This is a genomic window from Microbacterium sp. ACRRU, from assembly GCF_022346945.1.
GTDB lineage: Bacteria > Actinomycetota > Actinomycetes > Actinomycetales > Microbacteriaceae > Microbacterium > Microbacterium mcarthurae.
Genome location: NZ_JAKRNI010000008.1, coordinates 1 through 56,115, shown reverse-complemented (window position 1 = coordinate 56,115; position 56,115 = coordinate 1). Strand labels below are relative to the sequence as shown.

Annotated in this window: 53 protein-coding genes and 1 pseudogene (1 of these 54 only partly in view); 30 read left to right on the top strand and 24 right to left on the bottom strand. The window is 70.3% G+C overall.

What is annotated here, in order from left to right:
- Both MHY30_RS06440 and MHY30_RS06435 read right to left on the bottom strand, forming a co-directional pair.
- A protein-coding gene (locus MHY30_RS06440; protein WP_239276052.1) for a low molecular weight phosphatase family protein crosses the window boundary here: on the bottom strand, window positions 1–394 show its 5' portion. Its footprint begins 8 nt before the window's first position; 394 of the gene's 402 nt are visible here — the first part of the coding sequence; its start codon is at window positions 392–394; the stop codon falls past the left edge of the window.
- Window positions 395–413: 19 nt separating this feature from the next.
- A complete protein-coding gene (locus tag MHY30_RS06435; RefSeq protein ID WP_239276051.1) occupies window positions 414–1,088 on the bottom strand; it encodes a helix-turn-helix domain-containing protein in 675 nt (224 codons plus the stop codon).
- 117 nt (window positions 1,089–1,205) lie between these two features.
- Between MHY30_RS06435 and MHY30_RS06430 the strand changes: the two genes are divergently transcribed.
- The gene (locus MHY30_RS06430; protein WP_239276050.1) at window positions 1,206–2,591 is read left to right on the top strand and encodes an FAD-dependent oxidoreductase; all 1,386 of its coding nucleotides are present in this window, start codon (window positions 1,206–1,208) and stop codon (window positions 2,589–2,591) included.
- 90 nt (window positions 2,592–2,681) lie between these two features.
- Window positions 2,682–3,785: an Rv2578c family radical SAM protein gene (locus MHY30_RS06425; protein WP_239276049.1), complete on the top strand. Its 1,104-nt coding sequence runs from the start codon at window positions 2,682–2,684 to the stop codon at window positions 3,783–3,785.
- 52 nt (window positions 3,786–3,837) lie between these two features.
- Here the strand turns inward: MHY30_RS06425 and MHY30_RS06420 are convergent, their stop codons facing one another.
- A complete protein-coding gene (locus MHY30_RS06420; protein ID WP_239276048.1) occupies window positions 3,838–6,033 on the bottom strand; it encodes a DEAD/DEAH box helicase in 2,196 nt (731 codons plus the stop codon).
- A gap of 383 nt (window positions 6,034–6,416) precedes the next feature.
- Here MHY30_RS06420 and MHY30_RS06415 point away from each other — a divergent pair, with 383 nt between their 5' ends.
- From MHY30_RS06415 to MHY30_RS06405, 3 genes and pseudogenes are all read left to right on the top strand, one after another.
- The gene (locus MHY30_RS06415; protein ID WP_239276047.1) at window positions 6,417–7,049 is read left to right on the top strand and encodes an antibiotic biosynthesis monooxygenase; all 633 of its coding nucleotides are present in this window, start codon (window positions 6,417–6,419) and stop codon (window positions 7,047–7,049) included.
- Window positions 7,046–7,951 (top strand): aldose 1-epimerase family protein, encoded by a 906-nt coding sequence (locus MHY30_RS06410; protein WP_239276046.1) that lies wholly within the window; start codon window positions 7,046–7,048, stop codon window positions 7,949–7,951. Before MHY30_RS06415 ends, MHY30_RS06410 begins: the two co-directional genes overlap by 4 nt.
- Window positions 7,952–8,166: 215 nt before the next feature.
- A pseudogene (locus MHY30_RS06405) lies at window positions 8,167–8,808 on the top strand (DUF998 domain-containing protein); the annotation flags it as partial.
- Window positions 8,809–9,001: 193 nt separating this feature from the next.
- On the opposite strand, the gene MHY30_RS06400 reads toward MHY30_RS06405, so the two are convergent.
- From MHY30_RS06400 to MHY30_RS06390, 3 genes are all read right to left on the bottom strand, one after another.
- Window positions 9,002–12,166, bottom strand: coding sequence for an efflux RND transporter permease subunit (locus MHY30_RS06400; protein WP_239276045.1), 3,165 nt, complete (start codon window positions 12,164–12,166; stop codon window positions 9,002–9,004).
- A 100-nt stretch (window positions 12,167–12,266) separates the two neighbouring features.
- The gene (locus MHY30_RS06395; protein ID WP_239276044.1) at window positions 12,267–12,632 is read right to left on the bottom strand and encodes a CrcB family protein; all 366 of its coding nucleotides are present in this window, start codon (window positions 12,630–12,632) and stop codon (window positions 12,267–12,269) included.
- The gene (locus MHY30_RS06390; RefSeq protein ID WP_239276043.1) at window positions 12,629–12,997 is read right to left on the bottom strand and encodes a CrcB family protein; all 369 of its coding nucleotides are present in this window, start codon (window positions 12,995–12,997) and stop codon (window positions 12,629–12,631) included. Before MHY30_RS06390 ends, MHY30_RS06395 begins: the two co-directional genes overlap by 4 nt.
- A 109-nt stretch (window positions 12,998–13,106) precedes the next feature.
- Here MHY30_RS06390 and MHY30_RS06385 point away from each other — a divergent pair, with 109 nt between their 5' ends.
- Both MHY30_RS06385 and MHY30_RS06380 read left to right on the top strand, forming a co-directional pair.
- Window positions 13,107–13,583: a transporter substrate-binding domain-containing protein gene (locus MHY30_RS06385; protein WP_239276042.1), complete on the top strand. Its 477-nt coding sequence runs from the start codon at window positions 13,107–13,109 to the stop codon at window positions 13,581–13,583.
- On the top strand, window positions 13,580–14,566 hold the full coding sequence (locus MHY30_RS06380; protein WP_239276041.1) for a cation diffusion facilitator family transporter: 987 nt from the start codon (window positions 13,580–13,582) through the stop codon (window positions 14,564–14,566). Before MHY30_RS06385 ends, MHY30_RS06380 begins: the two co-directional genes overlap by 4 nt.
- On the opposite strand, the gene MHY30_RS06375 is transcribed toward MHY30_RS06380, so the two are convergent.
- A complete protein-coding gene (locus tag MHY30_RS06375; protein ID WP_239276040.1) occupies window positions 14,550–15,515 on the bottom strand; it encodes a DNA topoisomerase IB in 966 nt (321 codons plus the stop codon). The genes MHY30_RS06380 and MHY30_RS06375 overlap by 17 nt on opposite strands.
- A 2-nt stretch (window positions 15,516–15,517) precedes the next feature.
- On the bottom strand, window positions 15,518–15,787 hold the full coding sequence (locus tag MHY30_RS06370) for a Rho termination factor N-terminal domain-containing protein (RefSeq protein ID WP_239276039.1): 270 nt from the start codon (window positions 15,785–15,787) through the stop codon (window positions 15,518–15,520).
- A gap of 216 nt (window positions 15,788–16,003) precedes the next feature.
- On the opposite strand from MHY30_RS06370, the gene MHY30_RS06365 reads away from it, so the two are divergent.
- From MHY30_RS06365 to MHY30_RS06355, 3 genes are all read left to right on the top strand, one after another.
- Window positions 16,004–16,168: a hypothetical protein gene (locus tag MHY30_RS06365; protein WP_239276038.1), complete on the top strand. Its 165-nt coding sequence runs from the start codon at window positions 16,004–16,006 to the stop codon at window positions 16,166–16,168.
- Window positions 16,169–16,380: 212 nt separating this feature from the next.
- The gene (locus MHY30_RS06360) at window positions 16,381–17,226 is read left to right on the top strand and encodes a DUF4097 family beta strand repeat-containing protein (RefSeq protein WP_239276037.1); all 846 of its coding nucleotides are present in this window, start codon (window positions 16,381–16,383) and stop codon (window positions 17,224–17,226) included.
- Window positions 17,226–17,831, top strand: a complete 606-nt coding sequence (locus tag MHY30_RS06355; RefSeq protein WP_239276036.1) for a PadR family transcriptional regulator — start codon at window positions 17,226–17,228, stop codon at window positions 17,829–17,831. The genes MHY30_RS06360 and MHY30_RS06355 overlap by 1 nt, the downstream gene beginning before the upstream one ends.
- A gap of 3 nt (window positions 17,832–17,834) precedes the next feature.
- On the opposite strand, the gene MHY30_RS06350 is transcribed toward MHY30_RS06355, so the two are convergent.
- On the bottom strand, window positions 17,835–18,350 hold the full coding sequence (locus MHY30_RS06350) for a universal stress protein (RefSeq protein WP_239276035.1): 516 nt from the start codon (window positions 18,348–18,350) through the stop codon (window positions 17,835–17,837).
- A gap of 163 nt (window positions 18,351–18,513) precedes the next feature.
- Here MHY30_RS06350 and MHY30_RS06345 point away from each other — a divergent pair, with 163 nt between their 5' ends.
- Complete coding sequence (locus MHY30_RS06345) at window positions 18,514–18,696, top strand: DUF3073 domain-containing protein (protein WP_239276034.1); 183 nt, start codon at window positions 18,514–18,516, stop codon at window positions 18,694–18,696.
- 181 nt (window positions 18,697–18,877) lie between these two features.
- Here MHY30_RS06345 and purF read toward each other — a convergent pair whose 3' ends face one another.
- Window positions 18,878–20,353, bottom strand: coding sequence for an amidophosphoribosyltransferase (gene purF, locus MHY30_RS06340; RefSeq protein ID WP_239276033.1), 1,476 nt, complete (start codon window positions 20,351–20,353; stop codon window positions 18,878–18,880).
- 6 nt (window positions 20,354–20,359) lie between these two features.
- The gene (purM, locus tag MHY30_RS06335; RefSeq protein ID WP_239276032.1) at window positions 20,360–21,502 is read right to left on the bottom strand and encodes a phosphoribosylformylglycinamidine cyclo-ligase; all 1,143 of its coding nucleotides are present in this window, start codon (window positions 21,500–21,502) and stop codon (window positions 20,360–20,362) included.
- Window positions 21,503–21,610: 108 nt separating this feature from the next.
- Here purM and MHY30_RS06330 point away from each other — a divergent pair, with 108 nt between their 5' ends.
- Entirely contained in the window at window positions 21,611–22,222 is a 612-nt protein-coding gene (locus tag MHY30_RS06330) for a zinc-binding alcohol dehydrogenase (protein ID WP_239276031.1), read from the top strand.
- A gap of 17 nt (window positions 22,223–22,239) precedes the next feature.
- On the opposite strand, the gene MHY30_RS06325 is transcribed toward MHY30_RS06330, so the two are convergent.
- Together MHY30_RS06325 and MHY30_RS06320 are read right to left on the bottom strand one after the other, a co-directional pair.
- The gene (locus tag MHY30_RS06325) at window positions 22,240–22,575 is read right to left on the bottom strand and encodes a potassium transporter Trk (RefSeq protein WP_239276030.1); all 336 of its coding nucleotides are present in this window, start codon (window positions 22,573–22,575) and stop codon (window positions 22,240–22,242) included.
- A 135-nt stretch (window positions 22,576–22,710) separates the two neighbouring features.
- Window positions 22,711–23,682 carry a LacI family DNA-binding transcriptional regulator gene (locus MHY30_RS06320; protein ID WP_239276029.1) on the bottom strand — a complete coding sequence of 324 codons (972 nt, stop codon included), beginning with the start codon at window positions 23,680–23,682 and terminating at the stop codon, window positions 22,711–22,713.
- Between the two features lie 145 nt (window positions 23,683–23,827).
- On the opposite strand from MHY30_RS06320, the gene MHY30_RS06315 reads away from it, so the two are divergent.
- From MHY30_RS06315 to MHY30_RS06290, 6 genes are read left to right on the top strand one after another with little or no spacing between them, the layout of a single operon-like run.
- Window positions 23,828–25,324 carry a mannitol dehydrogenase family protein gene (locus MHY30_RS06315; protein ID WP_239276028.1) on the top strand — a complete coding sequence of 499 codons (1,497 nt, stop codon included), beginning with the start codon at window positions 23,828–23,830 and terminating at the stop codon, window positions 25,322–25,324.
- 44 nt (window positions 25,325–25,368) lie between these two features.
- Window positions 25,369–26,373 carry an L-idonate 5-dehydrogenase gene (locus tag MHY30_RS06310; protein ID WP_239276027.1) on the top strand — a complete coding sequence of 335 codons (1,005 nt, stop codon included), beginning with the start codon at window positions 25,369–25,371 and terminating at the stop codon, window positions 26,371–26,373.
- A gap of 46 nt (window positions 26,374–26,419) precedes the next feature.
- A complete protein-coding gene (locus MHY30_RS06305; RefSeq protein ID WP_239276026.1) occupies window positions 26,420–27,820 on the top strand; it encodes an MFS transporter in 1,401 nt (466 codons plus the stop codon).
- Window positions 27,821–27,879: 59 nt separating this feature from the next.
- On the top strand, window positions 27,880–29,106 hold the full coding sequence (gene manD / locus MHY30_RS06300) for a D-mannonate dehydratase ManD (protein ID WP_239276025.1): 1,227 nt from the start codon (window positions 27,880–27,882) through the stop codon (window positions 29,104–29,106).
- On the top strand, window positions 29,096–29,734 hold the full coding sequence (locus MHY30_RS06295) for a bifunctional 4-hydroxy-2-oxoglutarate aldolase/2-dehydro-3-deoxy-phosphogluconate aldolase (protein WP_239276024.1): 639 nt from the start codon (window positions 29,096–29,098) through the stop codon (window positions 29,732–29,734). Before manD ends, MHY30_RS06295 begins: the two co-directional genes overlap by 11 nt.
- The gene (locus tag MHY30_RS06290) at window positions 29,734–30,669 is read left to right on the top strand and encodes a sugar kinase (protein WP_239276023.1); all 936 of its coding nucleotides are present in this window, start codon (window positions 29,734–29,736) and stop codon (window positions 30,667–30,669) included. Before MHY30_RS06295 ends, MHY30_RS06290 begins: the two co-directional genes overlap by 1 nt.
- 86 nt (window positions 30,670–30,755) lie before the next feature.
- Here the strand turns inward: MHY30_RS06290 and MHY30_RS06285 are convergent, their stop codons facing one another.
- Window positions 30,756–31,112 (bottom strand): sterol carrier family protein, encoded by a 357-nt coding sequence (locus MHY30_RS06285; protein ID WP_239276022.1) that lies wholly within the window; start codon window positions 31,110–31,112, stop codon window positions 30,756–30,758.
- Window positions 31,113–31,873: 761 nt separating this feature from the next.
- Here MHY30_RS06285 and purD point away from each other — a divergent pair.
- The gene (gene purD, locus MHY30_RS06280; RefSeq protein ID WP_239276021.1) at window positions 31,874–33,145 is read left to right on the top strand and encodes a phosphoribosylamine--glycine ligase; all 1,272 of its coding nucleotides are present in this window, start codon (window positions 31,874–31,876) and stop codon (window positions 33,143–33,145) included.
- A gap of 194 nt (window positions 33,146–33,339) precedes the next feature.
- Here the strand turns inward: purD and MHY30_RS06275 are convergent, their stop codons facing one another.
- The 3 genes from MHY30_RS06275 to MHY30_RS06265 all read right to left on the bottom strand — a co-directional run bounded on the left by MHY30_RS06275 (window position 33,340) and on the right by MHY30_RS06265 (window position 37,568).
- Window positions 33,340–34,878: a DHA2 family efflux MFS transporter permease subunit gene (locus tag MHY30_RS06275; protein WP_239276020.1), complete on the bottom strand. Its 1,539-nt coding sequence runs from the start codon at window positions 34,876–34,878 to the stop codon at window positions 33,340–33,342.
- On the bottom strand, window positions 34,875–35,492 hold the full coding sequence (locus tag MHY30_RS06270; protein WP_239276019.1) for a PadR family transcriptional regulator: 618 nt from the start codon (window positions 35,490–35,492) through the stop codon (window positions 34,875–34,877). The genes MHY30_RS06275 and MHY30_RS06270 overlap by 4 nt, the downstream gene beginning before the upstream one ends.
- 372 nt (window positions 35,493–35,864) lie before the next feature.
- Window positions 35,865–37,568 (bottom strand): BCCT family transporter, encoded by a 1,704-nt coding sequence (locus MHY30_RS06265; protein WP_239276018.1) that lies wholly within the window; start codon window positions 37,566–37,568, stop codon window positions 35,865–35,867.
- 92 nt (window positions 37,569–37,660) lie between these two features.
- Between MHY30_RS06265 and MHY30_RS06260 the strand changes: the two genes are divergently transcribed.
- From MHY30_RS06260 to nhaA, 4 genes are all read left to right on the top strand, one after another.
- Entirely contained in the window at window positions 37,661–38,617 is a 957-nt protein-coding gene (locus MHY30_RS06260; RefSeq protein WP_239276017.1) for a phosphoribosylaminoimidazolesuccinocarboxamide synthase, read from the top strand.
- A gap of 92 nt (window positions 38,618–38,709) precedes the next feature.
- The gene (locus MHY30_RS06255; RefSeq protein WP_239276016.1) at window positions 38,710–40,047 is read left to right on the top strand and encodes a uracil-xanthine permease family protein; all 1,338 of its coding nucleotides are present in this window, start codon (window positions 38,710–38,712) and stop codon (window positions 40,045–40,047) included.
- Window positions 40,048–40,202: 155 nt separating this feature from the next.
- Window positions 40,203–40,406, top strand: a complete 204-nt coding sequence (locus MHY30_RS06250; RefSeq protein WP_239276015.1) for a hypothetical protein — start codon at window positions 40,203–40,205, stop codon at window positions 40,404–40,406.
- Between the two features lie 160 nt (window positions 40,407–40,566).
- A complete protein-coding gene (gene nhaA, locus MHY30_RS06245) occupies window positions 40,567–41,910 on the top strand; it encodes a Na+/H+ antiporter NhaA (RefSeq protein WP_239276014.1) in 1,344 nt (447 codons plus the stop codon).
- 23 nt (window positions 41,911–41,933) lie between these two features.
- On the opposite strand, the gene MHY30_RS06240 is transcribed toward nhaA, so the two are convergent.
- The 6 genes from MHY30_RS06240 to MHY30_RS06215 all read right to left on the bottom strand — a co-directional run bounded on the left by MHY30_RS06240 (window position 41,934) and on the right by MHY30_RS06215 (window position 48,570).
- Window positions 41,934–42,515: a hypothetical protein gene (locus MHY30_RS06240; RefSeq protein WP_239276013.1), complete on the bottom strand. Its 582-nt coding sequence runs from the start codon at window positions 42,513–42,515 to the stop codon at window positions 41,934–41,936.
- Window positions 42,516–42,606: 91 nt separating this feature from the next.
- Window positions 42,607–43,620: a LacI family DNA-binding transcriptional regulator gene (locus tag MHY30_RS06235; protein WP_239276012.1), complete on the bottom strand. Its 1,014-nt coding sequence runs from the start codon at window positions 43,618–43,620 to the stop codon at window positions 42,607–42,609.
- Between the two features lie 126 nt (window positions 43,621–43,746).
- Window positions 43,747–45,210: a GH1 family beta-glucosidase gene (locus tag MHY30_RS06230; protein WP_239276011.1), complete on the bottom strand. Its 1,464-nt coding sequence runs from the start codon at window positions 45,208–45,210 to the stop codon at window positions 43,747–43,749.
- Between the two features lie 29 nt (window positions 45,211–45,239).
- Complete coding sequence (locus MHY30_RS06225) at window positions 45,240–46,145, bottom strand: carbohydrate ABC transporter permease (RefSeq protein ID WP_239276010.1); 906 nt, start codon at window positions 46,143–46,145, stop codon at window positions 45,240–45,242.
- Entirely contained in the window at window positions 46,142–47,200 is a 1,059-nt protein-coding gene (locus MHY30_RS06220) for a carbohydrate ABC transporter permease (RefSeq protein WP_239276009.1), read from the bottom strand. Before MHY30_RS06220 ends, MHY30_RS06225 begins: the two co-directional genes overlap by 4 nt.
- A 98-nt stretch (window positions 47,201–47,298) precedes the next feature.
- Window positions 47,299–48,570 carry an ABC transporter substrate-binding protein gene (locus MHY30_RS06215; protein WP_239276008.1) on the bottom strand — a complete coding sequence of 424 codons (1,272 nt, stop codon included), beginning with the start codon at window positions 48,568–48,570 and terminating at the stop codon, window positions 47,299–47,301.
- 206 nt (window positions 48,571–48,776) lie between these two features.
- Here MHY30_RS06215 and purS point away from each other — a divergent pair, with 206 nt between their 5' ends.
- From purS to MHY30_RS06175, 7 genes are all read left to right on the top strand, one after another.
- Window positions 48,777–49,025 carry a phosphoribosylformylglycinamidine synthase subunit PurS gene (purS, locus tag MHY30_RS06210; RefSeq protein WP_239276007.1) on the top strand — a complete coding sequence of 83 codons (249 nt, stop codon included), beginning with the start codon at window positions 48,777–48,779 and terminating at the stop codon, window positions 49,023–49,025.
- Complete coding sequence (gene purQ, locus MHY30_RS06205) at window positions 49,022–49,729, top strand: phosphoribosylformylglycinamidine synthase subunit PurQ (RefSeq protein WP_239276006.1); 708 nt, start codon at window positions 49,022–49,024, stop codon at window positions 49,727–49,729. The genes purS and purQ overlap by 4 nt, the downstream gene beginning before the upstream one ends.
- A gap of 238 nt (window positions 49,730–49,967) precedes the next feature.
- Complete coding sequence (locus tag MHY30_RS06200) at window positions 49,968–51,410, top strand: helix-turn-helix transcriptional regulator (protein ID WP_239276005.1); 1,443 nt, start codon at window positions 49,968–49,970, stop codon at window positions 51,408–51,410.
- A gap of 25 nt (window positions 51,411–51,435) precedes the next feature.
- Entirely contained in the window at window positions 51,436–52,164 is a 729-nt protein-coding gene (locus MHY30_RS06190; protein ID WP_275438134.1) for a GntR family transcriptional regulator, read from the top strand.
- 63 nt (window positions 52,165–52,227) lie between these two features.
- Window positions 52,228–52,716 carry an ureidoglycolate lyase gene (locus MHY30_RS06185; protein ID WP_239276004.1) on the top strand — a complete coding sequence of 163 codons (489 nt, stop codon included), beginning with the start codon at window positions 52,228–52,230 and terminating at the stop codon, window positions 52,714–52,716.
- Window positions 52,717–52,718: 2 nt separating this feature from the next.
- The gene (locus tag MHY30_RS06180) at window positions 52,719–54,167 is read left to right on the top strand and encodes an FAD-dependent oxidoreductase (RefSeq protein ID WP_239276003.1); all 1,449 of its coding nucleotides are present in this window, start codon (window positions 52,719–52,721) and stop codon (window positions 54,165–54,167) included.
- Window positions 54,168–54,252: 85 nt separating this feature from the next.
- Window positions 54,253–55,176: a 2-hydroxyacid dehydrogenase gene (locus MHY30_RS06175; protein ID WP_239276002.1), complete on the top strand. Its 924-nt coding sequence runs from the start codon at window positions 54,253–54,255 to the stop codon at window positions 55,174–55,176.
- Between the two features lie 4 nt (window positions 55,177–55,180).
- Here the strand turns inward: MHY30_RS06175 and MHY30_RS06170 are convergent, their stop codons facing one another.
- Complete coding sequence (locus MHY30_RS06170) at window positions 55,181–55,972, bottom strand: lytic transglycosylase domain-containing protein (RefSeq protein ID WP_239276001.1); 792 nt, start codon at window positions 55,970–55,972, stop codon at window positions 55,181–55,183.
- Between the last annotated feature and the right edge of the window lie 143 nt (window positions 55,973–56,115).

Here is a 56,115-nt window from a genome sequence, read left to right as displayed (position 1 = left end):
ACAGCAGTGACGTTTGGATCTTCTCGGACACCGCCTCCCGCAGGGGCCGGACCGCCTCGGCATCCCAGGATTCGGGGTTGGGGAAGGACCACTCCAGCACTTCTCCTCGCGGAGTCGACGGGAGTGTGAGTCCCGGCTTCATCAGCACGACGACGTCGGCCCGCTCCAGATCATCGGGAGTGACGGCGCGCGGCACCCGATCGGCGATGTCCATGCCGATCTCGGCCACGGTCGCGGCCACCGCGGGGTTGACCTCGTCGGCCGGCGAGAGGCCCGCGGACTCCGCGACGAAGTGGTCACCGGCGAGGTGTTCCAGCAGCGCGGCGCCCAGCTGGGAGCGGCCGGCGTTGTGCTGGCAGATGAAGAGGACCGTGGGGGTGTCGGTGGTGCTCATGGATGCTTTCTGATCGGGGTCAACGGGAGGCGAGGCGGGGTGCGAGCTCGCTGATGCGCCGCTCGAGCTCGTCGTAGGCGGAGTCGAAAGCGACGTCGGTGCCGATCCGCACGGGGTCGGGGATCGACCAGTGCAGATCGCCCGCGACGCCCAGTTCCTCGTGGGCGTTGTCGCACACGGTGATGACGAAGTCGGACTCACCGCGCACGGCATCCAACGGTCGGGGGGTGACGTCGCTCAGGGCGAGGGCGTGACGCTCGGCGACGGCGACGGCGCCGGGAGAGACGCGCGCGGCGGGGTGCGTGCCCCCGGATGCCGCGGGAATGTCGCTCCGCGTCGCCCAGAGGGCGGCGGCGAGCTGCGAGCGCGCGGAGTTCGCCGTGCAGACGAAGAGCACCCGGCTCGCGCGCTCGGTGCGGCCGGGGAGGAGCCCGGCGAGCGCCACCTCGGTGAGGTGCACGTAACTGCGCCGTTTGTCGGCTTCCGACCGCGACCGCTCCACCATGCCGACGGACTCCAGCACGTTGAGATGGTGCGCGACGAGGTTCGACGACAGGCCCAACACGGCGCGGATTTCCGACGGGGAGAGGTCGCCGAGGGTCAGGAGATCAATGATGTGGAGGCGCGACGGGTCGCCGAGCGCGGCGTGCCTCGCAGCTCGCGCGGTCACGTCCGGCATTTGCTCAACATTCATTAACTCAATATTGACTGACTCAATTAGGCCGCGTCAAGATGAGGTCATCGCGCCGGGCATCGCCAGCACCCCCGCCCGCTGCGCGAGCGACGACCCACCCCTCCCGAGAGGCACCCCATGCACCTTGTCGCCATCGGCGGAAGCGACGCCGGCATCTCCACCGCCCTGCGCGCCCGCGAGCTCGACCCCTCGGTCGACGTCACCGTCGTCGTGGCCGACCGCTACCCGAACTTCTCGATCTGCGGCATCCCGTACTACTTCTCCCGCGAAGTGCAGCCCTGGCAGTCCCTCGCCCACCGCACCCACGCCGACCTGGAAGCCACGGGCATGACCCTGCGCCTGGACACCCTCGCCACCGGCATCGACGTCGAGGGGCGCACCCTGTCGGTGCGCGACGCCGACGGCGTGGAGTCGACGATCCCCTACGACGCCCTCATGGTCGGCACGGGCGCCTCGCCGTCGACCGCGGGAATCTCCGGACTCGATCGACTGGGACCCGATGACGGAGTGCACCTCCTGCACTCCATGGGCGACACGTTCGCCCTCGAGCGGTACCTCGACGACCACCGACCGGAGTCGGCGATCATCGTCGGCGCGGGCTACGTCGGCCTGGAGATGGCCGAAGCGCTCACGGTTCGCGGACTCACGGTCACGCAACTGCAGCGCGGCCCCGAGGTGCTCTCGACCCTCGACCCCGAACTCGGCTCGCTCGTCCGCGCCGAACTCGTGCACCACGGGGTCGACGTCGTGACGGGCACACGGATCACCTCCGTCGCGCGCGACGACGGACGCCTCACCGTGACCGGCACGCGCGACGGCGGCGCCTTCTCGCGGAGCGCCGACCTCGTCCTCGTCGTCGTGGGGGTCCGCCCCAACACCGCGCTTCTCACGGCCGCGGGCGCCGCCACGGGCGCCGGCGGAGCGGTGGTCGTCGACGATCGGATGCGCACCGGCCTGCCGCACGTGTGGGCCGCCGGCGACGGCGTCGTCACACACCACCGCCAGCTCGGCGTCACCTACCTCCCCCTGGGCACGACCGCCCACAAGCAGGGGCGCGTCGCGGGCGAGAACGCCATCGGCGGGGACGCCCGCTTCGCCGGCAGCTTGGGGACGCAGGTGGTGAAGGTGTTCGACGTCGTCGCCGCGCGGACCGGGTTGCGCGATCACGAGGCGGCCGCCGCACACCTCTCGCCGCACAGCCACACCGCCGTCGCCGACGATCACAAGCGCTACTACCCCGGCGCGACCCCCATCAGCATCCGCATCACCGGCGACGAGCGCGACGGGCGCCTCCTCGGCGCGCAGATGGTCGGCACCCGCGGCGCCGAGATCGCCAAGCGCATCGACACGTACGCCACGGCACTGCACCACGGCATGACCGTTGCCGCACTGAGCGATCTTGATCTCTCCTACACGCCGCCGCTCGGCTCCCCCTGGGATGCCGTGCAGATGGCATCCCAGGCGTGGGAGCGTGACGTTCGCGATTTCGCGGCCGCACACTGACCGGGCCGGATCGGCCGTCGGCGTACGAACGTCTTCGCCTTTTCCCTCATTCCGCTTGTCATTCTTTCGAAGATCTGTTCCCATAGGGGAATGAGATGGCAGGGACAACAGCTCGGCGTCGACGACTCCGCGGCACTGCCGGGCATGGAGCGCATGGACGGCCTCGTGCGTTCCGTGACCACGCCGGAGTTCGCCGGAATGACCTTCCACGAGGTGCTCTGCAAGACCGCCCTGAACCGTGTCCCCGGGGCATCCGCCATGCCCTTCGACTGGACAGTGAACCCGTACCGCGGGTGCAGCCACTCGTGCGCCTACTGCTTCGCCCGCAAGACGCACGAGTACCTCGACCTCGACTCCGGTGCCGACTTCGACTCCCAGATCGTGGTGAAGGTGAACGTCGCCGACGTGCTGCGCACGGAGCTGCGGCGCGGATCATGGGCGCGCGAGCCCGTGATGCTCGGCACCAACACCGACCCGTACCAGCGCGCCGAGGGCCGCTACCGACTGATGCCCGACATCATCGGCGCGCTCACCGAGAACCGCACACCGTTCTCGATCCTGACCAAGGGAACACTCCTGCGCCGCGACCTGCCCCTGCTCGCCGATGCGGCGACAGAGGTGCGGGTCACGCTCGCGATGTCGATCGCCGTGTTCGACGACGCTCTGCAGCGCTCGATCGAACCGGGCACGCCGACCGCCGAAGCGCGGCTCGACACCGTTCGCGCCGCGACCGACGCGGGGTTCCGCGTCACGGTCTTCCTCATGCCGATCCTGCCCCACCTCACCGACTCCATCGCGGCTCTCGACCACGCCCTCGGCCGCGTCCGTGAGGCCGGGGCCGCGCGCGTCGTCTACGGCGCCCTGCACCTGCGTCCGGGCGCCAAGGAATGGTTCCTCCAGTGGCTCGCGCGCGAGCACCCCGAGCTGGAGTCGTCGTACCGCGGCCTGTACCCGGGCGCGTCGGTCCAGGCACCGCAGGCCTACCGCCGGTGGCTGGGCAGACGCATGCAGCCACTGCTGCGAATGCACCGCCTCGACGGGTGGGACGAAGACGACCACCCACGAGGCCGACCGCAGCCCGGACTCGCGGCGCGCGCACCTACCGCGCCGCGGCTGGGCCCCGTGCGCACCACCGGGTCGGTGGCATCCGGCCGTCCCTCCGTTGTTCCGGCCAGCGAACCGACCCTCTTCTGAAGACGCCGACAGCCCCGCCCGCTCACGGCGGACGGGGCTGTCGTGATGGCGCTTACGACGTGACGTCGGAGAGCTGACGGCCCGCCAGCTCCTCGAGGAGGTCGTCGCCGAGCTGGGTCTCCTCGAAGGGGGCCTCGATCTCGGCGCGATCCAGCAGCTCGGTCATCCGACGACGCCGCTGACGCGTAATGAGCGTCACGACCGTTCCGCGACGACCGGCGCGCCCGGTGCGCCCGGAGCGGTGCAGGTAGGTCTTGTACTCGTCGGGGGCGTCGGCCTGGATCACCAGATCGATGTCGTCGACATGGATGCCGCGAGCGGCGACGTCCGTGGCCACGAGCACGTTGACGCGGCCCGAGGTGAGCTTCTCCAGGTTGCGCGTGCGCTTCTGCTGGTTGAGGTCGCCGTGCAGGGCGACCGCAGCGATGCCGGCCTCGTCGAACTGTTCCGCGAGCATCTCGGCGTAGGCGCGGGTGCGGGCGAAGACGAGCGTCTTGCCGTCGCGATCGACGAGCGAGCCGAGGATCTCGGCCTTGTCACGGTGATCGATGACGAGGACGCGGTGATCGATGGTGCCCGAGTCCTGGTCCTCGCCAGCGACCTCGTATACCGCCGGCTCGACGAGGAACTCGTCGACGAGCGCCGCGACCTCGCGGTCGAGCGTCGCGGAGAAGAGCAGCTTCTGGCTCCCGTCCGCCGTCGCGCGGAGGATCCGCTGCACCGGCTCGAGGAACCCGAGCTCGCACATGTGGTCGGCCTCGTCCAGCACCGCGATCTGCACGTCGGAGAGGTCGAGCTTGCCCTGGTTCAGCAGGTCTTCGATGCGGCCGGGGGTGCCGATGACGATGTCGACGCCCTTCTTGAGCGCGCCGACCTGGCGCGCCTGCGGCACACCGCCGTACACCTGCGTCGTGAACAGCCCCACGCTGCGCGCGATCACCTGGACGGTGCGGTCGATCTGCAGCGCGAGCTCGCGCGTGGGGGCGAGAATGAGCGCCTTCGGCGCCCGGCCGAACTCGCGCTTCTTTCCCGCCTGCGCGCGGAGGATGCTCTCGACCATCGGGGCGCCGAAGGCGATGGTCTTGCCCGACCCGGTGCGACCGCGCGCGAGGACGTCGCGACCCTCGAGGATCGGAGTCACCGTGGCCGCCTGGATCGGGAATGGGCTCGCGGCACCCAGACCCGCGAGAGCGCGCACGATGTTGTCACCGAGCCCCAGGTCGGCGAAGCTCGCCTCGGCCACGGTCGCCGCATCGACGGCTTCCGCCTGCAGGCGCTCGTGCACGACGTCGACACGCTGCTCGTGCTCGGCCGAGCGCGCCGGGGACGCATTCCAATCCGAGCGGTTGGGTCCGTCGGTGCGGCGGGGACGGTCGTCGCGGCGCTCGAACGAGCGCGCGGGGCGATCGTCACGCGCGGGGCGATCATCGCGGCGGTCGAACGAACGCGCCGGACGGTCATCGCGGGCGGGGCGATTGCTGCGGTCGAACGAACGTACCGGGCGGTCGCCGCGGGCCGGGCGATCGCTGCGGTCGAACGAACGCGCCGGACGGTCATCGCGGGCCGGGCGATCGCTGCGGTCGAACGAACGCGCCGGACGGTCGTCACGGCGATCGAACGAACGCGCCGGGCGGTCGTCACGGGCCGGGCGATCGCTGCGATCGAACGAACGCGCCGGACGGTCATCGCGGGCCGCGCGATCGCTGCGATCGAACGAACGCGCAGCGCGGTCGTCACGGCGGTCGAACGAACGCGCCGGACGGTCGTCGCGGCGATCGAACGAACGCGCCGGACGGTCGTCACGGGCCGGGCGATCGCTGCGATCGAACGAACGCGCCGGGCGGTCGTCACGGCGGTCGAACGAACGCGCCGGGCGGTCGCTGCGATCGAACGAACGCGCCGGACGATCATCCCGGCGATCGAACGAACGGGCGTCGCGGTCATCACGGCCACGGGCGCCGGCATCCCGATCGGGTCGCGCAAAACGCTCGCCGCCGCGGGCCTGGCTGCGGATGCCGCGCGCCTCGTCGCGACCCGCGCGCTCCTGCGCAGTCCATCGGGCCTTGGCGGGGGCGGCGTCGGCCTCGGGCGCGCGGTAGCCGCGGTGGTTCGGGCTCTTGCTCCCGGGCTTGGCGGGGGCGTCGGTTCCGGGCCGACGCTTGCGGTCCTGGAACGACGTCTTCGCGCCGTAGCGGGGCTCGAAGTTCTTCGCGGCGCGGCCGCCGGCGGGCTTCTTGTTCTTGGGCATGGGTGTGTCCTTCTGGGTTCTGTTCGCGCGAAACAGCTGCACCGCACGGCGATGCAAACCCGGACATCCGTCGGCCGGGGGCCATTCACTAGTGATGGTCGAGACGCGATCGCGTTCTCTCCATCGGCCCCTTGGACTCACAAACCCATCCGCGCATCACGCACGGTGTCCAGAGCCGACCCACCAACGGTACAGGTCCGGCCTGGGAATGGCATCCATGCTCCGGTCCACGGCCGCGGCATCCGTCGCCAGAACAGGCAATGCACCCGAAACAGGCCGATGCCGCCCCCATCGCCCTGTTCTCGCCGCATCCCCTGTTCTCGGCACGCCACACCGCCCCCGGAGCCCGGTGCCACGCCCGGTTCCTGCACGAAGATGGAGACATGGCAGACACCGACGCCCACCCCATCACGGTGGCGATCGAGCGGCGCATCGATCCCGTGCGCACCGCCGAAGCGACCTCCTGGATGCAGGCCGGAACCGACCTCGCGACCGCCTTCCCCGGCTTTCTCGGCTCGGGCTGGGTGCGCGCGGGCGAAGACAGCGACCTCTGGTACATGCTCTACCGCTTCCGTGACATCGCGACGCTGGAGGGGTGGGAGACCTCCGCGCAACGGCAGTGGTGGCTCGATTCCGGTCGCCCCTTCGCACGCGAGGAGCGGGTCGAACGCCGCACCGGCATCGAGGGCTGGTTCGACGCGCCCCTCGCGTTGCACGTCGAGACGCGGAGCGGGACGGATGCCACGACCCAGACCGTGCAGCAGCCTGTCCCGGTCGCGCCACCCCGGTGGAAGCAGGCCGTGGCGATCTGGGTGGGTTTCTTCCCGACCAACCTCCTTGCCAGCTGGCTGCTGGGATTCGTTCCCGGTTTCGCCGAGATCCCGCTCCCGCTCCGCGTTCTGGCGACGACGCTGCTGCTGACCCCCGTGATGACCTACGCCGTGCTTCCGTGGGTGACGCGCCTGCTGCGACCCTGGTTGCAGCGCCCACCCCGTTCCCGAAAGCCCTCGCCATGACCGCCGATCCCACCGGCCACCGTTTTCATCTCCGCGGCCCCCGCGCGTCCGCCGAGATCGCGCAGGTAGGCGCCGCCCTTCGCGCTCTCACCGTCGACGGGGTCGACCTCGTCCCGCGGTACGCCGACGACATCCCGACGCCCGCCGCTTCGGGGGTCGTCCTGGTGCCGTGGCCCAATCGCATCCGCGGGGGCAAATACACCTTCCAGGGCGTCGATCGGCAGCTGGCCGTCAGCGAGCCCGCCCTCGGCAACGCCAGCCACGGACTCCTGCGCTTCGCCAGCTACACCGTGCTCGAGACGTCGGATCAGCGGCTCGTGCTCGGAGCGGACGTCGTTCCGCAGACGGGATACCCCTTCCATCTGCGCACCCGCGTGACCTTCACTCTGCTCGACGACGGCCTGCACGTGGCCCACGTCATCGAGAACGTCGGTGCCGACGCCGCGCCGGTGGCGCTCGGCATCCACCCGTACCTGCAGATCGGCGGTGTGCCCACGGAAGACCTCGTGATCCACTCCACCGGGACGACGACCCTCGTGCTCGACGAGCGCAAACTGCCGGTCGACGAGGTCCCGGTCGACGAGGCCACCGACCTGCGTCCCGGGCGCCGGCTCGGCGATGTCACTCTCGACAACGCCTACCGCGGACTGGACCGGGATGCCGACGGGCGGGCGCACCACACGCTCACGGCACCCGATGGCCGGCGCGTGGAGCTCTGGCAGGACGCGGGGTTCGGATGGGCCCAGGTCTTCACCACCGACCGCTACCCCGGGCACCCGCTCGCGGTCGCGATCGAGCCGATGACCGCGCCCGCGAACGCGTTCGCCACGGGCATCGACCTGATCACCCTCGAGACCGGACACGATCTGCGTCGGGAATGGGGTGTCTCTTACCGCGGATGAGGTGATTTGTCCCCCAAATGGGGGACAAAGGATTTCCTTTACGATCTGGGAAATTTCCAGGCAAGACCTTTCCTATGAGGTGGCGGGGAAAGTTACCATTCCCTTGACGGATTCCGTCGCTGCCGGGAGGACCGAGGACCATCGTTCCCCGGCTCTACCCGAATGAGCCGACGGGGGCTGGGGTCTCGCGGTGCAGGGGGACGCCCGATCCGTCCATGACGAAAGTGCCCGACATGAGCATCGTGGTCCGCCCCGCCGTCCCTTCTCCCGTCCTCCCTGCCCTCGGACGGCGCCTCACCCGGCGCATCGACGACGTGCCGACCATGCACCTGGCGGGTCTCGTCCTGGTCGTCCTGGTCGGTGGCATCCTGGCCTCCATCCTCACGACGACCGATCCGCTGTGGTGGCAGCTGCACTTCAGCCAGCTCGGCATCTTCGGAGATCTCTCCGCCGCCTTCTTCAACACGACGCTGAAGGTGGGCGGCTCGCTCGTCGTCGTCTTCGCCGTGCGCGTCCGTCGCGATCTCCGCCGGCTCGGGCGCCGCGCGGGCCGACGAGGAGCGGCGACATCGGCGGCCGTCTTCCTCACCGTGATCGGCGTCAACCTGGCGCTCGTGGGCTGCATCCCCCTGAACACGAACAAGGATCTGCACGACAAGGTCGCCGGGATGATGGTGCTCGGGTTCGCGGCGCTCCTGCTCACGTCGCCGTTCCTGCTGCACCGCCTGCCCCGGCGCCTCGTCGTGACGACGTCGTCGGTATTCGTGTTCCTGTTCGCCGGGGCCTGGCTCTTCGTCACCGCCACCATCAACCTCGCGCTGTTCGAGGTGATCGCCTTCAGCGCGATGTTCGTGTGGTCGGGCGTCTTCACCCACTGCCTCGCCGGAGCCGCGGTGCGAGCCGAGGTCGTCCCCGCACCCGCGCCGACCCGCGCCACCGCGACCCGCGCCGCATCGGCCCGCGTCACCGCGCCCGCGGCAGCCACCGCGCTCGCGTCGCGCCCCTCGCGTCGGGTGCGGGCTCACGCCGTGGGGCGTCGCCCGGTCCTGGTCAGTGCCGCTCGCGCAGCTCGCGTCGGCTCAGCGGGTGCTCGTCCGTCGACGGCTCCTTCTCGTCGGCGTCGCCCGTCGTCGTGGCCGCGCGTCGCGCCGCACGGCGCTCCTTCGCACCCTCGACCAGGTTGTACAGCGTCGGCAGCACGAGCAGCGTCAACACCGTCGACGACACGAGCCCGCCGATCACCACGACGGCCAACGGCTGCGAGATGAATCCCCCGTGCCCGGTGATGCCCAGCGCCATCGGCACGAGCGCGAAGATCGCCGACAGCGCCGTCATCAGGATGGGGCGCAGTCGCCGGGCTCCGCCGACGACCGTGGCGTCGAACACGCTCAATCCGCGCGCACGGTACTGATTCACGAGGTCGATGAGGACGATCGCGTTCGTCACCACGATGCCCACCAGCATGAGCGCGCCGATCATGCCCGCGACGCCCAGCGGGACCCCCGTCACGAGGAGCATCAGGATCGCGCCGGTCGCCGCGAACGGCACCGAGACGAGGAGCTCGAGCGGCTGCCGTAGCGACTTGAACGTCGCCACCATCACGACATACACGATGAGGATCGCCGCCAGCAGGGCGAGCCCGAGCTGGCCGAACGCGTCCTGCTGATCGGTCACGACACCGCCGAGTTCCGCCGTGGCCCCTTCGGGCAGCGACACGTCATCGAGCGCCTCGCGCACACTGGCCGAGGAGCTGCCGAGGTCGTCGGTCGTGGGGGTGACGGTCACGGTCGCCGTCCGCAGGCCGCGCGAGGTCGTGATGCTCGGGGGCGTCTGGCTGGTCTCCACCGTCGCGATCTCGTCGAGGCGCACGGGACCACGGGCGGTCGGGATCTCGAGAGCCCGCAGGGTGTCGATCGTCGTGGGCGGGTCGTCCGAGGCGATGTACACGCTGACCCCGCGCCCGTCGATCTCGACCGTGCCGGCTTGGCGCGGCTGCATCGCGCCCGACACCAGCGCACCCACGGCTCCCTCGGACAGTCCCCGCTCGGCGGCGGCATCCCGGTCCACCCGCACCGAGACGAACGGCAGCGAAGCGGAGAGGCTGCTCGCCACCTGCCCGATGCCCTCGCGCCCGTCCAGGCCCGACATCACCGCGTCGGTCGCCTCCTGCAGCGTCTGGCCGTCGGGGGCGGTGACGTCCACCGAGATGTCGCTCGACCCGAAGCCCGCGCCCTGCGCGCTGACCTCGATCTCGCCGGCGTCGGTGAGGTCGGACACCGCGGTGCGCACGCGTTCGCGCAGGTCGACCTGGTCGACGCCCGATTCCGACGTGATCGAGTACGTGATGCCCGACCCGCCGCCGGAGAACGCGTCCCGCAGAGCCGACCCGCTGGAACCGATGGACGTCTGCACCGTCTCGACGCCCGGGATGTCGCGCAGCAGCGCCTCGACGCGCTGGGCGGCGGCGTCCTCGGCATCCAGGCTCGGGGCGGCGCCGATCTTCTGCGTGACGGTGAAGGTGTTCTGACCCGAGTCGCCGAGAAAGTCGGTCTTCAACAGGGGGACGGATGCCACGGTCCCGGCGAGCACGAGCACGGCCAGGCCGAGCGTCGCCCACGAGTGGCGGAGGGTCCAGCGCAGGACCGGCACGTAGGCCTTCTGCAGGCGGGAGGGCGGAGCGGTGGGCGACTCGGGATCGACGGGGTTGCCCTCGGCATCCCGGACGACCTTGCCGGGCCGGAGGAACCACGACGCCAGCACGGGCACGATCGTGAGCGAGACCAGCAGCGACGCGGTCATGGCGATCGTGACGGTGAGGGAGAACGGCCGGAAGAGCTCGCCCGTGACGTCGCCGACGAAGGCGATCGGCAGGAACACCGCGACCGAGGTGATCGTCGAGGCCGTGATGGCCGCGGCCACCTCGCGCACAGCCCGGATGATGGTGGGGATCTTCTCGGCGTCCCCGACGTAGTGACGCTTGATGTTCTCGATGACCACGATCGAGTCGTCGACGACGCGTCCGATCGCGATCGTGAGCGCGCCGAGGGTGAGGACGTTGAGGGAGTATCCGAACGCCTGAAGGCCGACGAAGGTCGCCAGCACGCTCGTGGGGATCGAGATCGCCGTCACGAGCGTCGAGCGCACCGACATGAGGAAGATGAGGATGACCACGACGGCGAAGATCAAGCCGAGGAGCCCCTCTTGCGCGAGGGCCTCGATCGACTGCTCGACGAACGGGGCCTGATCGAACACGACCGTGAACGTCGCGCCCCCGAGCGAGGCCTCGAGGTCGGGGATCGCGGCCAGCACGCCGCGCGAGACGTCGACGGTGTTGGCGGCCGGGAGCTTGGTCACCGCGAGGGTCAGGGCGGGCTCACCGTTCACGCGCGACAGCGTCGTGACCGGGTCGGACTGCTGAGCGACCGCGGCGACGTCACCGATGGTCGTCAGCCCCGCGGCCGCCTGTGCGGCGTCGGTCGGCACGAGCGGCAGCGCGGCGATCTCGTCGACGCTGGTGAGCTTGGCGCCCGTCTGCACCGTGAGGGTCTCGTCGCCCTCGGTGACCGATCCGCCCGGGAACAGGATGCCGTTGGCGTCGAGGGCATCGGAGATCGCCTGCTGGCTGAAGCCGCGCTCCTGCAGGCGGGCGGGATCGGGGGTGATCGTGACGCGCTGCCCGGTGCCTCCGACGACCTGGGCGGCATTGACGCCGTCGACATCCTCGAGGGCGGGCACCACCGTCGACTCCAGGGTCGACTGGATGGTCTGCGCATCGGAGTACCCCGTGACGGCGAGCTGGATGACCGGGAAGTCATCGATGCTCGCCGAGGCCACCGTCGTGTCGGTCGAGTCGGGCAGCTGGTCGTCGATGCGCGCGATGGCCGCGAGGATCTTCTGCTGCGCCGCGGCCAGATCGGTGCCGTACGTGAACGAGGCCGACACGATCGACGAGTTCGTCGTGCTCGTGGCGGTCGTCGATTCGAGCCCTTCCACACCGCGGATCGCGCTCTCGATCGGCGTGGACACGTCCGCCTCGACCACCTCGGGCGACGCTCCGGGATACGTGGTGACCACGGCGAGCTGCGGGAACTCGATCGAAGGGATCAGTTCCTGCTTGAGGCTGGTCAGCGCCAGTCCGCCGAAGACCGCGGCGACGATCGTGACGAGGGCGATGAGCGCACGGTTGCGCAGGCTGAGCACGGCCAGGTACGACACGCGAGGCCCTTCGGGTCGGCCGACGGGCACCGGAGCGCCCGTTCGATACAGGACTGTATCCACCGCCAGTATCCCACGCGGATCCGGCGCTGGAGGCCGCTCAGACGGCGCTGCCGAGGATGAGCCCGAGCGCCGCCGCCAGGACGGAGCCCGCGAATGAGAGCACCGCGTACGAGGTCGCGGCGCGCGTGCGCCCCTCCTCGGCCAACAGCGCGGTGGTCACGGCCACAGCGCTGAAGGTCGTGTACCCGCCGAGCAGCCCCGTGCCCACGACCCAGCGCCAGGTGTCGTCGACGACGAGGGGTGTCAGCAGCCCCAGCACGAACGCGCCCGTCACGTTCACCAGGAGAATCCCCCAGGGAAAGCGTTCACCGGTTCGGGCGCGCACGAAACCGTCCACCACGAGGCGCGCCGCCGCCCCGACACCGCCCGCGACGGTCACCGCGAGGAAGACCAGGGGCGTCATAGCGCCCGCCTCCCCCGGCCGATCACGACGCCGGCCCAGGCCGCGAGCGTGCCGATCACGACGGTCGCGACACCCCACCACACCGACGACAGGTCGGCGGACTCCACCGCGAGCGCACTGTACGTCGTGAACCCCCCGAGGACGCCGGTGCCGAAGAACAGCTGCGCGCGCTGCGCGCGGGGAGAACGCGGCATCCGCGCCCGGATTCCGAACAGGATGCCGATCGCGAACGCCCCGATGACGTTGATGATCGGCACGAGCACGGGGCCGAGAGCGTCGGCGAAGGCGAGGGTCAACCCCGCGCGGGCGGCGGTGCCCAGTGCGCCCCCGACGGCGACCGAGACGAGATCGCGCCACGACACCACGATCGACACCCTACGCGCACACGGCCCGCCTCGGCCGCGCGCGCAACCCCGTCGGCCCGACACCGCGCGGCGCCGACAATCGGGACGGCACACGAGAGGAAGGCCATCCATGGGCAGGAGATTCGCCGCGCTGCTCGTCGCCGCCGCGATCGTGCTGTGCGTCTCGGGGTGCGGCATCCGTATTCCCTCCGACCCGGAGGGGACGCTGCAGGCCGTCGAGGGAGGGGTGCTGCACGCCGGGGTGTCCCCCAACGGCGACTGGGTGCGGGTCGAGGGCGACGGCGTCTCGGGCACGGACGTGGAGCGCCTGCGCGCGTTCGCCGCCGCGCTCGACGCCGAGGTGGAGTTCACCGTCGGCTCGGAGGAAGCGCTCGTCCGCGGCCTCAAGGACGGCGACCTCGACGTCGTCGCGGCCGGGATCACCGACGCCACACCGTGGACGACAGACGCCGGGGTGAGTCGCCCGTATGCCGAGGCGACCCTCGCGGACGGATCCACGGCGTCGATCGTCATGCTTGTGCCGCTCGGCGAGAACGCGTTCCTCTCGCGGCTCGAGACCTTCCTCACCGAGGAGGGCGAGCGGTGAGCGGCGAGACGGTGGCCTTCGGGCGAACGGAGCTACCCCCGGCGCAGACGGAAGCCCTTCGGAAGGCGAAGCGGCTGGAGTGGGTCTCGATCGGCATCCTCGCGGCGACCGCGACCCTGGTGCTGCTCGTCCTCGGCAACTCGCAGGCGATGCGGGCGGCGTGGTTCGAGGATCTGCTGTCGTTCATCCCGCCGATCGCCTTCCTCGTGGCGGTCCGCGTCAGCCGCCGCCGCCCGACCCCTCGGCATCCGTACGGGCATCATCGCTCGGTCGCGGTGGGGCACGTCGTCGCCGCCGTCGCCCTCGCCGGGATGGGGAGCTTCCTCGTCGTCGAATCGGGACTCAGCCTGATTCGGGCCGAACACCCGACGATCGGGACGGTGGCGCTGTTCGGCCACAGCGTCTGGCTGGGGTGGCTCATGATCGCGGTCATGGTGGTGACCGGTGTGCCGCCGGTGATCCTCGGCCGGATGAAGATGCGGCTCGCTCGCGAACTGCACGACAAAGTGCTCTACGCCGACGCCGACATGAACAAGGCCGACTGGATGACCTCGCTCGGCACCATCGTCGGGGTGACCGGGATCGGCCTCGGCCTGTGGTGGCTGGATGCCGCGGCGGCCCTCTTCATCGCCGGAAGCATCGTGCACGACGGCGTGCGCAATCTCCTCGCCGCCATCACCGACTTGATGGATGCCAGAGCCACCACGTTCGACGACCGGATCCCTCACCCGCTGGTCGATCGCGTCGACGGCGTCCTCGCCGGCCTGGACTGGGTGCGCGAGGCGGGCAGTCGGGCCCGCGACGAGGGACACGTGTTCCACATCGAGGCGTTCGTCGTCCCGCGCGAGGGCACGGTCTCCCTCGCTCAGCTCGACGCGGCGCGCGAGGCCTGCGCGGCGCTGGACTGGAAGGTCGAGGACATCGTCATCGTGCCCGTCGCGGAGCTCCCGGACGTCGTGACCGCGGTCACTCCCCGAGGATGAGCCGGCGGATCGCGGCATCCTTCGATCCGCCCAGCTCCATCGTGCGACCACGCCGGTAGAGCGAGAACACGCGGGGATCGATGTAGCTGGACCGCGCGACCGCCGGAGTGTTGCCGAGAGCCGTGGCGGCCGCACGGACCGCGGCGAGCTCGACGCGCTTGCGCTCGTTCTTCGTCGCCGCGACGCCCGCTTCGGCCAGCGCCTCCGCGGCGAGGATGGTGCCGCGCAGGGTGCGGAAGTCCTTCGCCGTGAACGGACCGCCGGTCAGCGTCCGCACGTAGGCGTTGACGTCGCCGGGGGTGAGCGACACGCGACGGCGACCCCGGCGGTAGCTCAACAGGGCCGCGCGAGACCGGCCCGCGGCGAGTTCGGTCATCAGCGCCGCGACCTCGGCGTCCCGCAGCGAGAGCTCGGCGCGCTTGCCGCTCTTGGCCGGGAACGACAGGCGGATGAGATCGCCCTCGACCGTGGCATCCCTCCTCTGCAGGGTCGTGAGCCCCCGGCTGCCGTTCGTGGCGAAGTAGCGCGCGTTGCCCACCCGCGGCGCGACCTGGTCCAGCAGCCGGAACGACACCGCGAGCACGCGCTCACGGTCGACGTCGCCGCGGCGCAACGACTGCGTCACTCGAGCGCGCGCGCGGGGAAGCGCCTCGGCGAGCTCGAGCGCGCGGGCGAACTTGCCCTTGTCGCGGCGCTTGGCCCAGTCCGCATGGTACGTGTACTGGCGCCGTCCGGCCTCGTCCGTGCCGACGGCCTGAATGTGGGCGTTGGGCTGCTGCGCGATCCAGACCTCGCGCCATGCGGGTGGGATGACCAGCCCTCGCGCGCGCTCCGCCTCGCGTTCGGGAACCGCCGCTCCCGTGTGATCCACGAACCGGAATCCCGAACCGGAGCGCACCCTGCGGAACCCCGGGTCCTCGTAGGGACGGACCCGGATCAGTCGCGCCACCGTCAGTGATCGCGGAGCATGTCGATCAGCTCCGACTTCTTCTTGCCGGAGTACCCGGTGATGCCGAGCTCCTTCGCGCGCTTCTTCAGCTCGTCGACCGTGCGGTCCTCGTAGTTCTCCGCGTGACCGCCCCGCGCACCGACCTTGCCGCGCCCCTGCGCAGCGGCGGCGTTCGAGATGCGCGCGGCCTTCTCTTTGGAGTCGCCCTGCTTGCGCAGCTCCTCGTACATCTCCGGGTCCTTCAGACTGTTAGATCCTCGCCCCTGGGGCATCGCCGTCTCCCTCCGTCGAATGCCACGAAGCTACGACCTGAACGCCTCGACCGTTCGTGGGGTTGACAGAAGGCCCGGCCCTGGCACGGATCACGCGGGCTACCAGCCAATTTCCAGGAACGTCAAGCCCCTGCCGAGATGACGGAGGGGTGAGAACGTAGAAGTCAACCACTCGCCGGTTGCCGCGCCAGCGGATACAGCATTGGAGAGCCCCCCATGAACATCTTCCTGATCATCATCATCGTCGCCGCGATCGTCATCGCCATCTTCAGTGGTCTGAGCCAGGCCGCGAGCTTCCTGCTCTGGATCGCGATCATCGTCGGACTCATCGCGCTGATCGTCCTGCTCTTCCGCTTGATCAGCGGTCGCAAGCCGGTTTAACCCCCGAGAGGGCGGTCGCGTTTCGGGTGCGCGACGCCTGATCCCCCGCGGGCAACCCCGCCCGGATGCCACGTGCTGTTCGCAGCGCGTGGCATCCGTCGTTTCCGCCCCCGGGGATGGCGCGGCGCTCCCCTTCACATCCCTCTTGACGCACTCGCGATATATCGCGATACTGACTCACAACGCGATATATCGCGAGAGAGGAATCCGTCATGGAGAAATGGATCGTCCACCCGGGCGAGACGCGCGTGATCGACGTCGACGGCGTGCGAGAACTGAAGATCGGCCTCGTCGGCGGTCAGGTCGACATCGTCGCGCACGACGACCCCGGAGCCCGCATCGAAGTGCACGGCGTCACGGTCAAGGATCTGCGGATCGAGATGAGCGACGGCAAACTCGAGATCGACCACCCGCAACTGCGGTGGGACAACTTCCTCGAAGTGTTCCGGAACTTCGGCTCCGGCGGACCCCGTGCCGAGGTCAGCGTCGCCGTCCCGCGCACCGTCGCCCTGAACCTCGGCGTCGTCAGCGCGAGCGCACTCGTCACGGGCCTGCGTCGAGATGCCAAGCTGAACACCGTCTCGGGAGACATCATCGTCGACGGACTCATCGGCGACGTCAGCCTGAATGCGGTGTCGGGCGATGTCCAGGTCCGCGAGCTCGAGGGCGCGCTGACGGCCAACAGCGTCTCGGGCGACGTCGCCGTGACCGGCGCGGTCACGAAGGCCTCGATCGACACGGTCTCCGGAGCGATGCTCGTCGACTCGACCGGCGCCATGCAGTCGATCGGCCTCAACTCCGTCAACGGCTCGGCCACCATCCGCCTCGATCGCGAGCTGCCGGCGAACTACGTCGCCCGCTCGGTCAGCGGCCGCGTGCAGATCGACGGCCACGTGCGGTCGGGATCCGGTCCGACCAACTACTCCGGATCGACCGGCACCCTCGCCGGCTCATTCGTCGACGTGCGCGCGAACACCGTCTCGGGAGAGATCACCGTTCTGCGCCGCGGGGTCTCGGGCCTGCGCCCGGACGAACTCGCCGGAGAGGAGGAATGGTGATGAGCCCGGTCTTCTCGCACGGTGACCTTCGCCTCTACATCCTGAGCCTGCTCGCGGAGGGCCCGCGCCACGGGTACGACCTCATGCAGGCCCTCACCGAACGCACCGGAGGCACCTACTCGCCCTCCGCCGGCACGATCTACCCCCGACTGGCGAAGCTGGAGGAAGAAGGCCTGGTGACCAAGACCGTCGACGGACGCAAGACCGTCTACGAGATCACCGACGCCGGACGCGCCGAGGTCGAGGCGCGCGGAGGAGACCTGGAAGACATCCAGGCCGGACTCGCCGACAGCGTGCGACTCATCGCCGACGAAGTGCGCGGGAGCGTGCGGGATGCCATGCGCAGCCTGCGCGCCGATCTCGCCGCCGCGTCGCGTGACGAGCGCGAGCAGGCACGCAGCGTCCCGGCCGACGACCCGCGCGTGCGCAGCCGGGAGCAGCTGCACCGCGCCGACGCCGCCCTCACGGACTTCCGCGGCCGCGCTCGGGCGGAGCTGCGTTCGCACGTCGCCCGCGGCGGCGAGCTCGCGGCATCCGCGGTCGACGAGATCGAGACGGCGCTGCGTCAGGCCTCGGAGGCCGTCAGTCGCGCGATGCGCGGCTGACCCTCACTCCCAGACGAGCTCTTCATCGGGCGCGAGCGGCTCACCCAGCGGAACGACCAGCACCGGACGGTGCTGGCGGTGGCTGAGCCGCGCCGCGACCGAGCCCGTGAGGAATTCGCGCAACGACTCTCCGAGTCCGCGCTTGCGCGTGCCGACGACGAGAAGCGACGCATCCAGCTCGTCCGCGAGCTGGATGAGCGCGAGTGCGGGATCCCCGAGGAGCTGACGAACCGACCACGGCACGGACTCGCCGGCCAGGGTCGACTCCGCCGCCGACTGAACCTCGGACAGCGCCGCGCGCGCGGCGGCGCCGATGACGTCGACCGTCGTGGGGTTCACGTAGCCGTCGGGGTCCTCGAACGCCACGAAGCGCGTCGTGTCGACGTGCGCGAGCACGAGCGGGACACCGGCCATCGCCGCCTGCCGTGCGGCGGCGCGCATGACCCGGGGCGACTGCCCCGGCACGACGCCCGCGATGACTGCTCCCGATGACGTGGGGGCGGGGGTGTTCTCAGCCATGGCAGGGCTCCTCTGCTCGCGCGGTGCCCCGGCGTCGACCGGCGACAGCCGGGGTCAGAAAGCACCGTGATATCCTGGCTGTTACTCTTACCGGCTCGGTCCGGAACCGCAATACGCAGGGCCCAGAGCGTGGCCCTCGACGTCGATCGTGAGGGGGTCTCGCATGGGGCGTGGCCGTCAGAAGGCGAAGAACACCAAGATCGCCCGTGAGCTGAAGTACGACACCTACTCGGTGAACTACTCCGCTCTCGAGCGCGAACTTGGCGCACCCGAATCGGGTGAAGACGCGTACGTCGACAAGTGGGCCGACCAGTACGCCGACGAGTACGAGGACGAGAAGGCCTAGCCTCTCCCCGTTCGGCCGCGTCGGCGTTCTTCCGACGACCCGGCAGCCCGCGTGGGATCACCTCCGCCGAGGCGGTCTTCGGAGAACCCGGATTCCTTCGCAAAGCATCGCGGACGCGTTCGACATCCGTGTCGCCTCGCGCCTTGGCATCCGAGATGCCGGTCTCCCCGGTCGCGCGGTGTCAGGACTCCTGGCTTCCCTCGACCCAGGCGAGGTACTCCTCGGACACGGTGCCGGTGACGTAGCGACCGTCGAAGCAGCTCATGTCGAGGTCGACCAGATCGGTGCCCTCCATGATCGCGGCCTTGAGGTCGTCGACCTCCTGGTACACGAGGTAGTCGCAACCGAGTTCCTCGGCGATCTGCGGGATCGTGCGGCCGTGGGCCACGAGTTCCTGCCGCGACGGCATGTTGATGCCGTACACGTGCGGGTACCGGACGGGCGGCGCCGCCGAGGCGAACGTGACGCTCTTCGCGCCGGCATCCCGGGCCATCTGGATGATCTCGCGACTCGTCGTGCCGCGGACGATCGAGTCGTCGACGAGGAGGACGTTCTTGCCCTGGAACTCCGTCGACATCGCGTTGAGCTTCTGACGCACGCTCTTCTTGCGCACGGCCTGTCCGGGCATGATGAACGTGCGGCCGACGTAGCGGTTCTTGTAGAAGCCCTCGCGGTACTCGATGCCGAGCTTGCGGGCCACCTGCATGGCGGCCGGACGCGCCGAATCGGGAATCGGCATCACCACGTCGATGGCCCCGGCCGGGGTGTACTTCGCAATCGTGTCAGCGAGGCGTTCCCCCATGCGCAGCCGCGTCTCGTACACCGAGACGCCGTTCATCACCGAGTCGGGGCGCGCGAGGTAGACGTACTCGAACGAGCACGGAGCAAGAGTGGAGGTCTGCGCGCACTGCTGGGCGTGCAGGGTGCCGTCGAGCGTGACGAACACCGCCTCGCCCGGCTCCACGTCGCGCACGACCTCGAAGCCGGCGTTCTCGAGCACGAGCGACTCGGATGCCACGACCCACTCGTCGCGCGGCTCGCCGCCGGGCACCTCGGGCGCGGGCCGCCGGCCGAGGATGAGGGGACGGATGCCGAACGGGTCGCGGAACGCCAGCAGCCCGTAGCCCGCGATGAGCGCGATGGTGGCGTACGAGCCCTCGACGCGCTCGTGCACGCGCGCAACGGCGCGGAACACCTGTGCGGGATCGAGGTCGGGACCGGTGATCTCGGTCTGCAGCTCCGAACCGAGGATGTTCACGAGCAGCTCGGTGTCGGAGCTCGTGTTGAGGTGGCGCCGGTCCTTGTGGAATAGCTCGCTCGTCAGTTCACGCGTGTTCGTGAGGTTGCCGTTGTGCACCAGGACGATGCCGTACGGCGCGTTGACGTAGAACGGCTGCGCCTCTTCTTCGCTGGAGGCGGTGCCCTTCGTGGCGTAGCGCACGTGGCCGAGACCGATGTCGCCGAGCAGCGCGCGCATGTCGCGGGTGCGGAACGCCTCGCGCACCTGGCCGCGCGCCTTGTGGATGTGGAAGACACCGCTCGACTCCGCCGTCGCGATGCCGGTGGAATCCTGGCCGCGATGCTGGAGGAGCAGGAGCGCGTCGTAGATCTCCTGGTTGACCGGGCCCTGCCCGGCCATGCCGACGATGCCGCACATGAAGTGTTACTTCGCTCCGTTCGCCGGGACCCCGGCATCCGCGTACGCGCCGACCAGGCGCACGGCGCCCCCGTCGACGCCCTTCGCGCCCTGTTCGAACTCTCCGTCGGGGCGCGCGTCGTCGCGCACCACCCCGACCTGCCACGTCGCGATGCCGTCGGCTCGCAGCGCCGCGACCGCGGCATCCGCGATCTCGGGAGCGACGACCGCGAGGAAACCGATGCCCAGGTTCCAGGTGCCCTCGGTCGCGGTGAGGTCGAGCCCGCCCAGATCGGCGAGCACACGGAACACCGGCGAGGGGCTCCACGTCGAACGGTCGACATCGACCCACGTGTTCTGCGGCAGCACCCGCGCGAGGTTCGCGGCGATGCCGCCGCCGGTCACGTGACTGAGCGAGTGGATGCCAGGGCCGAGGGTCGCGTTGTCGAGCAGACGCAGGAGCGGCGAGGTGTACAACCGTGTCGGCTCGAGAAGAGCCTCGCCCCAGGTGCCGCCCAGTTCGGCGGAGGCCGAGCCGTACGTGATGCCACGACCGGCGACGATGTGGCGAACGAGCGAGTACCCGTTGGAGTGCAGCCCGCTCGAGGCCAGGGCCAGCACCACGTCACCGCCGCGGACACGCTCGGCGCCCAACACGCGAGCGGCCTCGACGACGCCCGTTGCGGCGCCCGCGACGTCGTAGTCGTCCACGCCGAGCAGGCCGGGGTGTTCGGCCGTCTCGCCACCGACGAGGGCAGTGCCGGTGGCTGCGCACCCCCGGGCGATGCCGGCGACGATGTCGGCGATGCGCTCCGGAACGACTTTGCCGCACGCGATGTAGTCGGTCATGAAGAGCGGGCGGGCGCCGACCACGACGATGTCGTCGACCACCATTCCGACGAGGTCTTCGCCGATGGTGTCGTGCTTGTCGATCGCCTGTGCGATGGCGACCTTCGTGCCCACACCGTCGGTGCTGGTCGCCAGCAGCGGGCGGGCATAGTCGCGCAGCGCGGAGGCGTCGAACAGGCCGGCGAAACCACCCACTCCCCCGAGCACCTCGGGGCCGTGGGTGCGGCGCACGGCCGACTTCATCAGCTCGACGGCGAGATCTCCCGCAGCGGTGTCGACGCCGGCAGCGGAGTAGGGGTTTTCGTGGGGAGCAGAGGCCACCGGAACAGACTACCCGCCCGGCCCGACAGCCTCTTCCCGCGCAGGCCGAGGGGGCCGTCCTGCGCAAGGACCGCCCCTCGGCGCCACGCGCGTCTTTACAATGGCGCCATGGTGGCCGGTCAGCCGGAGTGGGTGATCCGCGAGGACGCGGCGGTGCCCGTGCTGGTCGCGCTGTACCTGCGCCAGGTCTGCGGCATCCGGGCTCCCGACGAGGTGCCGCCCCTGCGCCGCGTGCCCGCCTACGAAGGTCCGCCCCGCTCCGAAGCCGAACAATCACTGCTCGAACGCGAGTGGCGTGAATTCTGGTCGATGACGGTCGAGCCGCTGGCTCATCCTTCGCCCGTGCCGCTCGAACTCGTCGAGGGCTTCGACGACCTGGTCGCATTGCCGACCGGGCGCGCGGACGTTCTGCGCGACGCGATCCTCCCCCACGCGACGCCGGCGGTCGAGTTCGCCCGCCACGCCCACGCCCGGTACGCGGGCGAGCAGACCGCGCGACCTGGCGTCTCCTACCGTGCGTATGCGAGCGCGATCGCCGAGCACGAACGGCGAGTCGGACGCCGGGCGCACTCATTCGAACTCAACGTGCAGGTCCTCCCGCTCGCGCAGCGCGGGGTGTGGTGGATCGGGTCACTGACGGTGGCGGTCACCGACGGCCTGCGCAGCGACGTCGTCGCCTTCGACACCGCCATCCATCCGATCATCGCCGAGCTGGCCTGACCGGCGACCCGCGACCGTCAGTAGCGGTAGCGCTCGTGATCGACGGCGACGTCGCGCACGCGACGCCCCACGACACGCTCGGAGACGAGGGCGGCGACCGCACCGAGCGTCGCGCCGATGACGACGCAGATGAGCGCGGTGAATCCGAAGACCTGCAGCTGCGTGTACACGACCTGGGTGTACGGGCTGATGTCGGCACCGTCGATCGCGAAGGTCAGGATGAGCGCAGCGAGGATGCCCAGGAGGGCCCCGGCCGCCAAGAAGACGCCGTACTTCGGGGCGCGCCGCACGCGCAGCGTGACGATCTCCTCGTGCACGAGGGGCTTGCGTTCAGGGGCGGGCTGCTCAGCCATGCTCACATTGTCCCACCACGGGGCCCGACGCGGGCCGCGAATGCGACGACGTCGAGGAGCTCGGGATGCCACCGCGGCGTCGGCGCGGTCGGCGGGAGGGCGGCTGCCGCGCGACGGCCGACGGCGTCGCGGAGATCAGGAGACGTCCGACCTCGGTGGGGCGGTGGAGCCGCGCACGATGAGCTGCGAGGGCAGTTCGGGCGGGTCATCGACGCCAGCACCGGTCAACAGGTTCAGGAGCAGCTCCACGGCGAGCGCGCCCGACCGCGCGATCGGCATCCGGACGGTCGTGAGGCTCGGCGTGACCGCACCGGCCAGATCGATGTCGTCGATGCCGACGATGCTGACGTCGGCCGGACACGTGCGGCCGAGATCCGCCAGCCCCGCTTCGAGCCCGAGCGCGACCAGGTCGTTGTAGGCGATGATCGCGGTGGCACCGCTCGCGGCGGCGGCGGCCGCCGCCGCGCGTCCTCCCTGGATCGAGGCAGCGTGGTGGCTGAGGCGGGTCAGCCCGATGCCGTATCGCTCGCAGGCGCGCTCCACCGTGTCTGCGCGGCGGTCGTCGGCCCAGGAACCGAGAGGACCTGAGGCATAGGCGATGCGGCGGTGACCGAGGGCCGCCAGATGCTCGACAGCCTGCGAGGGGCCGTGCTCGGCGTCCATGACGACGCTCACCGTTCCGCGGATCGAGCGGTTCACGACGACGGTCGGGGTATCGCCCAGCAGGGTGACGACCTCGGTTTCGGGGAGTCTCGGCGAGCACAGCAGCAAGCCGTCGAGGCGCCGCACCAGTTCGATCGACTCACGCTCGCGGCGCAGGTCTTCGTCGGTGTCGAAGAGGACGATCCGGTGACGACCGTGCCAGGCCTGCCCTTGAACGGCCTTGAGAAGCGTCGCGTACACGGGGTTGGCGGCATCCGGCACCACGACTCCGATGGTGCGGGTGCCGACGTTGGCCTGCGGCGTGGCGTACCCGAGTTCCGTGGCGGCACGGCGAACCCGATCGAGCGTCGACGAGGCCAGACGGTCGGGTTCGCTGAAGGCGCGGGACGCCGTTGCGATCGAGACGCCCGCGTGTTTGGCCACTTCCGTGAGACTCGTTGCCACCGCCGCCCCTTCCTGTCCAGGTCTCCATCATCGGTGATCGCCGAATGCAAATGTTTGACAAGTTTGCACAAAACCGTCAGAGTGCTTTCATGCCGATCATCGACGATCTCCCCGGGTCGACCTCCTGCACCGCCGGGGTCCCCGCATGAACGCCGCCTTGCACCGTGGTGCACACACCTCCGTCGCGGTTCCACCCGCCCTCTCCGGGCACGGGATCCTGCACCTCGGTCTGGGCAGCTTCCATCGCGCCCATCAGGCCGTCTACACCGCGGCCGCCCTGCGCGCCTCCGGCGGCGACTGGGGGATCATCGGCGTCGCCTCGCGCTCCCGCCGAATCGTCGACGCCCTGCACGCGCAGGACCACCTCTACTCCGTCGCCACGATCTCCCCCGAGGGCACCGCGCTCGATGTACCGGGCGTGCACACCGACTCGTACGTCGCCGCCGACGACCCGGGCCGGGTCGTCGCCGATCTCGCCGACCGCCGGGTCCGCATCGCGACCTTGACGGTGACGGAGAACGGCTACAGCTACTCCCCGTCGACGCAACGCCTCGATCTCACCGACCCGATCGTCGCCGCGGATCTGCGCGGAGGCGACCCCCGATCCACCATCGGTCAGCTCGCGCGGGGCCTGCAGCGACGTGCCCAGGCGGGCGCCGAGCCGATCGCCATCTTGAGTTGCGACAACCTCCTGTCCAACGGCACGCACACCGAGAAGCTCGTGCGGGCCTTCCTGCAGGAGCTCCCGGATACCGAAGGCGCCGACGCCCTGCGCTTCCTCGACGGAGCAGTGACGTTCCCCTCCAGCATGGTGGACCGCATCGTGCCGGCCACGACCCCCGACCTCGTGGAGCGCGTGAACACCCTGCTCGGCGTCCGCGACGACATCCCCGTACCGGCGGAGCCCTTCACGATGTGGGCGATCGAAGACCGGTTCGCGGGCGGCCGCCCCGCGTGGGAAGCCGGCGGCGCGGTCTTCACCGACGAGGTGGGGTCCTACGAGCTCCTCAAGGTGCGCCTTCTCAACGGCACGCACTCCCTCATCGCCTACCTCGGGGCCCTGCGCGGCGCGGCCACCATCCCGGATGCCATCGCCCAGCGCGAGATCGAAGCAGCTGCGGCCGCCGTCCTGCGCCGCGAGTACGAACCCTCCGTCGTCGCGCCGGCGGGAATCGACATCGCGCAGTACGAGCGCGACCTGTTCTCCCGGTGGGGCAACAGCGCGCTCGGGCACCGCACGAGCCAGGTCGGCTCGGACGGCTCGGTCAAGCTGGGCCAGCGCATCCCCGGGCCCGTCGCGCATGCGTTCGACGGCGGCGAGTTCCCGCACCTCATCGCGCTCACCGTCGCCGCGTATCTCGCGTGCATCGCCCCGCCCGCCGGGTTCGATCCCGGCCCGCACGCGGCCGCCATGACCGACCCCGCACGCGAGCGGCTGACGGCCGTTCCCGCACGAACCGGACGCGATCTCGCGGCACGCGCCATCGTCGACCTGCACCTGTTCGGCGAAGATCTCGCCGACCGCACGGTGTTCGTCGATCGCGTCGGCGACCTGGTCGACACCATCGTCCAGCGCGGTGTCGACAGCGCCATCGCCGAGAGCCTCGCGGCATCCGGAACGCTCGCGCCCACCACCCCCTGATCACCCCGGCGCTCCCGAGAGCGCGACGACACGAAGGAGACGCGATGAAGCTTCTCGCGATCCACGGCGCAGAAGACATTCGCTGGGAAGACCGTCCCGAGCCGCAGCCCGGCGACGGCGAGGTCCGCCTGCGCGTGCGGTACGTCGGCGTCTGCGGCTCCGACCTGCACTACTACTTCCACGGGAAGAACGGCGAGTACGCGGTGCGCGAGCCCCTCACCCCGGGCCACGAGCTGTCGGCCGAGGTCGACCTCGACCCGTCGGGGCGCCTCGCACCGGGCACCCCCGTGACGGTCCACCCCGCCCGCTTCGGCCCGTCCGTGCCCGGCCTGGAGGAGCGCCCCCACCTCCGCCCCGGCGGCGACTACCTGGGGAGCGCGGCGGCGTTCCCCCACCGTCAGGGCGGCGCGGCCGAGCTGCTCATCGTCGAGGAGCACATGGTGCGCGTCCTCCCCGAGGGGCTCCCCCTCGAGCGCGCGGCCCTGGCCGAGCCCCTCGCCGTCGCCCTGCACGCCGTGAACCTGGCCGGCGACCTGACAGGGAAGCGGGCGCTCGTCGTCGGCGCCGGCCCCATCGGCCTCCTCGTCGCTGCCGCCGCCGTGCACGCCGGCGCGGCGGTGGTCGGTGCGAGCGACGTCCGCCCCGAGCCCCTCGAGCGCGCCCGCGCGCTGGGCGCGACGGAAACGTTCCTGGTGGGAACCGACGACATCGCCGCCGAGTCCTTCGACATCATCTTCGAGTGCTCCGGCGTGGGGGTCGCGCTGACGCAAGCCGTGCGCGCCGCGCGCCGGGCCGGCACGGTCGTCCAGGTCGGCATGCTCCCCGACGCCCAGATCGGCGTCAACCTCGCGCCCCTGCTGGCCAAGGAACTCACGATTCGCGGCGCGTTCCGCTTCTCGACCGAGATCGACGACGCGATCGCGCTCCTGGCCTCCACCGACACCCTCGACTCGGTCATCTCGCACGTGGTCCCCGCCACCGACGCGGAGTCCGCGTTCGCCACGGCGCGCGACTCCTCGGCATCCGCCAAGGTCCTCCTCTCCCTCTGACCCACCGTCATCGCAGCACCCGTCATCACTACGAAGGAGTAATCCGATGAGCAGCTCTTCCCTGCCCGGCGTCGACGCGTCGGCTTCCCCGCCCACGGCCAAACGGTCCGTGGGCGACCTCGCCCGCGCCGCCGTCTCCGGTTGGCTCGGGACAGCGCTGGAGTTCATGGACTTCCAGCTCTACTCGCTGGCCGCCGCCCTGGTGTTCAGCCAGATCTTCTTCGCCGGCGGCGACGCCGCCATGGCGGTCGTGCTCGCGATGGCGACGTACGGTGTCGGCTACGTCGCCCGCCCGGTCGGCGCGTTCTTCTTCGCCCGCATCGGCGACAAGATCGGCCGCAAGCAGGTGCTGTTCTACACGATCCTGCTCATGGGTGCCGCGACCACGCTCATCGGCGTCCTGCCGACCTACGAGCAGGTCGGCATCCTCGCCCCGATCCTGCTGGTGATCCTGCGGCTGGCGCAGGGCTTCGGCGCGGGCGCCGAGATCTCGGGCGCCGGCGTCATGCTCGCCGAGTACGCCCCCGACAACCGCCGCGGCATCGTCGCCTCCCTCGTCGCCCTCGGAACGAACTGCGGCACGCTGTTCGCGTCCGGCATCTGGGCGATTTTGCTCGCCGTGATGATGGAGAGCGACGTCATCGCGTGGGGCTGGCGCATCCCCTTCATCGGCAGCGCCGTCATCATGCTGTTCGCCCTGTGGGTGCGCTTCAACCTCAAGGAGAGCCCCGTCTTCGAAGAGCGCACCGACGTCGTCGACGGCAAGGCGCTCTCCCGTGCAGAGCTGAAGAAGGTCGCCACCGAGACCAACGACATCCGCACCCTCGAGTCTCTGGAGCGCAAGCCCCTCAAGGCCGTGCTCGTGTCGTTCTTCCTGCGTTTCGGGCAGGCGGGCAACTCGGGCATCGTGCAGACGTACCTGATCTCGTTCATCACGATCACCCTGGCCGTGTCGAAGGAGGTCGGCCCCGAGGTCGTCATCGTCTCCTCGCTCCTCGGCTTCATCACCATCCCGGTGGTCGGCTGGCTGGGCGACCGGTTCGGTCGCCGTCGCATGTACATCGTCATGTCCGCGCTCTCGCTGGCGCTTATCGTCCCGACGCTGCTGTTGATCAACTCGCGGGAAGTGGGCTGGATCTTCGTCGGCTACGCGCTGATCCACAACATCTCGGTGCTGGGCCTGGCATCCATGGAGAACATCTCGATCCCCGAGATCTTCGGCGCCCGCAACCGGTACACGCTCACCGCCGTGGTGCGCGAGATCGCGGCCATCATCGCCACCGGCATCGGCCCGGTGATCGCGGCCGCCTGGGTGGCCGCGGCCACCGGCAGCATCGTGCCGATCATGGTGCTGATGGGCGTGTTCACCGCATCGGCCCTGGTCGCCGCTCTCGTGGCGCCGGAGTGGACCGGCCGCGACCTCACCGACCCGCGCGCGGCGATGTGATCCCCGGGGCGGGGCCGTCGCGTCCCCGCCCCTCCCCTTCTCGAACAGAAAGACCCCGCATGAGCATCGAGTCCGTCGACGTCGTCATCACCAGTCCCGGCCGGAACTTCGTCACCCTCAAGGTCGTCACCTCCGACGGCATCGTCGGATGGGGGGATGCCACGCTGAACGGCCGCGAGCTGTCGGTGGCGTCGTACCTCTCCGACCACGTCGCCTCGATGCTCGTCGGCCGCGACGAGGACCGCATCGAGGACACCTGGCAGTACCTGTACCGGGGTGCGTACTGGCGACGCGGACCCGTCACGATGGCCGCGATCGCCGCGGTGGACATGGCGCTGTGGGACATCAAGGCCAAGAAGGCGGGGATGCCGCTCTACCAGCTGCTCGGAGGGGCGAGCCGTGACGGCGTGCGCGTGTACGCCCACGCCTCCGGCACCGACTTCGAGGCCCTCACCAACGCGATCACGGGCTACCGGGAGCTGGGGTTCACCGCCGTGCGCGTGCAGACCGGCGTGCCGGGTCTGGGACAGATCTACGGCGTCTCGGCCGCGGGCCCGGGCGTGCGCTACGACTACGAGCCCGCGAAGCGCTCGGGCGACCGTCCCGCCGAGGAGACCTGGGACACCCGCCAGTACCTCAATCACATGCCCGGTGTGTTCGCGAAGATCCGCGAGGAGTTCGGCACCGACCTGCGCCTGCTCCACGACGGCCACCACCGGATGTCACCGATCGAGGCCGCTCGTTTCGCCAAAGACGTCGAACCGTACGACCTGTTCTGGCTCGAGGACTGCACGCCGAGCGAGGACCAGGCCGCCCTCCGCCTGGTGAGGCAGCACTCGACCACGCCGTTGGCCATCGGCGAGGTGTTCAACACCGTCTTCGACTACCAGACGCTCATCACCGAGCGCCTCATCGACTACGTCCGCTCCGCCGTGACGCACACGGGCGGCATCACCGCGATGAAGAAGCTCCTCGATTTCGCCGCGATCTACGGCATCCGATCCGGCATCCACGGACCCACCGACATCTCGCCGATCGGCATGGCAGCGGCCCTGCACCTCGACCTGGCGATCCACAACTTCGGCATCCAGGAGTACATGCCGCACAACGAGCAGACGCTCGAGGTGTTCCGCACCTCTTTCACCTTCGACCGCGGGTTCCTGCACCCCGGCGATGAGCCGGGACTCGGTGTCGAGCTCGACGAGGAGGCGGCGAGCGCCCACGAGTACACGAAGGCGTATCTGCCCGTGAACCGCCTGCTCGATGGGACCGTGCATGACTGGTGAGGCCCTCCCCGCACGCACCCTGGCGTCGCGGCTCGTCGTCGTCGCGCGGGCCGCGCGCGCCGAGGATTACGCGCCCGTGCTCGACACGCTGGCCGAGGCCGGCATCCGCAGCGTCGAGCTGACGCTGACCACCCCGGGCACCTTCGACCGGTTCGCCGACCTGCGTTCGCGCTTCGGCGACGCCCTCGATCTGGGCATCGGCACCGTGACGACTCCCGCGCAGCTCGAACGGGCCATCGAGGTCGGCGCAGAGTACGTCGTCACCCCCATCACCTCCGCGGCGCTCGTCGAGCGCGCGGTCGCGGCCGGTATGCCCATAGTGCCGGGCGGTCTCACCCCGACCGAGCTGTTCGCGTCGTGGTCGGCGGGAGCCTCGGCCGTCAAGATCTTCCCGGCCGGCCAGGTCGGCCCCGGCTACCTGTCCGATCTGCGAGGCCCGTTCCCCGACATCGCCGTCGTCCCCTCCGGAGGAGTGGATGCCGAGGGAGCGGCCGCCTGGCTCGCGGCGGGCGCCGTGGCGGTCAGCGTCGGCGGTCCCCTTCTCGGCGACGCGTTCCGGGGCGGCGACCGCGCCGGACTGCGCGCACGGGCCGCGCGATTCGTCGACGTGTGCGCGGGGGCTTCCTGATGCCCACGGTCATCACGCTCGGCGAGACCATGGCGCTCGCCCGAACGACGGAGATCGGATCGCTGCGCCACGCCGCGTCGCTCGCCCTCGGCATCGGCGGGGCCGAGAGCAACGTCGCGGTGGGCCTGCAGCGCCTCGGCATCACGACGTCGTGGCTCGGCCGCGTCGGCGATGACCCGCTCGGCGAACGCCTCGTCCGCGAGCTGCGCGGCGAGGGGCTGGACGTACGCGCCATCGTCGACGACGACGCACCCACGGGGCTGATGCTCAAGGAACGCCCGTCCGCGGCATCCACTGCCGTGCACTACTACCGGCGCGGATCGGCCGGCTCCCGCCTGACCACCGCGGACGTTCCGGACGGATGGATCGAGGGCGCCGACCTCCTGCACGTGACCGGGATCACCCCGTTGCTGTCCGACGGCGCGCACGCCGCGATCGTCGCGTCGGTCGAGCGCGCCCACGCTGCCGGTGTGCCGGTGAGCTTCGACGTCAACTACCGTTCGGCCCTCGCCTCCCCCGAGGTCGCGGGACCGATCCTCCGCGGGGTCGCGGAGCGCGCGACCCTGGTGTTCGGCGGCGCGGACGAGCTCGCGCTCCTCGGAGCGGATGCCGAGGGCGGGCTGCTCACGGCCGGCGTGGAGCAGGTGATCGTCAAGCGCGGACCCGAAGGAGCTGCCGTCGTCACGAGGACGGGCGTCACGCAGTCCCCCGGATTCGTCATCGACCCTCTCGACACGGTCGGTGCCGGCGACGCGTTCGTCGCCGGCTACCTCAGCGCGTTCCTGGAGGGGCGCGACACCGCCGACGCGCTCGTGCGCGCCAACGCGTGCGGGGCGATGGCGTGTCTCGTGCCCGGCGATTGGGAAGCGGCCCCGACCCGGCGCGAGCTCGAGCAATTCCTCCGGGGCGACGGCGGAGACCCCGTCCGGCGCTGACGCGATGCGCGCTTGCCGGCCGCCGCGTGGCCGCGGCACGAGTGCGCGGCGCCTCGGGCGGCGCGGGGGTACGCCCAGCCGGCGCGCTACGGACGCAGCGGCAGCAGCGCGCTGAGGTCGGCGCGCACACCGGAGGCGACGATGCGCCCGGAGGCGGCGGCATCCGCCCAGCTCTCGGCTCCCGTGGCGACGGCGATCCAGGTCGCGGCGTCGGTCTCGACCACGTTGGGCGGCGTGCCCCGGGTGTGACGAGGACCCTCGATCACCTGCACGGCGCCGAAGGGGGGCACACGCATCTCGACCGAGTTGCCGGGAGCCTTCTCGACCAGCAACTGCAGCAGGTAGCGCACGGCGGTCGCCGTCGCGGCGCGAGGCGCCCCTCCCGCAGCGACGACGGCGAGCGCGGCGCGGCCGTCTCCGGTGTCGATGCGGCGGGGAGGCATGGCATCCACGCTACCCGCGAGCTGCGGCCCGGCGGGCGCATCCCCCGGGGCGGTGTCCGAGACGCGGGGGTGCGGGCGCGGGGGCGAACCCCCGATTCGGTGTCAGACATGCGGGCGCGGGGGGCGAACCCCCGATTCGGTGTCCAAGACACGCGGACGCGGGCACGAAGAGTCCGCGTGTCCTGGACACTCAACGCGCCGGAAGGCGGGAGGCGGTGCGTTCAGCCCGCGGCGGCGCGCGCATCCCCGAGGTGAGTGTCCGAGACACGCGGACGCGCGCACGGAGTGTCCGCGTGTTTTGGACACTCAACGCGGCGGAAGGCGCTGGGCCGTGGGTATGGCACGCGGCGGAAGGCGCATCCCCGGTCCGCTATCCAAGACACGCGGACGCAGGCGCGTCCTCCCGATTCGGTGTCCAAAACACGCGGACGCGGGCGCGTCCCCCGCTTCGGTGTCCAAAACACGCGGGCGCCGGCGCGAAGTGTCCGCGTGTCCTGGACACTCAACGCGGCGGAAGGCGGTGGGCCGTGGGCGTGACCCGCGGGTGCGGGCGCATCTCCGACTTGAGTGTCCAAGACACGCGGATGCGCACGCGAAGAGTCCGCGTGTCCTGGACACTCAACGGCGCGGGACGCGGCCGCGGGAGGCGGGACGCGGCCGCGGGAGGCGGGACGCGGCCGCGGGAGGCGGGACGCGGCGGCGGGAGGCGGTGCGTTCGGCCCGCGGCGGCGGGCGCGACAGGCGGTCGATAGGCTGGCGGCGTGAGAATCCTGGTCCTCGGTTCGGGCGCGCGCGAGCACGCCATCATCCTCGCCTTGCGCTCCGAAGAGGTCTCGCACGCGATCTACGCCGCCCCGGGCAACGCCGGCATCGCCCGCGACGCGCACGTCGTCGAGCTCAACGCCAACGACCCCGCCGCCGTCACGGAGTTCGCGCAGACCGAGTCGATCGACCTCGTCGTGATCGGCCCCGAGGCTCCCCTCGTGGCGGGCGTCGCCGACGCGCTGCGCGAGCGCGGCATCCCGGTCTTCGGTCCGGGCAAGGCGGCGGCGCAGCTCGAGGGTTCGAAGACGTACGCCAAGCGGATCATGGATGCCGCGGGCGTGCCGACCGGACGAGCCGTGCGCGCGCACGATCTCGCCGGGGTCGAGGCGGCGCTCGACGAGCTCGGCGCCCCGCACGTGGTCAAGGCCGACGGGCTCGCCGCGGGCAAGGGCGTCATCGTCACGTCCGACCGCGCCGCCGCCCTCGCGCATGCCGAGGCGTATCTGCCGACCGGTCCCGTTCTCATCGAGGAGTTCCTCGCCGGCCCCGAGGTCTCGTTGTTCTTCCTCAGCGACGGCGACAGCGTCCTGCCCCTCAGCCCCGCGCAGGACTTCAAGCGCCTGCGCGATGGCGACGAGGGCCCGAACACCGGCGGGATGGGGGCGTATTCACCCCTGCCCTGGCTGGCGCAGCGCTTCGGCGGCGAAGAGGAGTTCGTCGACCAGGTCACCCGCGAGATCGCGGAGCCGGTGATCCGACAGATGGATGCCGAGGGCACCCCGTTCATCGGACTGCTGTACGCCGGGCTCATCCTCACCGAGGCGGGTGTGAAGGTCATCGAGTTCAACGCCCGCTTTGGCGACCCCGAGACTCAGGTCGTGTTGCCGCGCCTCATCGACCCTCTGTCGACGCTGCTCATGGCCGCGGCGTCCGGCACCCTGGAGGACCAGCCGCGTCCCGCTTTCGCCGAGGCGACCGCAGTCACCGTGGTGCTGGCGAGCGAGGGGTACCCCGAGGCGCCGATCACCGGCCGCCCCCTCCGCGGTCTCGACGACGCCGAAGAGGTCGACGGGGTGCACCTCGCGCACGCTGCGACCATGCTGCGCGGCGGCGAACTCCACGCAACCGGGGGCCGGGTGCTCAACGTCGTCGCGCTGGGGACGACGTTCCGCGAGGCCCGCACCGCCGCGTACGAGGCCCTCGGTCGCATCGGTCTCGAGGGCGGCCAGTACCGCTCCGACATCGCCGTACGCGTCGTGGAGGACTGACCCCGCCCGTTCTGGCCCGCGAGACGTCATCGCGCCGACGAAACGCCCGCAGCCTGCGCGGCGGGCGTCAGCGCAATGAAGTCTCGGCGACCCCGGGGCGCCGGAGAGACGTCATCGCGCCGACGAAACGCCCGCAGCTGTCACGGCAGTCGTCAGCGCAATGAAGTCTCGTCCAACCCCGGGGGCCGGCGGGCTTACTCGCCGGCGGATGCCGGGGCGCCCTGTGCCGCGGCGGGCGCGGCGTCCCGCGGCGAGCCGTGCGGCCGGATCACCGACGGGCGCCGCATGAACAGCACCGCGATCAGCCCCAGGCAGATCACCGCGATCGGCAACAGCAGCGCCTGACCCATGGCGGTGGAGAACCCTTCCACCACCGGGGCCGGGAGCGTCCCGGAACCGAAGCTCTCCGCGGCATCCCCCGCCCCCGGCAGGTTCACCTCGAGGCGCGCCTGCATGAAGGCGGCGATGGATGCCGAACCGACCACCGACCCGACGGTACGGGTCGTGTTGTAGATGCCTGCGCCGGCACCGGCTTGACGAGGCGGCAGGTTGCGGGTCGCGGTGGTGGCGAGCGGACCCCACATGCCGGCGTTTCCCACACCCATCAGCGCGGACGGGATGAGGAACGCCCAGATGGGCGCATCGCCGAAGATGAGCACGGCGTACAGCACCAGCGAACCGCCCACGAGCAGCAGCCCCGGCACGAGCAGGAAGCGCGGGTCGGTGCGGTCGAGCAGCTTTCCAGCGGACGGGGCCAGCGCGCCGGAGAGAATCGCCAGCGGGATCAGCAGCAGCGCCGACTCGGTCGGCGTCAGTCCGCGCGCGAGCTGCAGGTAGAACATCTGTGGGAGCGCCATGCTGGTGACGGTGAAGCCGACCGCGGCGATCGCGAGGTTCGCGATCGAGAAGTTCCGGTCACGGAACAGGTCGAGCGGCACGAGGGGCTCGCTGGTCGTGCGGGCCTGCGTCCACACGAACAGCCCCATCACCAGCACGCCGGCGACGACCATGACCCAGATCCACGCGGCCCAGTCGAAGTGCTCGCCCTCCTGCAGCCCGAAGACGATGAGGAAGAGACCGACGGCGCTGAGGGCGACCCCCAGAAGGTCGAACTTGTGCGTCGACGTGGGCAGCTGCGGCACGAGCACCAGCGCCGCGATGAAGCCGATGATCCCGACGGGGATGTTGATGAAGAAGATCCACTCCCACCCGAGTCCGTCGACGAGCAGACCGCCGGCGAGAGGGCCGACGAGCGTCGCCACGCCGGCGGTGGCTCCCCACAGCCCCATGGCCGCCCCGCGGCGCTGGGGCGGGAACGTGCGGGTGATGACGGCCATGGTCTGCGGCGTCATGAGCGCGGCGCCGAGACCCTGAACGGCACGCGCGATGATCAGCGTCTCGAGCGAGGTCGCGAGACCGCACGCGAGCGAGGCGAGGGTGAAGATCGCCAGGCCCACGAGGTAGATGTTCTTGGGGCCGAAGCGATCGCCGAGGCGTCCGGTGACCGGGAGCGGGACGGCGTAGGTGAGCAGGTAGGCGCTCGTGACCCACACGACGTTGTCGAGGTTGTTGGTCGAGGGGTCCAGGGCCGCCTTGATGGCCGGGTTGGCCACCGAGACGATCGTCGTGTCGACGAGGATCATGAAGAAGCCGATGACGAGCGCCCAGAGGGCGGGCCACGGGCTGCGTTCGGGCGGAGCGGATGCCACGGATGCGGCGCGGGAGTCGGTCATGCGGGGGTCTCCTTCGAGACGCGGAATCGTTCGGGGTGAGAAGGGCCGTCGACACCCCAGGGGAGGGTGCCGTCGGTAAGGCTCCGGTGCAGCGCGTCCTGCCACGCGAGCTCGGCGTCGAGGAGAGCGGCCTGCCGCTCCACCTCGACCATGTACTGGCGCGCGACGGCGCGCTCGCGCGCCCGGGCGAGCCCCGCACGGTGCTCCGCCAGCGAAGCGACGAGGAGTTCCCGGCGCCGGTCGAGGAGGGCGACGACGTCGTCGCGATCGAGGTTGTGGGCTTCGGCGAGCGCGACCCGGAAATCACTCGGCCGGTCGATCTGCGGCAGCTCCGCCCGCACCCAGGCCTCCACGGCATCCCGGCCCGCGTCGAGCAGCGTGTACGTCGTGCGCTCGGGACGGTTGCCCTCGCGGTCGACGCCCACCTCGGCGATGAGGCCGTCCCGTTCGAGGCGGGCGATCGTGTGGTAGGTCGTACCCTTCTGCAGCGGGACCAGGCGGTCGTCGCGGCGATCGCGCAGCAGTCGCAGCATCTCGTACGGATGCATGTCTCCCTCGCGGAGGGTCGCCAAGAGCATGACCGCGAGCGGCGTGAGGCGCGTGCTGTCCGGCATCCACCCCTCCATGGTCCTTGTCGACTAGTCCACATGGACTATAACGCATTGCGGGCGCATCATGGGCGGTGCGGAGGACGCGAGCGCGCGGCGAGCGCGGCGCCCGGCCGGACCCCCGTTCGGTGTCCACAACACGCGGACAACCCCGCGAAGCATCCGCGTGTCCTGGACACTCAACACGGCACGCGGGCGCGCGGGCACGCCGCGAGCGCCCGTGTCACGCGGGGGCGTTACGACCCCCGGCTCAGTGTCCACAACACGCGGACGACCCCGCGAGGCATCCGCGTGTCTTGGACACTCGACACGCCACACCGGCGCACGCACGACGCGGGCGCGCGGGCGCGCCGCGAGCGCCCGTGTCACGCGGGGGCGTTACGACCCGTCGGCGTCGGTCGCGGACGCGCGGCGCTGCCGCCACCACGCGGGTAACCCGAAGATGCCGCGTTGGTTGGCCTCTTCGACCTCGAGGCCGTAGTGCTCGCCGATCTGGTCGCGGAACCGGGCCCGCTGGACGCGGTCGTACGCCTTGATCTCACGCCGGAACGCCACGACCGTGGCCCAGCAGATGGCGAGCAGCACGAGACTGAACGGCAGCGCGATACTGATCGCCGCGGTCTGCAGGGCCGTCAGTCCGCCCGCGATGAGCAGCGCGAGCGCGATCACCGACGTCGCGAGCGTGAAGAAGATACGGGTCCACCGCGGGGGCGTCTCCTCCCCGCCCGTGGCGATCATGCTCATCACCAGCGCGCCCGAGTCGGCCGAGGTGATGAAGAAGATCCCGATGAGGATCAGGAATCCGACGGTCAGAATCGCCGAACCGGGCACCGTCTCCAGCAGCTGGAACAGCGCCGTCGAGACATCCACCGTTCCGTCCTCGCCGACGAAGGTCGCCGATCCCGTCAGCTCTGCGTAGATCGCCGATCCACCGAGCACCGTGAACCACAGGATGCCGACGAGCGTGGGCACCAGGATCACGCCGGTGACGAACTCCCGCACCGTGCGTCCGCGCGAGATGCGCGCGATGAAGATTCCGACGAAGGGGGCCCACGAGATCCACCAGCCCCAGTAGAACGCGGTCCACGCGCCCTGCCAGGCCACGCCGGCTTCGCCGGAATACGCGCTCACGGTGAAGGACAGACCGATGAAGTTCTGGATGTAGTTGCCGATGGACTGCACGACATCGCGCAGGAGGAACTCGGTGGGTCCGACGAACAGCAGGAACAGCATGAGCAAACCGGCGAGCACGAGGTTGATGTTCGACAGCCACTTCATTCCGCGGCCGACGCCGGACAGCACGGAGAACAGCACGAAACCGGTGATGATGCCGATAAGGATCGCCTGACTGACGATGGTGGTGGGCACCACGTTCAGGAACTCGAGGCCGGCGCTGATCTGGATGACGCCGAGACCGAGCGAGGTCGCGACGCCGAAGAGCGTGCCGACGAGAGCGGCGACGTCGATGGCGTTCCCCCACGCGCCCTGCACGAGCCGCGCCCCCAGGATCGGCTCGAGGGCCCAGCGGATCGTCCGGGGGCGCTTTCGCCGATGGAAGGCGTAGGCCAGCGCGAGTCCCAGCACGACGTAGATCGACCACGCGTGCACGCCCCAGTGGAGGAACGTCTGCGACATGGCTTGCTGCGCGAGCTCGGTCTCGGTTCCCTCCACGCCGGGCCGGGGCGACGCGAAGTGGCTGAGCGGCTCGCTCACCCCGTAGAACACCAGCCCGATACCCATGCCCGCGGCGAAGAGCAGCGCGAACCACGACATCGTCGAGAACTCCGGCTCGTCGTCGTCCGCGCCGAGCTTGATGCGGCCGAAGCGGCTGAAGCCCATGGTCAGCGCGAACACGACGAAGAACGCCGCGATGAGCACGTAGTACCAGTTGAACGCCGAGACGATCGCGGTCTGCAACGTACCGAACGCCGCTTCCGCGGCGGAAGGGAACAGGAGCGCGAACGCGATGAACACGAGCGCGATCGCGGCGGCGGGCCAGAAGACCCACCCGCGGAGGGTGCGGTGCGTGCTTCCGGCGTGCGGATCGACGGATGCCTCGGTGTCGGGTTTCGCCTCGGTCATTCTTCGACGGTACCTACTTGCCGTGGGAGGACAGGGGGGCGGGCGCCGCACGCCCCGATGTGGCAAAATCTGTGTCCTCACGGCCATCGGCCATGCGAACGACCCGCGATAATGAGCGGGTGATCCCCGCTCCCCCTCCCGCCCTCGACGGCTGGCGCCACGTCTACTCGGGCAAGGTCCGCGACCTCTACGTCCCCGCCGACACCGCCGAAGGGGGCCAGCCGGCGCACCTGCTGGTCGTCGCGAGCGACCGGGTCAGCGCCTTCGACCACGTCCTGAGCCCCGGCATCCCCGACAAGGGCGTGCTGCTGACGACACTCAGCCTGTGGTGGTTCGATCAGCTGGCGGGTGCTGACGGGGAACATGGCATCCCGAACCACCTGGCGGCCGACCACATCCTCGTGGGCGACGAACCGCACGAGCTGATTCCGGATGCCGTGCGCGGACGCGCCATGATCGTGCGGTCGCTCGACATGCAACCGATCGAATGCGTCGTGCGCGGCTACCTCACCGGCTCGGGCTGGGCCGAGTACCAGGCGACGCGCACGGTGTGCGGCATCCCGCTTCCCGAGGGTCTTCGCGACGGCGACCGTCTGCCTGAGCCGCTGTACACGCCGGCGTACAAGGCTCCGATGGGAGAGCACGACGAGAACATCACGTTCGAGCGTTCGGTCGAGCTCGTCGGCGAAGACACTGCGGCTGCGCTGCGCGACGTGTCGCTCGAGATCTACCGGCGGGCTTCCGCGACGGCCGAGGAGCGCGGGCTGATCCTCGCCGACACGAAGTTCGAGTTCGGGTTTGACGCCGAGGGCGTGCTGACGCTGGCCGACGAGGTGCTGACGTCGGACTCGTCGCGCTATTGGGATGCCGAGTCCTGGCGCACGGGCACGACCCCCGCCGCGCGCATGGCGAGCTTCGACAAGCAGATCGTCCGGGACTGGCTGGCCGCCCACTGGGACAAGCAGGGCGAGCCCCCCACCCTCCCCGACGACATCGTGACGCGCACGCGCGCCCGCTACGCCGAACTGCTCGAGCGCCTGACGTCCTGAGGCCCCGGGTTCGCCGGGGCCACACGGCGGCGCACGGCGGCGCGTCGCCCGGCGAGCGCACACGCCCCCACCCCCACCGCGAGGAGAAACACATGTTCCAGTGGAAGCTGCACGGAAACGGGCGCACCGTGGCACCGGGCGCGGTCGTCGCCCCGGGCGAACGACTCAACTGGGGCGCCACGATCGCGATCGGCCTGCAGCACGTCATCGCCATGTTCGGTGCGACGTTCCTCGTGCCCGTGCTCACCGGGTTCCCGGTGTCGACGACGCTGCTGTTCTCGGGCGTCGGGACGCTGCTGTTCCTCCTCGTCACCCGCAACCGGCTCCCCAGCTACCTCGGCTCGTCGTTCGCGTTCATCGCACCCGTGACCGCGGCCACCGCGACCGCCGGGTTCGGTTCGGCGCTCGCGGGCATCGTGGCCGTCGGCATCCTGCTCATGGCCATCGGCTTCGTGGTGCAGTTCGCCGGTCTTGGCTGGGTCGACAGAGTCATGCCGCCCGTCGTGGCGGGAGCGATCGTTGCCCTCATCGGCTTCAACCTGGCGCCCGTCGCGTGGCAGAACTTCCAGCTGCAGCCGGTGCCGGGCACCATCACCCTCGTCGCGGTGATCCTGTTCAGCGTGCTGTTCCGCGGGTTCCTCGGCCGCATCTCGATCTTCCTGGGGGTCATCGTCGGGTACGTCGCGACGGTGCTGATCCAGGCCGGAACGGGTGAGCAGCTCATCGACTTCGCCGCGGTCGAGGCGGCGCCGTGGGTCGGGCTCCCCGAGTTCCAGATCGCCGACTTCGCGTCGCCGCAGACCTGGTCGGTCATCGCGATGTTCCTCCCCGTCGTGCTGGTGCTGGTCGCCGAGAACGTCGGGCACGTGCGCGGCGTGGCGGCGATGACGGATGCCACGGCCAACCGCTCCACCGGGCGCGCGCTCATCGCCGACGGCGCCGCCACCACGCTCGCGGGCGCGTTCGGCGGGTCGGGCACGACGACGTACGGCGAGAACATCGGCGTGATGGCGGCGACGCGCGTCTACTCGACCGCCGTGTACTGGGTGGCCGGTCTGACAGCGATCGTGCTGAGCCTGTCGCCGAAGGTCGGGGCGGTGTTCAACACGATCCCCGCCGGAGTGCTGGGCGGCGTGACGACAGCCCTCTACGGCCTGATCGGCATCATCGGCATCAAGATCTGGGTCGACAACCGCGTCGACTTCTCCCGTCCGGTCAACCAGTACACGGGTGCGGTTGCGCTCGTGCTGGCGATCGCGGGCTTCACGATGCAGTGGGGCGACTTCCAACTCGGCGCGATCGTGCTGGGCTCGGCCGCCGCCCTGGTCATCTACCACCTCGGGAACGCCATCGCCCGCGCCCGCAAGACCGGCGCCGACGACGGCGGCCCGATCCCCGCGGTGGGCCCCCTGGGCGGCGACCCGTCCTGAGCCGGGGCCCTGGCATCCCCCGAGAACCCCGCGGCGGTCCACCACACCCGGCGCGCGGCCGCAACCGGGTTCGCCGGTGTTGCCCTCCCGGGTAGCGTCGGCCCACACGGCGACGGCGGCTCGCGCCTCGCCACCGACGACGAGAAAGGGACGCCATGGCATCCGGAAACGACCCCTCGCAGGCCGCAGCAGACGAGAACTCCTACGAAGGCGCCGACGTCGAGGTCTCGCCGTCGGACACCGACGGGGCACCCAAGCCCGGCGGTCTCGGCACCGACGGCACCATCCCCGACACGGAGACCGGTGTGGCCGCAGGCCACTCCGACACCGCGTCGAACTTCAACCCCGAAGAGGACTGACCTCGACACGACGGGACGGGGCGTCCACGACACGGACGATCCGCACGGACGCCCCGCGTCGTGTCGGCACCCATGAGCCGCCCAGTCACGCCCCGGTAGAATGGTCGAGGCGTGTCGGGAAGTCTGGTCGACGATCAGTCGATCGACCCCGAAGGATGCCATGACCGAGAACGACGTCCGCGCGCCGCGCTGGCCGGGCTACGCCGAAGTCCACCGCGTCACGACGCTCCTCCGCCGCGAAGCGGTCGGCGGAATGCTGTTGGTGATCGCCGCGATCGCCGCGATCATTTGGGCGAACTCGCCCGCCTCCGACGCCTACTTCGCCGTGCGCGATTTCCGCTTCGGCTATGAGCCGTGGCACCTCGAGCTGAGCGTGGGCGCCTGGGCGGCTGACGGTCTGCTCGCGATCTTCTTCTTCCTCGTCGGCCTCGAACTCAAGCGCGAGATCGTCGTGGGGAGTCTCCGCCGCTTCAGCACCGCGATCGTTCCGATCACCGCGGCCGCGGCAGGCGTCGCGGTACCGGCGCTCATCTATGTCGTGATCGTGGCGTCGCAGCCGAGCCTGCTGGCCGGATGGGCGATTCCCGCGGCGACCGACATCGCGTTCGCCGTCGCGGTGCTCGCGCTCGTCGGCTCTCATCTGCCGGGTCCGCTGCGCATCTTCCTGCTGACGCTCGCGGTCGTCGACGACCTCATCGCGATCGCGATCATCGCGCTGTTCTACACCAGCGACATCTCGCTCCTGCCCCTCGCGGTCTTCGCCGTGCTCGTTGCGATCTACGGCGTCATCGCCCATCGGGGTCGGGCCTGGTTCGCGCGCCACCGCTGGGCCGCGTGGGTGGTTCTGCTGCCGATCGGTTTCGCCGCGTGGGCGTTCCTCCATGCCTCGGGCGTGCACGCCACGATCGCGGGTGTCGCCCTGGCGTTCACGATCCCGGTCGCCCCTTCGCGCCGGCGTCCCGAGACCAACGGCATGGACCTCGCGGAAGAGTTCGAGCACCGCTTCCGCCCTCTGTCGGCCGGAATCGCGGTGCCGATCTTCGCGTTCTTCGCCGCGGGCGTCTCGGTCGGCGGGGGCGAGGGCCTCGCGCGGGCGATCATGGATCCCGTGACGATCGGCGTCGTGGCCGGTCTCGTCCTCGGCAAGCCCATCGGCATCCTGCTCGGTGTCCGCGTGCTGACGCTCGTGACGAAGGTGCGGCTCGACCCGGCGCTGAAGTGGATCGACCTCGCCGGTGTCGGCCTCCTCGCCGGCATCGGGTTCACGGTGTCCCTGCTGATCGCCGAACTGAGCTTCCCCGCGGGCTCGCCGCACACCGACGACGCCAAGATCGCGATCATGGTCGCCTCGCTCCTGGCATCCCTGCTGGCGGCGAGTGTGCTCCTCGTGCGCAACCGTCGCTACAAGCAGCTCGCCCTCGCGGAGGACGTGGATGCCGACGACGACGACGTCCCCGACGTGTACCAGCAGCCGATCCGGCCCAAGGGGCGCCCCTCGGCCTGATCCCCGCGTCGCGGGGGTGAGCGTCAGGCGAAGATCTGCGCGGCGATGTCGGACAACCACGCGCGCGCGTTGACGTTGACGGTCTCGAGGTAGATCCAGACGTCGTCGCACGCCACGACGACGTCTTCGCTGTCGACCGCGTCGCCCGGGCGCGTGCAGAAGTGCGCGCCGAAGTCCTGCGCGGCCTGACATCCGTACCCCTCGGATGCCAGTGCGCTCAATCCCTCGGACACGTCGGTGTCGGTCGCGGTGCTGACGATCAGCAGGACCGCCGCCGCCTCCTCCTGGATCCAGTTGCACGACAGCACGGTGGTGGCGTTCGCGGGCGCGGGGCGCACGAAGCCGTCGGCGTGCTGCGCGGTCAGACCGCCCACGGTCTCGGCACGGCTGCTCGCGGTGCCGAGCTCGTCGCAGGAGCCCGGGACGTTCGCGGCGAGACTCTCCGCCGACGCGGAGGGTGTGGGGGTCGCGTTCGGGGTCGCGACGGTGATCGACGGCGTGGATGCCGCCGTGGCCACCGGCTCCGCCGTTTCGGTAGCGCAGCCGGTGAGACATGCGGCCGCCAGCACCGCCGCCACGAAGACAGCGCTTCTCCATCGACGCATGGTCGATCCTTCCGACACCGACGCGGATTCGGGTTCGCCCGGTGTTCCGCTCAGGCTAGCGGTTCACCTCGTCCGTGTCGTCCGACGTGCATCAGGCCGACGCGCGCTCGATGATCTCGGTCGGCAGGATCGCGGTGTTGACGGTCGCACGCCCGGCGAGCACGTCGAGCAGCATCATCGCCATGTGACGCCCCTGGTCGTGCGACGGCTGCCGCACCGTCGTCAGTGCCGGTACCAGCGAGGTCGCCACCGCCGAGTCGTCGAAACCGATGACCGCGACGTCACGCCCCGGTTCGTATCCGCGCTCGCGAAGCGCGGTGTAGGCCCCCCGCGCCATGAGGTCGCTCGCCACGAACACCGCCTCGGGTGCTTCTCCGGATGCCAGGATCCGACGCATCGCATCCGCGCCACCGGCTTCGGTGAAGTCGCCGTCCTCCACCGCGACCGGCGTCAGTCCCACCTCGGCGAGCGCGTCCCGGAACCCCTGCAGGCGGTCGATGCCGGCGGGCATGTCGGCGGGGCCGGCGATGGTTGCGAGGCGGCGGTGTCCGCGGTCGAGGAGATACGTCGTGGCATCCCTCCCGCCGCGGAGGTTGTCGACGTCGACGTAGTGGTCGGTGGCGCGCACGCGCGCGGGGCGACCGCCGTAGACCACGGGCACGGCATCCGCGAGCCGGTCGACGAAGGTGTCGCTGGTGTGGTGGGATGCCACGATCGCGCCGTCGACGCTGCCGCCGCGGAGGTACCCGAGGGCTTTGGCGCTGGCGTCATCGCTGGCGATGAGCATGTTCATGACGTAGTCGGACTCGCCGATGACCTCGCCGATCCCGGCGACGATCGATCCGAAGAACGGGTCGCCGAAGAAGCGGTCGGTGTCTTCGGGGATGACGAGGGCGATCGCCCTGGTCTGGCGGCTCGCGAGCGAGCGGGCGGCCCGGTTGGGGACGTACTGCAGCTCTTCGATCGCGCGGCGTACCGCTTCGAGCGCGGCCGGTGAGACCGCGGTCGAACCGTTGACCACGCGCGACACGGTCGAGCGTGAGACGCCGGCTCGCGCCGCGACCTCCTCGATGGTGGCGGCACCCCGCGCAGGAGCGAGATCCATCGGTCTCCTCCCGGGCTCAGATGCGACCGTGCGCCGGGTCACTCACGGCGTCGTTGTGAGCGTACTCCTTCGCGCTGATTCGAACTCGTCGTGAGATCGGGCGATGCCCGGGACGACTGGATCGCGTCAGGCGGGAACGACCGGCGCTGTGACGGACAACGCCCGCTCCGCGATGACGCGGGCGTACGACAGACCCGAGTCCTTCACCGTCCGCTCCTGCGTCGCGTAATCCACGTGGACGATGCCGAATCGCTTCTCGTACCCCCATGCCCACTCGAAGTTGTCGAGCAGCGACCAGTAGAAGTACCCGCGCACGTCGATGCCCTTGTCCAGGGCGTCGAGGATCGCGGCGAGGTGCGCCTCCACGAACTCCACGCGCTCGACGTCGTGCACGCGGGTCTCGCCGCCCTCGGTCACGGGCACGTCGTCGTAGGCAGCGCCGTTCTCGGTGACATAGAGCGCGACCCCGGCCGCCGCCGAGTACTCGTCGCTCACACGACCGAGCAGCTGCGTGAGACCCTCGGGCTGGACCTCCCAGCCCATGGTCGTGCGCGGCAGACCGCGGTCGTGCCAGAACAGGTTCTCGTGCGCCGGGAACGGGGAGGAGGTCGCTCGGACCGTCGGCGCGTCGCCACCCGGGGGGTTCACCCGGGGCGCGGTGCCACCGACGAACTCGCCGTGGTAGTAGTTCACGCCGAGCGTGTCGATCGGCGTCGAGATGACGTCGAGGTCGCCCGGAAGGACGGCCTCCTGCCAGCGCGCCACCGCCGCGGAGTCCACGTCGCGGAAGTCCTGGATGATGTCCGCCGGGTAGCTGCCGCGGAACACGGGGTCGAGGAACCACCGGTTGAACTGCCCGTCGACGCGCCGTGCGGCGTCGAGGTCGGCGGGGTTCGCCGGGTCGACGGCATCCGCCACCGTCAGGTTCAGCGTCAGCCCCAGGTTGAGCGAGGCGTCGCGGGCGCGGAGCTCGCGCACGGTCTGGCCGTGTCCGAGGAGCAGGTGATGGGCGGCGAGCATGCCCTCCGCCTGCGAGTAGTGCCCGGGAGCGTGGGCGCCGGCGGTGTAGCTGAGGAACGACGAGCACCACGGTTCGTTGAGCGTCGTCCACACGTCGACCCGATCGCCGAGGGCGTCGTGCATGTCGAGCGCGTACTCGGTGAAGAGGTCGCTCGTCTCGCGCACGGTCCAGCCGCCGCGGTCCTGCAGGGCCTGGGGAAGGTCCCAGTGGTACAGGGTCAGCCACGGCAGGATGCCGGCATCCAGCAGCTCGTCGACGAGACGCTTGTAGAAGTCGACGCCCTTCGGGTTGAGGGCACCGCCGTCGGGGCGCACGCGCGACCACGACGTCGAGAAGCGATAGGTCTGCAGCCCCAGGCGCTTCATGACCTGCACGTCGTCGCGGTACCGGTGGTAGTGATCGCACGCGACGTCGCCGTTGTCGGCGTTGATCACGGCGTCCGGTACGCGGCTGAAGGCGTCCCAGATCGAGGCGGTGCGGCCGTCTTCGAATGCCGCCCCTTCGATCTGGTACGCGGCCGTGGCGGCGCCGAAGAGAAAGCCCTCGGGAAAGGCTCGGGTGTGCGACATGGATCGGGTTCCTTCCGCGGGCGCAAGTGTCATCCCTTGACCGCCCCTTGCATGATGCCACTGACCAGCTGCTTGCCCGCGAAGACGAACAGCAGCAGCAGCGGGATCGTCGACAGCAGCACGCCCGCGAGGACGATCGAGTAGTCGACGAAGTAGTTGGACTGCAGCAGCGAGAGGGCCACCGGCAGCGTCGGATTCTGGCGGTCGAGGACGATGAACGGCCAGAAGAAGTTGTTCCACGCGCTCACGAATGTGAACAGCGCGAGCATCGCCGCGGCCGGCCGCGCCGCGGGCACGCCCACGGTGAGGAAGGTGCGGAACGAGCTGGCACCGTCGACGCGCGCCGCCTCGATGAGCTCGTCCGGCACGGCCTGGCGCAGGTACTGCGTCATCCAGAACACCCCGAAGGCGCTCGTCAGAGCCGGAATGATGATGGCGCCGAGCTGCCCGGTCCAGCCGAGCTCGCTGAACAGGATGTAGAGCGGCACGACACCCAGCTGCGTCGGGACGGCCATCGTCGCCACGACGAAGACGAGGAGCCACGGCCCGCCGCGGAACCGGAGCTTGGCGAACGCCCACCCCGCGAGCGTGGAGAAGAACACGACGGATGCCGCGATGAGCCCGGAGCTGATGATCGAGTTGAGCAGCGCCGGCCAGAAGTTGACCGCGGGGTCGCCGATGACGGCGGCGGCGTTGGCGAAGAAGTTCCCGCCGGGCAGCCACGACCGGTTCGCATCCCGGATCGTCGACGAGTCGCCCGAACCGATGAGGAGCGACCAGTAGAAGGGGAAGATGCTCGCCAGCAGAACGGCACCGAGCGCGGCGTACACGAACCAGCCCGGACGCGAGCCACGCACCGGGCGCGGACGACGCCGCGGCTTGGCGGGGAGATCGGGATCGATGACGGGGACGGGAACGGCGTTGACGGAGCTCATCGTGCCGCCTCCTCTCGTGCGAGCTGCTTCTTCGCGGCGCGCGCCTGGGCGCGGACCTCGCGGCGGGAGCGCGCGTCGCGACGGCCCTCGTCGCGGACGAGGGAGCGCGTGATGAACAGGTTGATGACGCCGATCGCGAGGATGATGAGGAACAGGATCCACGCCAGCGCCGCGGCGCGGCCGAAGTTCCACTCGCCCCACCCGACGTTGTAGAGCCACAGGGTGACGGTGAGCCACTGGTTGTCGGCGCCGCCGGTTCCGTACTGGTCGTACATGCGCGGCTCGTCGAAGATCTGCAGGCCGCCGATCGTCGAGGTGATGATGACGAAGATGAGGGTCGGCTTGAGGCTCGGCAGCGTGATGGAGAAGAACTGTCGAAGCTTCCCGGCGCCGTCGACGGTGGCCGCTTCGTAGTACTCGCGCGGCACCGCCTGCATCGCGGCGAGGAGGATCAGGGTGTTGTATCCGGTCCAGCGGAAGTTGACCATCGTGGCGATCGCGATGTGGCTGGCGAACGCGTCGGAGTGCCACGGCACGGCCGGGAGTCCGAGGTTCTGGAGCGTCGTGTTCACCACGCCGTACTGGTCACCGAACATGTTGCTGAAGATGAGCGCCACGGCCACGGGAGCCATGACGTAGGGGATCAGCACGCTCATGCGCCAGAAGGTCTTCGCGCGGATGTTCTGGTCGAGCATCGCCGCGATGAAGATCGCGAGGATCAGCTGCGGGACGCTGGAGAGCAGGAAGATGCTGAAGGTGTTGCGCAGGGCGATCCAGAACTTGGGCTGGCTGAGCACCCAGGCGTACTGGTCGAAGCCGATGAACTCGCCCGAGTTGCGGACGAGATCCCAGTCCATGAACGAGATGACCGCGGTGTACGCGATCGGGAACAGGCCCGTGATCGCGAACAGGATGAAGAACGGCGAGATGTAGAGGTAGGGCGAGAGCTTGAGGTCCCACGCGCTGCGGCGCCGGCTGAAGCCGACGCGCCGCGGCTCGCGCGCGCGCGCCTCCGGCGCCGCGCCCCGCGTGGGTCGTTCGAGTGTGCTTGTCACGGTCTGTTCTCCTGTTCTCACGCGTGAGGTGCCAGAAACTGTCGCTTCGCGAGGTCGCGAAGCGACGTTTCTTGGCACCTCACGCGGGAAGGGATCGGTCAGGACAGGGCGTCGACCTCGGTCGCCCACTGCTGCCACGAGGACGCGGCATCCTGGGTTCCGTCTTCGACGCGCGTCAGGGCCTTCTGCATCGCGTCGTTGATCTGGAAGTAGAAGGTGCCCTTGTACGGCGACACCTCCACGGCCTGCGCCCGCTCGGAGAGCATCTCGCCGACCGGTGCGTCGTTGAAGTACGCGTTGGTGCTGCTGAGCAGGGCGTCGGCTTCGAGCGCCTCGGTCTGGCTCGGGAACGTGCCGGCGTTCTCAAACGCCTTGACCTGGGTCTCGGGGTCGGTCAGCCAGTCGGCGAGCTCCTGCGCGGCCTCGACGTTCGCGCCGTTAGCGGGGACGGTCAGGTACGACCCACCCCAGTTGCCGGCACCGCCGGGGAAGACGTTGGCGATGTCCCAGCCGGTGACGTCGGGGGCGTTGCCCTCGATGACGCCGAGCATCCATCCCGGGCACAGCATCGTGGCGAAAGCGCCGTTCGACAGGCCGGCGAACCAGTCGTCGGACCACTGGCCGAGGTGCGCCGACTGCGTAGCGCTGGCCTGGAGCACCTCGTCGTAGATCTCCTTGACCTCGGGGTTGCTCGTGGCGATGATCTCGCCCGTGTCGGGGTCCTCGTAAGCCGCCTCGACCTGGTTAATCGCACCCTGGTAGGTGCCGCCCGCGGAGTCGAAGAAGGCCTTGCCGGTGGCGGCGACGTACTGGTCGCCGACCGCGAAGTAGGTGGACCAGTCGCCCTGCAGGAGCTGGGCGACCTCTTCGCGGTCGGTGGGCAGGCCCGCCGCGGCGAACAGGTCGGAGCGGTAGCAGACACCCTCGGGTCCGATGTCGGTGCCGTAGCCGACGAGGTTGCCCTCGGGGCTCGTGGCGGCCTCGACCTTGTAGTCGAGCCAACGGCTCTTCAGGTCTTCCGGCACGGGAGCGAGGAGATCGGCGTACTCCATGACCTCGGGCAGCCAGTCGACCTCGATCGCCTCGATGTCGGCGAGGCCGGTCTTGCCGAGCTTCTGGAAGTAGTTCTCGCGGGCCTCGTTGCTGGTCGCGGCCTTGTTGTGGACGATCTTCACGTTCGGGTGCGCGTCCATGTACTCCTGCAGGAGCGCGTCGGTGTAGCCGAAGTCGTTGAAGGTGGCAATGGTGAGCGTGATCTCGCCGTCGCCTGAGGCGGAGCCCCCGCCGCCGGAGCATCCGGCGAGCACGAGGGCGGAGGTGGAGGCGACGGCCGCGACGACGGCGGCACGGCGCAGGGCACGTGATTTCACAGAACACTCCTTCGTGGTGGTGGACCGGTGTGCTCCTGTGCGCGGCGCCCCTCGACCTCTGAATCGTGGGAGCGCTCTCACCAGTCGGGTCGACAGTATGGGATCGCTCCCACGGTGTCAAGAGAGCGCTCCCACATGATGTGGGAAGGAGCCCGGACCGGCCCCGTAGAATGGCATCCACTGCCCTTCCGACACCTGGAGCTGGAATGCCCACCATCGTCGTCGACGTCATGCCCAAGGCCGAGCTTCTCGACCCGCAGGGAAAGGCCGTCGCCGGTGCACTGTCGCGACTGGGCGAGAGCCGGTTCTCGGATGTGCGGATCGGCAAGCGCTTCGAGCTCACCGTCGACGGCGAGGTCGATGAGGCCACGCTCGCCCGCGCCCGCGAGCTCGCCGACGAGATGCTGTCGAATGCCGTCATCGAAGACGTCGTCAACATCGAGGTCGTCGAGTGACCGCTCGCATCGGGGTCATCACCTTCCCCGGATCGCTCGACGATCGCGACGCTCAGCGCGCCATCCGCCTCGCCGGCGGCGAGCCCGTCGCGCTGTGGCACGGCGAGCACGACCTCCAGGGCGTCGACGCCCTGGTCCTCCCCGGAGGCTTCAGCTACGGCGACTACCTGCGCGCCGGTGCGATCGCCGCATTCGCGCCGATCATGTCCGAGGTGAAGGATGCCGCGGCCAAGGGCATGCCGATCCTCGGCATCTGCAACGGCTTCCAGATGCTCGTCGAGGCCCACCTGCTGCCCGGTGGCTTGATCCGCAACGCCCACCAGCAGTTCATCCGTCGCGACCAGCGCTTGCGCGTCGAGAACGCCGCGACCGCGTGGACGACCTCCTTCGCCGAGGGCGACGAGATCGTCATCCCCCTCAAGAACGCTGATGGCGGGTACATCGCGGATGCCGAGACCCTGGCCCGCGTCAACGGTGAAGGCCTCGTGGCCTTCCGCTATCTCGGCGTGAACCCGAACGGCTCGCTCGACGACATCGCCGGCCTCACCAACGAGCGCGGGAACGTCGTCGGACTCATGCCGCACCCCGAGCACGCCGTAGAACCGGGATTCGGTCCCGGCACCGTCGCGGCCATGCGTTCGGGCGTCGACGGGCTCGGATTCTTCACCTCGGCGATCTCCGCCGTCGTCACCGCCGCCGCCTGATACGGCCGCCAGCCCGGCAGGAGCCTCCCGGCGTGGGGGATCCCGGTGCAGATAAACGTACCGCCGCGGTTGCGATTGGCTTATCCTCCCTGTGGGGGCTCGGCAATGGGGACGTTGCCTCCGCGGCCGGACGTGAACCCGAATGAGCGTCTGACCGCCCGTCCGGGGTGCTTGTCATTCCACGACGTGACCTCCTGGCGCCCGAACCAGGAGGTCGGGGTCGTGCCGCGGAGGTCACATGAGCGATTCCGATGGTTCCATCGAGCCCAGCGCAGCGCTGCGCGCTGCCGCCGCGCACACGTGGGCGCGGCTCGAGCCGGGGCGCGGTCAACCGCTCGGGCGACACCTGTCTCTGCTGGCGGAGGCCGAGCCCGGACCCGCCCCCGCGCTGTGGACGGACGCGCGCGCGATGCTTCTGTCCGCCATGCTCGTCGCGCGCGCCCGCCACGACGCCCTCGGCGACGGGGTGGAGCTGGTCTCGCGGTACTTCGACTCGGGACGTCTCATCCGGCCCGCGGCGCTCTCGGGAGCCGCACGGTCGGGACTCTTCGCCGCCGCCGCCGAGTACTGTGCAGCGGTCGGCTGGCCGCAGGTCGGCGGACATTACGCCGCGGAGGCACTGCTGTTCGCGGAGACGCCCGGGCAGAGGTACCGCGCGCTCAGCGTTCAGGCGCTCAGTCTGGGCCTCAACGCCGAGTACCCCGCAGCGTCGCGCGCGATCGACGAAGGGCGGCAGCTCTTTCGGACGCAGAGGTGGGGGCGGGAAGACACGTCGCACTGCCTGTTGCTCGGTGACGGGATGTTCGCGGTAAGCCGTGCGGATTCCGTGCAGCTGCGAATCATCGCCGACGAGCTCGAGCACGCGCAGCCCCTCGACCCGTACTGGCTGTACAGCGCCCGAATGCTCCGGGTGGGGGCATCGTTCCTGGAGCGCGATATCGCTGCAGGGCTGGCCGAGACACGGGAGATGCTGCACGGATCGATGCGCAGCCGCAGCTTCCGCATCGCACGGGATCTGGCCCTGGGGCTGCACGCCGACATGTTGACCACGTTCGGCGAGTTCGAGGAGGCGCTGGCCGTCCTCTCCCACGCGGTCACCCACCCGGGGCATGTCGTCTGTTTCCCCATGCAGCGCGCGGGAACCCTCCTGCAGATGGGTCGGGAACGCGAGGTCGTCGAGTCCACGAACGCCTGCGTCGCTCTGCACGATGAGCATTGCCTGCGCACGCTCACGCCGCTGCTGACGCGGCGCGCCGTCGCCTTCCTCCGGCTCGGAAGCGAGAAACGCGCGGTCCAGAGCATGGAGGCAGCAGTCCTTCTGATTCAGCGCACAGGTCGTTCGGTGACCCCGTTCCTCATGATCCCGTTCGGCGACACCGAACGGCTCTTCGACCTCGTTTCGGCCCGCAACGCCGATCTTGCACCGGCCATCGCGCTGATCCGTCAAGCACTGCCGGACCTCGCGGCCCGCTCGACAGCCACCGGGCACCTCGCTGCCCTCACCTCGACGGAACGTGAACTCGCCCACCTGCTCACCTCGACCCTGGGTCTGCCGGAGATCGCGCGTGCCCGCAACGTCTCGCTCAACACGGTCAAGACGCAGGTCCGCTCGATCTACGGCAAGCTGGGGGTGTCGAGCCGGGAGCACGCCGTCGAGATACTGCGGCGGTCGCACGAGTGAGTCGAGCCGACGCGAGCGAGGGGCCATGCGCAAGACAGACCAGGATGGCGTCATCGATCGGATCCTCGCCCTGTGGAGCGATGCCGGCCAGACGTTGCCCTCCGAGCCTCGGCTCGCGGAGCTGACCGGAGCCAGCCGCGCGTCGGTACGCGAGGCACTGGTCCGGCTCGAGGAACGCGGGTATGTGCACCGCACGCAGGGCACGCGCACGTCCCCGAACCGGCGCCTCCCCCAAGCCGGACGCCGCATCGACGAACAATTCGACCACTCCCTGTCCATCCGCTCGGCCGGGTACGAACCACGCCTCGAGCTCGCGGCATCCGGTGTCCGTGTCCTGGAGGCGGGTAACCCGAGCCGGTTCGACGATCTCCCGGACGGGACGCGGGTGTTCCGCACGGTCAAGGTGTGGAGTGTCGACGGGGCGCCCTATGCGCTGGCCGAGGACCTCATCCCCCTCGACCGCGACGTCGAGCTCGACCCGCAGCGGCCGGTGTTCGAGCTGGCCGAGGAAGCCAACGGCATCCGGGTGGCGTGGGAGACGATGTGGGTGGATGCGGTGGCTCTGGATGCCGAGCGAGCGGCGCTGCTGGCAGCCGCCCCGGGCGCGCCGGTGGTCGAGATGACCTACTGCGGGTACGGCACGGGCGACGGCGTCGGGTATTGGTCACGCGAAGTGCAGGTGTCGGCTCCCCCGGGTCTGCGGAACGCGCTCATCCGCAGGGTGCGGCACGATCGGGGCGTTTCCGAGGCGTAACAGGACCGTGAACATGTCAGACAAGTTGCGCGAACGCCCGCCCTGCGGGCATATCGTCGGGGCATGACCGAGCCACTCGCCACGCATTCCCTGCCCGTCGAGACCGTCACGGCCGAGACGTTCGCCCCGTTCGGCGTGATCCTCCGGCCCATGGCCGACGGCACCCCCTTCACCGCCGAGGAGGCCGTGCTCGACGTGTCCGGCGGCATCCCCCGGTTCTACTTGATGTCTCTCGACGACAAGGCGCCCGAGTTCACCCGCGTCACGAGACACCTCGAAACGACACAGACCCTCATGGCCGTGGGCGATGTCGAGTGGACCATCGCCGTCGCCCCGCCGGGCATCGACGAACCCCGTCTCGACGACCTGCGCGCGTTCCGCATCCCGCCCCGCACTGCCATCACGATGCGAAAGGGCACGTGGCACGCGGGACCGTTCTTCGCCGAGCCGAGCATGGACTTCGTCAACCTCGAACTCGACGACACGAACGTGTCGGACCACCACAACTTCCGCCTCGACGACGCCTACGGCGTGCGCGTCGTCGTCGCCTGATCATGCGGGAACCGCTCCCCGACGCGGCCGCGCGCCTGGCCGTCCTCGAACGCGACGCCGCGCGTCAGGAGGCACTCAGCGCCGGCGACGGCCGCGCGTGGGTCGGCGAACGCGACGGTGAGCACCCGGTCGTCATCGTGGGGGCCGGTCAAGCGGGCCTCGTCCTCGCGCGCGGACTGCGGCGCCGCGGGATCGACGACCTCGTCGTGCTCGACACCGCCCCGGCCGACGCTACCGGGCCATGGTCGACGTACGCGCGCATGCACACGCTCCGCACCCCGAAGGACATCGCCTGGCCCACGTGGGGCGTGCCCGCGGTCAGCCCGCGCGCGTGGTTCGAGGCCGTGTACGGCGAGACCGCGTGGGAGGAGATCGCCTTCTTCCCGACCGTCGCATGGCAGGGTTTCCTGCAGTGGTACCGCGCGGTGTGCGGTATCGAGGTCATCGGGTCGACGGCGGTCACGGCGATCACCCCGACGGATGCCGAGGGCCCCCTGCGGGTCGACCTGGACGGCCCCGACGGCTCGTGGACGCTGCTGGCTCGGCACGTCGTGCTCGCCACGGGCATCGAGGGTGCCGGTGGTCGCCACGTCCCCGCCCTGTTGTCCGAGCTGCCGCGGGACCGGGTGCACCACACCCACGACGCGATCGACTTCGCCGCGCTCGCCGGGAAACGGATCGGCGTCCTCGGGGCGGGAACCGGAGCGTTCGACAATGCCGCGACGGCACTCGAGAACGGCGCTCTGTCGGTCGACGTGCACATGCGGCGTCCCGCCATGCCGCAGGTGAGCCCCTACCGGTGGATGGAGTTCGCGGGGCTCATCGAGAACTACGGGTCGTTCACGGACGCGCAGAAGTGGGCCTTCAACGTCCATCTCTCGGCGGTGGACCAGCCCGCGACGCAGAACGCGATCTGGCGCGCGCACGCCTTCGACGGCTTCCGGTTCCTGACGTCGTCGCCCTGGCACCGCGCCGAATGGGACGAGCGCGAGATCGTCGTGACGACGCCGCATGGCATCCATCGGTACGACGTCGTGATCGCCGCGACGGGGATCGTCGCGGACCTCTCGCGGCGCCCGGAGCTGGCGACGGTGGCCCCGGATGCCATGGTGTGGAGAGACGTGCTCACCCCCGCGCAAGTGTCAGAGAACCCCGGTCTCGCGCGGTTCCCCTACCTCGACGACGACTTCGGCCTCGTCAGCCGAGGCGGATCCGGCGGGTCGGCGTTGTCGCGCATCCACCTTTTCAACCACGGCGCCCGGATCAGTCAGGGGATGCTGAGCCACCAGATCCCCGGGCTCGTCGGGGGTGCGACCAAGCTTGCGGCGGCGCTGTCACGTCGGCTGTTCGCCCGCGACGCGGAGGACCTGCTGGCGGAGTACCTCGCCTACGACATCCCCGTCGGGGTGCACATCGGCCGCCGCCCGGAATCCGCGGTCGTCGCCGGATAGGGGCGCAGGACCGCCCGATCACCGCTGCGGGTCCGCATCGCGCCCGGCGGCCCCGCACCGCGACCGCGCGACTAGCGTTGACCGGGTGACTGCCTCCCTCGTCGTGTCCGTCCCGACCGCGCAGCTGCGCGATGACCTGCTGCCCCTGCCCGAGGGGGTGGAGGTGCTGGTGTGGGACATGACCGACGCGGCACCGCGCCCGCACATCGACATCGTGGTGCCACCGTACATGTCGATGAACGGGGTCGTCGCTCGACTTTCCGAGGTCTCCACCCGACTCGTGCAGGGACAGTCGATCGGCTACGACGACGTCGAAGGGCGCCTCCCGGAGGGCATCGTCTTCGCCAATGCCGCGAGCGTCCACGAGACCGCCACCGCCGAACTCGCCGTCGCTCTCACCCTGGCCGCGCAGCGCTCGCTGCCCGATTTCGTGCGCGCGCAGGACCGCGCCGAGTGGAAGGGTCACGGCACGCCCGGGCTCGCCGATGCGCGCGTCGCGCTGCTCGGCTTCGGGGGCGTCGGCCGGGCGATCGCGGCCCGCCTGAAGCCGTTCGAGGTCGACATCCGCGCGGTCGCCTCGCACGGCCGCCTCCAGGACGACGTCGAGGTCTTCCCGCTCGGGAAGCTGCGGGAGGTGCTGGCCGAGACCGATGTTCTCATCGTGTCGCTGCCCGGCGGCGACAGCACCCAGGGCCTCGTCGACGACGACGCGCTCTCCGCGCTGCCCGACGGCGCCCTGGTCGTGAACGTCGGCCGCGGCCCCGTCGTCGACACGGACGCACTCGTCGATCACGTGCAGCGCGGGCGGCTGCGCGCCGCGCTGGATGTGACCGATCCCGAACCGCTCCCCGCCGACCACCCGCTCTGGAGGCTCGAGGGCGTGCTGATCGCACCCCACGTGGGCGGTGCGACCGACGCCATGCGGCCCCGCATCGCACGTCTGGTCCGCCGCCAAATCGATCACCTGCGCGCGGGGGAAGACCCCGAGAACGTCGTGCTCGGCGGCTGAGGCCTCACCCCGCGGCGCGAGCCGCGTACGCGTTCGCCGCCGCCGCGACGTCGTCGACGTAGCTGTCGAGGTGGTTGTAGGAGAACACCGCCCGTCGCCACCCGGTCGCGCTCGACATCTCGCCGGAAGCGCAGAGGTAACGTGCGGCGGCGAGGGCCGCGTCATCGATCTGGTTCGGGTCGTTCGTGCCGTCACCGTTTCCGTCGGCACCCCACCGCTGCCACGTCGCGGGAATGAACTGCAAGGGCCCCACGGCGCGATCCCAGATGGCATCCCCGTCCCATTCGCCTCCGTCCGTGTCGGCGATCGCGGCGCTCGCACTGCCGTCGAGGGGGATGCCACGGATCGCGGGCTGCGGATACCCGGCGTCGTCCAGATGCCCGCCGGAGTGCGTGCCGTGCGCGGATTCGATTGCGCCGATCCCGGCGAGGGTGTTCCATCCGAGGCCGCAACCCGGCTGCTCGACCCGCAGCGTGAGAGCCGCCGCGGCGTAAGCGCGGAGAGCCCGCTCCCGGATGCCGGTCGCGGCCGCCGTGCGGGTGGTCCACGCCGGATCCGCGGCAACGACCGTGACGCGAGGCGCGGGAGCGGCTGTGGGCGTGGGCATGGGGTCGAGTGCGGGGACATTCGACTCGACCGCCGGCGCTTGCGCGGCCGCCCTGCTCTCGAGCGAGCGTTCACGCCCGACGGCCTGCGACGACACGACGAGAACCACGGCGATGCCGACGAACAGCACGGCCGCGACGGCGGCGAGTATCGAGGACCACGAGCGAGCGCGGTCGGCGTCGAGAGGCACGCGGACCCTTCCCGGGCGCCCGCCCGGGCAGCGCGCGCCCGCGTGACGATAGCCCCCGCCGACGACGACCGGGTGAACGAGCGGCGTCGATTCGGCATCCGCGCCTGCTCCTCCGCCGGCCTGCGCCCGCGACGCCCCCGCCC

Bases quoted from the DNA above. Each gene is read 5' to 3' on its own strand.
- MHY30_RS06435 (WP_239276051.1), bottom strand. From the start codon at position 1,088: ATGAATGTTGAGCAAATGCCGGACGTGACCGCGCGAGCTGCGAGGCAC.
- MHY30_RS06430 (WP_239276050.1), top strand. From the start codon at position 1,206: ATGCACCTTGTCGCCATCGGCGGAAGCGACGCCGGCATCTCCACCGCC.
- MHY30_RS06425 (WP_239276049.1), top strand. From the start codon at position 2,682: ATGAGATGGCAGGGACAACAGCTCGGCGTCGACGACTCCGCGGCACTG.
- MHY30_RS06420 (WP_239276048.1), bottom strand. From the start codon at position 6,033: ATGCCCAAGAACAAGAAGCCCGCCGGCGGCCGCGCCGCGAAGAACTTC.
- MHY30_RS06415 (WP_239276047.1), top strand. From the start codon at position 6,417: ATGGCAGACACCGACGCCCACCCCATCACGGTGGCGATCGAGCGGCGC.
- MHY30_RS06410 (WP_239276046.1), top strand. From the start codon at position 7,046: ATGACCGCCGATCCCACCGGCCACCGTTTTCATCTCCGCGGCCCCCGC.
- MHY30_RS06395 (WP_239276044.1), bottom strand. From the start codon at position 12,632: ATGACGCCCCTGGTCTTCCTCGCGGTGACCGTCGCGGGCGGTGTCGGG.
- MHY30_RS06385 (WP_239276042.1), top strand. From the start codon at position 13,107: ATGGGCAGGAGATTCGCCGCGCTGCTCGTCGCCGCCGCGATCGTGCTG.
- MHY30_RS06370 (WP_239276039.1), bottom strand. From the start codon at position 15,787: ATGCCCCAGGGGCGAGGATCTAACAGTCTGAAGGACCCGGAGATGTAC.
- MHY30_RS06365 (WP_239276038.1), top strand. From the start codon at position 16,004: ATGAACATCTTCCTGATCATCATCATCGTCGCCGCGATCGTCATCGCC.
- MHY30_RS06360 (WP_239276037.1), top strand. From the start codon at position 16,381: ATGGAGAAATGGATCGTCCACCCGGGCGAGACGCGCGTGATCGACGTC.
- MHY30_RS06355 (WP_239276036.1), top strand. From the start codon at position 17,226: ATGAGCCCGGTCTTCTCGCACGGTGACCTTCGCCTCTACATCCTGAGC.
- MHY30_RS06350 (WP_239276035.1), bottom strand. From the start codon at position 18,350: ATGGCTGAGAACACCCCCGCCCCCACGTCATCGGGAGCAGTCATCGCG.
- MHY30_RS06345 (WP_239276034.1), top strand. From the start codon at position 18,514: ATGGGGCGTGGCCGTCAGAAGGCGAAGAACACCAAGATCGCCCGTGAG.
- purF (WP_239276033.1), bottom strand. From the start codon at position 20,353: ATGTGCGGCATCGTCGGCATGGCCGGGCAGGGCCCGGTCAACCAGGAG.
- MHY30_RS06330 (WP_239276031.1), top strand. From the start codon at position 21,611: ATGGTGGCCGGTCAGCCGGAGTGGGTGATCCGCGAGGACGCGGCGGTG.
- MHY30_RS06325 (WP_239276030.1), bottom strand. From the start codon at position 22,575: ATGGCTGAGCAGCCCGCCCCTGAACGCAAGCCCCTCGTGCACGAGGAG.
- MHY30_RS06315 (WP_239276028.1), top strand. From the start codon at position 23,828: ATGAACGCCGCCTTGCACCGTGGTGCACACACCTCCGTCGCGGTTCCA.
- MHY30_RS06310 (WP_239276027.1), top strand. From the start codon at position 25,369: ATGAAGCTTCTCGCGATCCACGGCGCAGAAGACATTCGCTGGGAAGAC.
- MHY30_RS06305 (WP_239276026.1), top strand. From the start codon at position 26,420: ATGAGCAGCTCTTCCCTGCCCGGCGTCGACGCGTCGGCTTCCCCGCCC.
- manD (WP_239276025.1), top strand. From the start codon at position 27,880: ATGAGCATCGAGTCCGTCGACGTCGTCATCACCAGTCCCGGCCGGAAC.
- MHY30_RS06295 (WP_239276024.1), top strand. From the start codon at position 29,096: ATGACTGGTGAGGCCCTCCCCGCACGCACCCTGGCGTCGCGGCTCGTC.
- MHY30_RS06290 (WP_239276023.1), top strand. From the start codon at position 29,734: ATGCCCACGGTCATCACGCTCGGCGAGACCATGGCGCTCGCCCGAACG.
- MHY30_RS06285 (WP_239276022.1), bottom strand. From the start codon at position 31,112: ATGCCTCCCCGCCGCATCGACACCGGAGACGGCCGCGCCGCGCTCGCC.
- MHY30_RS06275 (WP_239276020.1), bottom strand. From the start codon at position 34,878: ATGACCGACTCCCGCGCCGCATCCGTGGCATCCGCTCCGCCCGAACGC.
- MHY30_RS06270 (WP_239276019.1), bottom strand. From the start codon at position 35,492: ATGCCGGACAGCACGCGCCTCACGCCGCTCGCGGTCATGCTCTTGGCG.
- MHY30_RS06265 (WP_239276018.1), bottom strand. From the start codon at position 37,568: ATGACCGAGGCGAAACCCGACACCGAGGCATCCGTCGATCCGCACGCC.
- MHY30_RS06260 (WP_239276017.1), top strand. From the start codon at position 37,661: ATGCGAACGACCCGCGATAATGAGCGGGTGATCCCCGCTCCCCCTCCC.
- MHY30_RS06255 (WP_239276016.1), top strand. From the start codon at position 38,710: ATGTTCCAGTGGAAGCTGCACGGAAACGGGCGCACCGTGGCACCGGGC.
- MHY30_RS06250 (WP_239276015.1), top strand. From the start codon at position 40,203: ATGGCATCCGGAAACGACCCCTCGCAGGCCGCAGCAGACGAGAACTCC.
- nhaA (WP_239276014.1), top strand. From the start codon at position 40,567: ATGACCGAGAACGACGTCCGCGCGCCGCGCTGGCCGGGCTACGCCGAA.
- MHY30_RS06240 (WP_239276013.1), bottom strand. From the start codon at position 42,515: ATGCGTCGATGGAGAAGCGCTGTCTTCGTGGCGGCGGTGCTGGCGGCC.
- MHY30_RS06235 (WP_239276012.1), bottom strand. From the start codon at position 43,620: ATGGATCTCGCTCCTGCGCGGGGTGCCGCCACCATCGAGGAGGTCGCG.
- MHY30_RS06230 (WP_239276011.1), bottom strand. From the start codon at position 45,210: ATGTCGCACACCCGAGCCTTTCCCGAGGGCTTTCTCTTCGGCGCCGCC.
- MHY30_RS06225 (WP_239276010.1), bottom strand. From the start codon at position 46,145: ATGAGCTCCGTCAACGCCGTTCCCGTCCCCGTCATCGATCCCGATCTC.
- purS (WP_239276007.1), top strand. From the start codon at position 48,777: ATGCCCACCATCGTCGTCGACGTCATGCCCAAGGCCGAGCTTCTCGAC.
- MHY30_RS06200 (WP_239276005.1), top strand. From the start codon at position 49,968: ATGAGCGATTCCGATGGTTCCATCGAGCCCAGCGCAGCGCTGCGCGCT.
- MHY30_RS06190 (WP_275438134.1), top strand. From the start codon at position 51,436: ATGCGCAAGACAGACCAGGATGGCGTCATCGATCGGATCCTCGCCCTG.
- MHY30_RS06185 (WP_239276004.1), top strand. From the start codon at position 52,228: ATGACCGAGCCACTCGCCACGCATTCCCTGCCCGTCGAGACCGTCACG.
- MHY30_RS06180 (WP_239276003.1), top strand. From the start codon at position 52,719: ATGCGGGAACCGCTCCCCGACGCGGCCGCGCGCCTGGCCGTCCTCGAA.